Source organism: Actinosynnema sp. NPDC002837 (assembly GCF_040295345.1).
Classification (GTDB): domain Bacteria; phylum Actinomycetota; class Actinomycetes; order Mycobacteriales; family Pseudonocardiaceae; genus Actinosynnema.
Genome location: NZ_JBEOVG010000005.1, coordinates 115,343 through 171,578 on the forward strand (window position 1 = coordinate 115,343; position 56,236 = coordinate 171,578).

General features: G+C 71.7%; 56 protein-coding genes and 1 tRNA gene (2 of these 57 cut by a window edge). 21 read left to right on the plus strand and 36 right to left on the minus strand.

The window, feature by feature from the left end; genetic code table 11:
- Positions 1 to 782, plus strand: the 3' portion of a protein-coding gene (locus ABTZ99_RS05730; RefSeq protein ID WP_499608471.1) for an ImmA/IrrE family metallo-endopeptidase. 775 nt of this gene lie to the left of the window's left edge; 782 of the gene's 1,557 nt are visible here — the last part of the coding sequence; its start codon lies off the left edge, out of view; its stop codon occupies positions 780 to 782.
- 763 nt (positions 783 to 1,545) lie between these two features.
- Here the strand turns inward: ABTZ99_RS05730 and ABTZ99_RS05735 are convergent.
- The 8 genes from ABTZ99_RS05735 to ABTZ99_RS05770 form a co-directional block, all read right to left on the minus strand.
- Positions 1,546 to 1,619: transfer RNA gene (locus tag ABTZ99_RS05735), tRNA-Pro, on the minus strand.
- 176 nt (positions 1,620 to 1,795) lie between these two features.
- Positions 1,796 to 2,914 carry a sensor histidine kinase gene (locus ABTZ99_RS05740; RefSeq protein ID WP_499608473.1) on the minus strand — a complete coding sequence of 373 codons (1,119 nt, stop codon included), beginning with the start codon at positions 2,912 to 2,914 and terminating at the stop codon, positions 1,796 to 1,798.
- Positions 2,908 to 3,564, minus strand: a complete 657-nt coding sequence (locus ABTZ99_RS05745) for a response regulator (RefSeq protein WP_499608475.1) — start codon at positions 3,562 to 3,564, stop codon at positions 2,908 to 2,910. Before ABTZ99_RS05745 ends, ABTZ99_RS05740 begins: the two co-directional genes overlap by 7 nt.
- A 49-nt stretch (positions 3,565 to 3,613) precedes the next feature.
- Entirely contained in the window at positions 3,614 to 5,020 is a 1,407-nt protein-coding gene (gene der, locus ABTZ99_RS05750) for a ribosome biogenesis GTPase Der (protein ID WP_498782214.1), read from the minus strand.
- The gene (locus ABTZ99_RS05755) at positions 5,017 to 5,661 is read right to left on the minus strand and encodes a lysophospholipid acyltransferase family protein (protein ID WP_499608478.1); all 645 of its coding nucleotides are present in this window, start codon (positions 5,659 to 5,661) and stop codon (positions 5,017 to 5,019) included. The genes der and ABTZ99_RS05755 overlap by 4 nt, the downstream gene beginning before the upstream one ends.
- Positions 5,658 to 6,386: a (d)CMP kinase gene (gene cmk / locus ABTZ99_RS05760; RefSeq protein WP_499608480.1), complete on the minus strand. Its 729-nt coding sequence runs from the start codon at positions 6,384 to 6,386 to the stop codon at positions 5,658 to 5,660. Before cmk ends, ABTZ99_RS05755 begins: the two co-directional genes overlap by 4 nt.
- Before the next feature lie 573 nt (positions 6,387 to 6,959).
- Positions 6,960 to 7,589 carry an FMN-binding negative transcriptional regulator gene (locus ABTZ99_RS05765; RefSeq protein WP_498782208.1) on the minus strand — a complete coding sequence of 210 codons (630 nt, stop codon included), beginning with the start codon at positions 7,587 to 7,589 and terminating at the stop codon, positions 6,960 to 6,962.
- A gap of 75 nt (positions 7,590 to 7,664) precedes the next feature.
- Complete coding sequence (locus ABTZ99_RS05770; protein ID WP_499608483.1) at positions 7,665 to 8,771, minus strand: DUF1015 family protein; 1,107 nt, start codon at positions 8,769 to 8,771, stop codon at positions 7,665 to 7,667.
- Positions 8,772 to 8,790: 19 nt separating this feature from the next.
- Between ABTZ99_RS05770 and ABTZ99_RS05775 the strand changes: the two genes are divergently transcribed.
- The 5 genes from ABTZ99_RS05775 (at position 8,791) to ABTZ99_RS05795 (ending at position 13,092) form a co-directional block, all read left to right on the plus strand.
- Positions 8,791 to 9,273 carry a cation:proton antiporter regulatory subunit gene (locus ABTZ99_RS05775; RefSeq protein ID WP_498782204.1) on the plus strand — a complete coding sequence of 161 codons (483 nt, stop codon included), beginning with the start codon at positions 8,791 to 8,793 and terminating at the stop codon, positions 9,271 to 9,273.
- 5 nt (positions 9,274 to 9,278) lie between these two features.
- Positions 9,279 to 10,463 carry a cation:proton antiporter gene (locus ABTZ99_RS05780; RefSeq protein ID WP_498782202.1) on the plus strand — a complete coding sequence of 395 codons (1,185 nt, stop codon included), beginning with the start codon at positions 9,279 to 9,281 and terminating at the stop codon, positions 10,461 to 10,463.
- Positions 10,464 to 10,603: 140 nt separating this feature from the next.
- Complete coding sequence (locus ABTZ99_RS05785) at positions 10,604 to 11,794, plus strand: S8 family serine peptidase (protein ID WP_498782200.1); 1,191 nt, start codon at positions 10,604 to 10,606, stop codon at positions 11,792 to 11,794.
- Positions 11,795 to 11,813: 19 nt separating this feature from the next.
- Complete coding sequence (locus tag ABTZ99_RS05790; RefSeq protein ID WP_498782198.1) at positions 11,814 to 12,035, plus strand: hypothetical protein; 222 nt, start codon at positions 11,814 to 11,816, stop codon at positions 12,033 to 12,035.
- A gap of 145 nt (positions 12,036 to 12,180) precedes the next feature.
- A complete protein-coding gene (locus tag ABTZ99_RS05795) occupies positions 12,181 to 13,092 on the plus strand; it encodes a mechanosensitive ion channel family protein (RefSeq protein WP_498782196.1) in 912 nt (303 codons plus the stop codon).
- Positions 13,093 to 13,239: 147 nt separating this feature from the next.
- On the opposite strand, the gene ABTZ99_RS05800 is transcribed toward ABTZ99_RS05795, so the two are convergent.
- Complete coding sequence (locus tag ABTZ99_RS05800; protein ID WP_499608487.1) at positions 13,240 to 13,716, minus strand: DUF3592 domain-containing protein; 477 nt, start codon at positions 13,714 to 13,716, stop codon at positions 13,240 to 13,242.
- An 84-nt stretch (positions 13,717 to 13,800) separates the two neighbouring features.
- Positions 13,801 to 14,148 (minus strand): DUF6401 family natural product biosynthesis protein, encoded by a 348-nt coding sequence (locus tag ABTZ99_RS05805; RefSeq protein ID WP_498782192.1) that lies wholly within the window; start codon positions 14,146 to 14,148, stop codon positions 13,801 to 13,803.
- A 49-nt stretch (positions 14,149 to 14,197) separates the two neighbouring features.
- Here ABTZ99_RS05805 and ABTZ99_RS05810 point away from each other — a divergent pair, with 49 nt between their 5' ends.
- The gene (locus ABTZ99_RS05810; RefSeq protein WP_498782190.1) at positions 14,198 to 14,683 is read left to right on the plus strand and encodes a DUF6319 family protein; all 486 of its coding nucleotides are present in this window, start codon (positions 14,198 to 14,200) and stop codon (positions 14,681 to 14,683) included.
- 77 nt (positions 14,684 to 14,760) lie between these two features.
- Here the strand turns inward: ABTZ99_RS05810 and ABTZ99_RS05815 are convergent, their stop codons facing one another.
- The gene (locus ABTZ99_RS05815; RefSeq protein WP_499608490.1) at positions 14,761 to 15,513 is read right to left on the minus strand and encodes a GntR family transcriptional regulator; all 753 of its coding nucleotides are present in this window, start codon (positions 15,511 to 15,513) and stop codon (positions 14,761 to 14,763) included.
- 118 nt (positions 15,514 to 15,631) lie between these two features.
- On the opposite strand from ABTZ99_RS05815, the gene ABTZ99_RS05820 reads away from it, so the two are divergent.
- Positions 15,632 to 15,859: a hypothetical protein gene (locus ABTZ99_RS05820; RefSeq protein ID WP_499608492.1), complete on the plus strand. Its 228-nt coding sequence runs from the start codon at positions 15,632 to 15,634 to the stop codon at positions 15,857 to 15,859.
- 18 nt (positions 15,860 to 15,877) lie between these two features.
- On the opposite strand, the gene ABTZ99_RS05825 is transcribed toward ABTZ99_RS05820, so the two are convergent.
- Together ABTZ99_RS05825 and ABTZ99_RS05830 are read right to left on the minus strand one after the other, a co-directional pair.
- Positions 15,878 to 16,831 (minus strand): quinone oxidoreductase family protein, encoded by a 954-nt coding sequence (locus ABTZ99_RS05825; RefSeq protein WP_498782184.1) that lies wholly within the window; start codon positions 16,829 to 16,831, stop codon positions 15,878 to 15,880.
- A 5-nt stretch (positions 16,832 to 16,836) separates the two neighbouring features.
- A complete protein-coding gene (locus ABTZ99_RS05830) occupies positions 16,837 to 17,628 on the minus strand; it encodes an SDR family NAD(P)-dependent oxidoreductase (RefSeq protein ID WP_499608494.1) in 792 nt (263 codons plus the stop codon).
- 126 nt (positions 17,629 to 17,754) lie between these two features.
- Between ABTZ99_RS05830 and fabG the strand changes: the two genes are divergently transcribed.
- Both fabG and ABTZ99_RS05840 read left to right on the plus strand, forming a co-directional pair.
- Positions 17,755 to 18,516 (plus strand): 3-oxoacyl-ACP reductase FabG, encoded by a 762-nt coding sequence (gene fabG / locus ABTZ99_RS05835; RefSeq protein WP_498782180.1) that lies wholly within the window; start codon positions 17,755 to 17,757, stop codon positions 18,514 to 18,516.
- Between the two features lie 2 nt (positions 18,517 to 18,518).
- Positions 18,519 to 18,977: a MaoC family dehydratase gene (locus ABTZ99_RS05840; protein ID WP_499608497.1), complete on the plus strand. Its 459-nt coding sequence runs from the start codon at positions 18,519 to 18,521 to the stop codon at positions 18,975 to 18,977.
- A gap of 38 nt (positions 18,978 to 19,015) precedes the next feature.
- Here the strand turns inward: ABTZ99_RS05840 and ABTZ99_RS05845 are convergent, their stop codons facing one another.
- The 9 genes from ABTZ99_RS05845 to ABTZ99_RS05885 all read right to left on the minus strand — a co-directional run bounded on the left by ABTZ99_RS05845 (position 19,016) and on the right by ABTZ99_RS05885 (position 27,356).
- The gene (locus tag ABTZ99_RS05845) at positions 19,016 to 19,378 is read right to left on the minus strand and encodes a DUF4333 domain-containing protein (RefSeq protein ID WP_498782176.1); all 363 of its coding nucleotides are present in this window, start codon (positions 19,376 to 19,378) and stop codon (positions 19,016 to 19,018) included.
- A 187-nt stretch (positions 19,379 to 19,565) separates the two neighbouring features.
- Positions 19,566 to 20,129, minus strand: coding sequence for a DinB family protein (locus ABTZ99_RS05850; protein WP_498782174.1), 564 nt, complete (start codon positions 20,127 to 20,129; stop codon positions 19,566 to 19,568).
- Positions 20,126 to 20,713 (minus strand): TetR/AcrR family transcriptional regulator, encoded by a 588-nt coding sequence (locus tag ABTZ99_RS05855; protein WP_498782172.1) that lies wholly within the window; start codon positions 20,711 to 20,713, stop codon positions 20,126 to 20,128. Before ABTZ99_RS05855 ends, ABTZ99_RS05850 begins: the two co-directional genes overlap by 4 nt.
- A 22-nt stretch (positions 20,714 to 20,735) precedes the next feature.
- A complete protein-coding gene (locus ABTZ99_RS05860) occupies positions 20,736 to 21,485 on the minus strand; it encodes a hypothetical protein (protein WP_498782170.1) in 750 nt (249 codons plus the stop codon).
- Positions 21,472 to 22,938 (minus strand): substrate-binding domain-containing protein, encoded by a 1,467-nt coding sequence (locus tag ABTZ99_RS05865; protein ID WP_499608500.1) that lies wholly within the window; start codon positions 22,936 to 22,938, stop codon positions 21,472 to 21,474. Before ABTZ99_RS05865 ends, ABTZ99_RS05860 begins: the two co-directional genes overlap by 14 nt.
- On the minus strand, positions 22,935 to 24,146 hold the full coding sequence (locus tag ABTZ99_RS05870; RefSeq protein ID WP_499608502.1) for a hypothetical protein: 1,212 nt from the start codon (positions 24,144 to 24,146) through the stop codon (positions 22,935 to 22,937). The genes ABTZ99_RS05865 and ABTZ99_RS05870 overlap by 4 nt, the downstream gene beginning before the upstream one ends.
- Before the next feature lie 83 nt (positions 24,147 to 24,229).
- On the minus strand, positions 24,230 to 24,991 hold the full coding sequence (locus ABTZ99_RS05875) for an SDR family NAD(P)-dependent oxidoreductase (RefSeq protein WP_498782164.1): 762 nt from the start codon (positions 24,989 to 24,991) through the stop codon (positions 24,230 to 24,232).
- Positions 24,992 to 26,194: an acetyl-CoA C-acetyltransferase gene (locus ABTZ99_RS05880; protein WP_499608506.1), complete on the minus strand. Its 1,203-nt coding sequence runs from the start codon at positions 26,192 to 26,194 to the stop codon at positions 24,992 to 24,994.
- A gap of 16 nt (positions 26,195 to 26,210) precedes the next feature.
- Entirely contained in the window at positions 26,211 to 27,356 is a 1,146-nt protein-coding gene (locus ABTZ99_RS05885) for an acyl-CoA dehydrogenase family protein (RefSeq protein WP_498782160.1), read from the minus strand.
- Between the two features lie 165 nt (positions 27,357 to 27,521).
- On the opposite strand from ABTZ99_RS05885, the gene ABTZ99_RS05890 reads away from it, so the two are divergent.
- A complete protein-coding gene (locus ABTZ99_RS05890) occupies positions 27,522 to 28,067 on the plus strand; it encodes a TetR/AcrR family transcriptional regulator (protein ID WP_498782262.1) in 546 nt (181 codons plus the stop codon).
- Between the two features lie 121 nt (positions 28,068 to 28,188).
- On the opposite strand, the gene ABTZ99_RS05895 is transcribed toward ABTZ99_RS05890, so the two are convergent.
- Positions 28,189 to 28,461 carry a GlsB/YeaQ/YmgE family stress response membrane protein gene (locus ABTZ99_RS05895; RefSeq protein WP_053718253.1) on the minus strand — a complete coding sequence of 91 codons (273 nt, stop codon included), beginning with the start codon at positions 28,459 to 28,461 and terminating at the stop codon, positions 28,189 to 28,191.
- 153 nt (positions 28,462 to 28,614) lie between these two features.
- A complete protein-coding gene (locus tag ABTZ99_RS05900) occupies positions 28,615 to 29,412 on the minus strand; it encodes a sporulation protein (RefSeq protein WP_498782158.1) in 798 nt (265 codons plus the stop codon).
- A gap of 156 nt (positions 29,413 to 29,568) precedes the next feature.
- Between ABTZ99_RS05900 and ABTZ99_RS05905 the strand changes: the two genes are divergently transcribed.
- Positions 29,569 to 32,550, plus strand: coding sequence for an acetyl-CoA carboxylase family protein (locus ABTZ99_RS05905; protein ID WP_499608508.1), 2,982 nt, complete (start codon positions 29,569 to 29,571; stop codon positions 32,548 to 32,550).
- Positions 32,547 to 33,851 carry an MFS transporter gene (locus tag ABTZ99_RS05910; RefSeq protein ID WP_499608510.1) on the plus strand — a complete coding sequence of 435 codons (1,305 nt, stop codon included), beginning with the start codon at positions 32,547 to 32,549 and terminating at the stop codon, positions 33,849 to 33,851. The genes ABTZ99_RS05905 and ABTZ99_RS05910 overlap by 4 nt, the downstream gene beginning before the upstream one ends.
- A 44-nt stretch (positions 33,852 to 33,895) precedes the next feature.
- Here the strand turns inward: ABTZ99_RS05910 and ABTZ99_RS05915 are convergent, their stop codons facing one another.
- A complete protein-coding gene (locus ABTZ99_RS05915) occupies positions 33,896 to 34,732 on the minus strand; it encodes a hypothetical protein (RefSeq protein ID WP_499608513.1) in 837 nt (278 codons plus the stop codon).
- 212 nt (positions 34,733 to 34,944) lie between these two features.
- Here ABTZ99_RS05915 and secA2 point away from each other — a divergent pair, with 212 nt between their 5' ends.
- The gene (secA2, locus tag ABTZ99_RS05920; protein WP_498782150.1) at positions 34,945 to 37,263 is read left to right on the plus strand and encodes an accessory Sec system translocase SecA2; all 2,319 of its coding nucleotides are present in this window, start codon (positions 34,945 to 34,947) and stop codon (positions 37,261 to 37,263) included.
- 48 nt (positions 37,264 to 37,311) lie between these two features.
- Here secA2 and ABTZ99_RS05925 read toward each other — a convergent pair whose 3' ends face one another.
- The gene (locus ABTZ99_RS05925; RefSeq protein ID WP_498782148.1) at positions 37,312 to 37,578 is read right to left on the minus strand and encodes a hypothetical protein; all 267 of its coding nucleotides are present in this window, start codon (positions 37,576 to 37,578) and stop codon (positions 37,312 to 37,314) included.
- 395 nt (positions 37,579 to 37,973) lie between these two features.
- On the opposite strand from ABTZ99_RS05925, the gene ABTZ99_RS05930 reads away from it, so the two are divergent.
- On the plus strand, positions 37,974 to 39,281 hold the full coding sequence (locus tag ABTZ99_RS05930; protein WP_498782146.1) for a tannase/feruloyl esterase family alpha/beta hydrolase: 1,308 nt from the start codon (positions 37,974 to 37,976) through the stop codon (positions 39,279 to 39,281).
- Positions 39,282 to 39,417: 136 nt separating this feature from the next.
- On the opposite strand, the gene ABTZ99_RS05935 is transcribed toward ABTZ99_RS05930, so the two are convergent.
- The 3 genes from ABTZ99_RS05935 to ABTZ99_RS05945 are packed head-to-tail and all read right to left on the minus strand — an operon-like array spanning position 39,418 to position 43,415.
- On the minus strand, positions 39,418 to 41,265 hold the full coding sequence (locus ABTZ99_RS05935) for a helix-turn-helix domain-containing protein (RefSeq protein ID WP_498782144.1): 1,848 nt from the start codon (positions 41,263 to 41,265) through the stop codon (positions 39,418 to 39,420).
- Positions 41,266 to 41,269: 4 nt separating this feature from the next.
- A complete protein-coding gene (locus ABTZ99_RS05940) occupies positions 41,270 to 42,607 on the minus strand; it encodes an MFS transporter (protein WP_498782142.1) in 1,338 nt (445 codons plus the stop codon).
- A 40-nt stretch (positions 42,608 to 42,647) separates the two neighbouring features.
- The gene (locus tag ABTZ99_RS05945; protein WP_498782140.1) at positions 42,648 to 43,415 is read right to left on the minus strand and encodes a 3-hydroxybutyrate dehydrogenase; all 768 of its coding nucleotides are present in this window, start codon (positions 43,413 to 43,415) and stop codon (positions 42,648 to 42,650) included.
- Between the two features lie 195 nt (positions 43,416 to 43,610).
- On the opposite strand from ABTZ99_RS05945, the gene ABTZ99_RS05950 reads away from it, so the two are divergent.
- A complete protein-coding gene (locus ABTZ99_RS05950) occupies positions 43,611 to 43,748 on the plus strand; it encodes a hypothetical protein (RefSeq protein ID WP_498782138.1) in 138 nt (45 codons plus the stop codon).
- A gap of 9 nt (positions 43,749 to 43,757) precedes the next feature.
- Here the strand turns inward: ABTZ99_RS05950 and ABTZ99_RS05955 are convergent, their stop codons facing one another.
- Positions 43,758 to 44,486, minus strand: a complete 729-nt coding sequence (locus ABTZ99_RS05955) for a TetR/AcrR family transcriptional regulator (RefSeq protein WP_499608519.1) — start codon at positions 44,484 to 44,486, stop codon at positions 43,758 to 43,760.
- Positions 44,487 to 44,547: 61 nt separating this feature from the next.
- On the opposite strand from ABTZ99_RS05955, the gene ABTZ99_RS05960 reads away from it, so the two are divergent.
- On the plus strand, positions 44,548 to 45,714 hold the full coding sequence (locus ABTZ99_RS05960; protein WP_499608521.1) for an MFS transporter: 1,167 nt from the start codon (positions 44,548 to 44,550) through the stop codon (positions 45,712 to 45,714).
- Positions 45,715 to 45,777: 63 nt separating this feature from the next.
- Positions 45,778 to 46,938, plus strand: a complete 1,161-nt coding sequence (locus ABTZ99_RS05965; protein WP_499608524.1) for an MFS transporter — start codon at positions 45,778 to 45,780, stop codon at positions 46,936 to 46,938.
- Positions 46,939 to 47,031: 93 nt separating this feature from the next.
- Here the strand turns inward: ABTZ99_RS05965 and ABTZ99_RS05970 are convergent, their stop codons facing one another.
- The 6 genes from ABTZ99_RS05970 to ABTZ99_RS05995 form a co-directional block, all read right to left on the minus strand.
- Entirely contained in the window at positions 47,032 to 48,138 is a 1,107-nt protein-coding gene (locus tag ABTZ99_RS05970) for an LCP family protein (RefSeq protein WP_498782130.1), read from the minus strand.
- 152 nt (positions 48,139 to 48,290) lie between these two features.
- Positions 48,291 to 48,680, minus strand: coding sequence for a DUF3037 domain-containing protein (locus ABTZ99_RS05975; RefSeq protein WP_498782128.1), 390 nt, complete (start codon positions 48,678 to 48,680; stop codon positions 48,291 to 48,293).
- On the minus strand, positions 48,664 to 49,458 hold the full coding sequence (locus ABTZ99_RS05980; protein ID WP_498782126.1) for a HipA family kinase: 795 nt from the start codon (positions 49,456 to 49,458) through the stop codon (positions 48,664 to 48,666). Before ABTZ99_RS05980 ends, ABTZ99_RS05975 begins: the two co-directional genes overlap by 17 nt.
- Positions 49,459 to 49,732: 274 nt before the next feature.
- Positions 49,733 to 50,506, minus strand: coding sequence for an SGNH/GDSL hydrolase family protein (locus ABTZ99_RS05985; protein WP_498782124.1), 774 nt, complete (start codon positions 50,504 to 50,506; stop codon positions 49,733 to 49,735).
- 56 nt (positions 50,507 to 50,562) lie between these two features.
- Complete coding sequence (locus ABTZ99_RS05990) at positions 50,563 to 51,636, minus strand: lactonase family protein (protein ID WP_499608527.1); 1,074 nt, start codon at positions 51,634 to 51,636, stop codon at positions 50,563 to 50,565.
- A gap of 143 nt (positions 51,637 to 51,779) precedes the next feature.
- Positions 51,780 to 52,649 carry a PPK2 family polyphosphate kinase gene (locus ABTZ99_RS05995; RefSeq protein ID WP_499608530.1) on the minus strand — a complete coding sequence of 290 codons (870 nt, stop codon included), beginning with the start codon at positions 52,647 to 52,649 and terminating at the stop codon, positions 51,780 to 51,782.
- Between the two features lie 142 nt (positions 52,650 to 52,791).
- On the opposite strand from ABTZ99_RS05995, the gene rocD reads away from it, so the two are divergent.
- The 3 genes from rocD to ABTZ99_RS06010 form a co-directional block, all read left to right on the plus strand.
- On the plus strand, positions 52,792 to 54,021 hold the full coding sequence (gene rocD / locus ABTZ99_RS06000; protein WP_498782118.1) for an ornithine--oxo-acid transaminase: 1,230 nt from the start codon (positions 52,792 to 52,794) through the stop codon (positions 54,019 to 54,021).
- A 101-nt stretch (positions 54,022 to 54,122) separates the two neighbouring features.
- Positions 54,123 to 55,496 (plus strand): DUF2252 domain-containing protein, encoded by a 1,374-nt coding sequence (locus tag ABTZ99_RS06005; protein WP_498782116.1) that lies wholly within the window; start codon positions 54,123 to 54,125, stop codon positions 55,494 to 55,496.
- Positions 55,497 to 55,594: 98 nt separating this feature from the next.
- A protein-coding gene (locus ABTZ99_RS06010) for a histidine phosphatase family protein (protein ID WP_498782114.1) crosses the window boundary here: on the plus strand, positions 55,595 to 56,236 show its 5' portion. It continues 93 nt past the right edge of the window; only the first 642 of its 735 coding nucleotides appear in the window; the start codon lies at positions 55,595 to 55,597; the stop codon falls past the right edge of the window.

Consider the following 56,236-nt stretch of genomic DNA (forward strand, 5'->3'; position numbering starts at 1 on the left):
CGCTAGCCAGCCTGACGAAGCCCCGAGCACTGTCGACCGGGCTTGCGATCCATTCCACGCCCGCGAGCCTTCTGTTCGGATCGTTGGCCCCCGACGTCTCATCCGGTGACGTTGTTGCCATCTACAGGGCATTGCTCGAGCGCCGAGGGACAGCGGGTCCGGCTGCCGACACTTTGCACCGGCACGGCGATGTCATCCGCGCGTCATGGGATCCGATGGGGCTCTCGCCGGGGGAACAAGGCAGCGTCTACGGTCAAGAGGCATGGTCGCTGCTCGGCGAGCCCGACGCTGCCAATGTCGACGTGGAAAAGGTGCTTGACTCACTCAACGTCGTGGTCGGGCACGTCAGCCTGAGTGATCCGGATGTCCGTGCGGTCAGTATGATCGGAGACGACGATGCGGCTCACATCCTCATCAATGACAGCTATCGGCGAGGAACCGGTCCAGCCGTCAAGCGATTCACTCTCGCACACGAGTTGGCGCATCTACTCCTAGATCAGGATCGGGCGACGGAGATAGCGGTGGCGAGTGGACCGTGGGCGCCGGTGGATATCGAGCAACGGGCTAATGCCTTCGCCGCAGCTTTCCTCATTCCGCTGCATCTGGTTGACAGATGGTGGCCTGCTCATCAGGGGCGGATCAGGGTCGATGACCTCAGGGCAATGGCTAACGAGCTCGGCGTCAGCATATCCGCAATGGTTAGTCGATTGCAGAATTCCAGTCGACTGTCCACGTTTGAGGCGGATGTGCTCCGGGCGGAGATGCTCGACCGCGCGTCGTAGAGAGCGCTCCTTGTGCGAGGGTAAGCGCTGCCGGTCTCGGCCGAGGCCAACTTCCGGCCGCCCTTCCTGGCTGATTGAGGCAATCCACGGTCGCTCAGCTGGGGAGGGATCGCCTGTCGTGGGGACGGGTCCGAGCGACTTGTCCCCAGGCGCTACTCGGGCGCGGATAGGCCGAATGATGACTCCACCACCAGGCTGCCGGCATAAAACCGCTGGTCAGCCCTGTTCCCAACCTTTGGTACTCCCGCCGGGGATTCGAACCTGCGCACCCGGCCAGGGCATCGCCGCATACCCCTTGCCCACTCGGCGACGCGGACGTCGTCGACAGTTCGCGCATGGGCCACCGCGGTCGCGTCGATCGAGTCGATGCGCCGTAGCGCCCGGCCCGCTCCGGCACCGTGCCGTCCATACGCCGGCGATCAGCGGCACGGTGATCGCCGCTCTGCGTCCGAACGCGTCGATTGAAGCAGAATGGAGACCATATGGGCGGGTCAGAACTGGTTCAGCACGCTCGGCGCACGGTGACGCCAGTTCACGCCAACGGGTGATGTTTGGCGCAGGTTGGGCGGATCCACCCGTTCGGGACGACCCCATTTGGCGTTGGCCAAAGATCTGGAGCGGTCCGCTCCTGAGTTCGCTCCAGAACAGTGTTAACCAAGATCGCGAAGTTACCGGTTCGTGACCGGCCGAAGATCAACACCAGCGCACGAAAAAGGCCGCTGACCTGGGCAAACTTCCCAAGCCAGCGGGCTTCTTCAGACCGTCGGGACGACAGGATTTGAACCTGCGACCCCTTGACCCCCAGTCAAGTGCGCTACCAAACTGCGCCACGTCCCGGCCGCATCCCGTTGTGGGGTGCGCGCATAGCTTAGCGCACTCCCAACGGGCCTCCGACGCGACCCCCCAGGTTGGTCGATCAGGCGGCCTACCTGCGGAAATGGCAGGGGCCCGCGCTTGGCGGGCCCCTGGTCCCCTCGGTCTCGCCGTTCCCCCGGGCGACGCCTCGCGAACTACTATGCGTTCGCCGGGTTTCGTGCACTACCGCCGAAAGTCGAGTCATCTGCGTCAACTTTCGACGCACCCGTCGGTAGGGTCGCGTCGATCACGAAGCCGCCGTCGGCGCGGGCCGTGGTGGTCAAGGTGCCGCCCGCCTGGGTCACCCGCTCCTTCAGGCCGTGCAGGCCGTGGCCGCCCTGGTCGGACGGTGCCGGCGGGGTCGAGGGGCGGTCGTTGGTCACGGTCACGCGTAGGCGATCGTCCTGTTGCGACAGTCGCACGTGGACGGAGGCGTCGGGGGCGTGTTTGGTCACGTTGGTCAGCGCTTCTTGCACCACGCGGTAGGCCGCGCGGCCCGTGGCTGGTGGTGGGGGATGTTCGCTTCGGTCTTCGTAGTCGACCGTCAGGCCGGCTGCACGCGCCCGGTCGATGAGGGACGAGAGGCCGTCGAAGCCCGGGGTCGGCTCGGTGTTGAGGAGTCCGAGCGCCGCACGCATCTCGGCCAGGGCCTCCTTCGCCAACGCACGCAGGCGCAGCGCGGTGTCACGGGTCTTGACGTCCTCCGTGGTGGCTGCCAGGGCGGCCGACTCGACCGCGATGAGGGTGGCGTGATGACCTACGGCGTCGTGGATCTCACGGGCGATCCGGGCACGTTCCGCCGCACGGGCGCCGTCCTCGCGCGCCTCCACCTCGGCGATCCGGGCCCGGGACGCCTCGGCGAGGCTCGCGGTCAGCTCGCGTCTCGTCGTGATCAGGGCCCCGAGCGCGGTGGGCGCGCCGGCCACGAACAGGCTGAACGCGAACGTCAGGAGCGCGGCGCCGGGAGCCAGGCCCTGGCTGACGACCACCACCGTGGACGGCAGCACGGTCGCCAGGGCCACCCACGTGATCATCACCGGCACGGTGGACTTGCGGCCGATGCGGTACAGGGCGACGACGGTGGGCGGCAGCCCCAGGCCGCCGACCAGGCCGGGCAGGCACGCGAGCGCCGCGACCCAGGGCCGCCACCGGCGCACCGGCAGCAGCGCGCACGCCGCCAGCGCCGTCGGGATCGACCACGTGTACGGGACGTGGTCGGCCAGCAGCACCATCGCGGCGGGCACCACGACGGCCAGGACCTCCAGGACGATCACCACGTGCCCACCTGGTGCGCGACGAGGGCGGCCTGGACGCGGTTCTCGACGCCGAGCTTCGTGAGCACGGTGGACACGTAGCTCTTCACCGTCGCCTCGCTGAGGCCGAGCGCCCCGGCGATGGCGCTGTTCGGCTGCCCGCTCGCCAGCAGTTCGAGCACCTGCCGCTCACGCGCGCTCAGGCCGTCGAGCTGCGGGCTCCGCCGCAGCCTGGCGGCACGCATCCTGGGCAGCAGCCGGGCGGTGATCCGGGGGTCGAGCACGGCTCCCCCGGCGGCCAGGTCGAGCACGGCGCGCACCAAGGCGTCCGGCTCGGCGTCCTTGAGCAGGAAGCCCTGTGCGCCGAGCTCCAGCGCCGTGGTCACGTAGTCGTCCAGGTCGAACGTCGTCAGCACGGCCAGCGCCGGCGGGTCGGGCCACCCCAACAGCGCGCGCAACGCGGCCAGCCCGTCCATGCCCGGCATCTGCACGTCGACCAGCGCCACGTCCGGCCGGCACCGGCGGACGGCTTCCAGCAGGCCGGCGCCGTCCGCGGCTTCCGCCACGACCTCGACCCGGCCGTCCGCTTCGAGCAGGACCTTCAGCCCCCGACGGAGCAGCGCCTCGTCATCGGCGAGGACCAATCGCACCGGCACGACGACAGGCAACAGCATTCCGCCTGCCGGAGCAACCCGCCGCGACGAACGGCCCCCGTCCGGCCGATCACTTCTTCGTGCGCTTCTCCCGCACCCGCACCGAGATGCGCACCGGGCTGCCCTGGAAGTCGAACTCCTCGCGCAGCTTGCGCTCGATGAACCGCCGGTACCCGGCCTCCAGGAAACCGGTGGTGAACAGCACGAACGTCGGCGGACGCGTGCTCGCCTGGGTGGCGAACAGCACCTTCGGCTGCTTGCCGCTGCGCACCGGCGGCGGGGTGGCGGCGATCAGGTCGCTCAGCCACGAGTTCAGCCGGCCGGTCGGCACGCGGGTGTCCCAGGAGTTCAACGCGGTCCGCAGCGCCGGCGCGAGCTTGCGCACCGCGCGTCCCGTCAACGCCGAGATGTTCACCTTCTCGGCCCACGGCACCCGGACAAGCCCGCGTTCCAGCTCACGCACCATCGCGTGGCGCCGGTCCTCGTCCACGAGGTCCCACTTGTTGAACGCCAGCACGCACGCCCGCCCCGACTCCACGACCATCGTCAGCACCCGCAGGTCCTGCTCGCTGATCGGCTCGGACGCGTCCAGCAGCACGATCGCCACCTCGGCGGACTCGATCGCGGCCTTCGTGCGCAGCGACGCGTAGTACTCGGCGCCGGACGCGAAGTTGACCCGCTTGCGCAGCCCGGCGGTGTCGACGAACCGCCACACCTCGTCGTCCAGCTCGACCAGCGAGTCGACGGGATCGACGGTAGTGCCCGCGACGTCGTGCACGACCGAGCGGTCCTCCCCGCTGAGCCGGTTGAGCAGGGACGACTTGCCGACGTTCGGCCGGCCGACCAGCGCGACCCGGCGCGGGCCGCCGCGGACGGCCTCGTAGGTCTCGCGCGGCGTCTCGGGCAGGGCCTTGAGGATCGCGTCGAGCATGTCGCCGGACCCGCGTCCGTGCAGGCCGGACACCGGGATCGGCTCGCCGAGGCCGAGCGACCACAGCGACGCGACCTCGGACATCAGCCGCTCGTCGTCGACCTTGTTCGCGACCAGCAGCACGGGCCGCTTCGACCGGCGCAGCAGCTTGACGGCGGCCTCGTCGTTGGTGGTCGCGCCGACCGAGGCGTCGACCACGAACAGGATCGCGTCGGCCGTGGCCATCGCCAGTTCCGCCTGCGCGGCGACGGAGGCCATCATGCCGACCGCGTCGGGCTCCCAGCCGCCGGTGTCGACCACGGTGAACTTGCGGCCGTTCCACAGCGCGTCGTAGGCGACCCGGTCGCGGGTCACGCCCGGCACGTCCTGCACGACCGCCTCACGTCGGCCGATGATGCGGTTGACCAGCGTCGACTTGCCCACGTTCGGGCGGCCGACCACGGCCAGCACGGGCATCGGCGGCGTGCCGCCCTCCTCGCCCTCCACCGTCTCGTCGAACGCGGTCCAGTCGGACTCGTCCGCCCAGGTGCCGTCCAAGTCCGTCATCTGACTTCTCCTCGCTGACTGTCGAGCTCGGCCACCAGCGTGGCCAAGCGATCGCGGACCTGCTCGGTGGCCTTCACGAGCGCCTGGCGACCCTTGTCGCTCGGCAGCTCGAACGGCTCACCCACGAGCACGTCCACCACGGGCCGGAACCGCCGTCGGGTTCCGGGCGGGCGCAGGGTGCCCCGGCACGCGACGGGCACGACGACCGCGCCGGTCGAGCGGGCGAGCCACGCCGCGCCGGCCTGCGCCTCGGCCACGTCGCCCGTGCCGCGGGTGCCCTCGGGGAACACGCCCACCACGCCACCGGCCCGCAGCACCTTCTGCGCGGCGAGCAGCGGCGCCCGGTCGGGCTCGCCGCGCCGCACGGCCAGCTGGCCGATCTTGCGCAGCAGCGTGCCCGCCACGCCCTTGAACATCTCCTGCTTGATCAGGAACACCACGCGCCGGGGCAGGAGGCCGAACAGGATCGGCCCGTCCGCCATCGAGCTGTGGTTGGCCACGACGACCACGGGGCCTTCGAGCGGTATCCGCGAGACGCCGCGCGCCCGCACGCGGAACAGTGCCCGCAGCGGTGTGCGCCCGATCCACCGGCCGACGTCGTGCAGCCAGGGCGCCGACCCCCCGGGGAGCTGTCCGGTCACCCGCGCACCCGTCCGCTCGGCTGGGCCAGCAGCCCGTGGGCGTCCACCAGGTCGAGCAACGCGGCCAGCGTGCCCGGGAGGTCGAGCGACGTCGTGTCGAGCACGACCGCGTCGTCGGCGGCGCGCAAGGGCGACACCGCGCGTGACGAGTCGTAGGCGTCACGCCGCTGCACGTCGGCGAGCGTGGCGTCCAGCGTGGACTCGCGGCCGGACGCGCTGTCCTGCTTGGCGCGGCGTTGGGCGCGGGCCTCGGCGTCGGCCGTCAGGTAGACCTTGAGCGGCGCGTCGGGCACGACGGCGGTGCCGATGTCCCGGCCTTCCACCACGATGCCGCCCGCCTGCTCCAACGCCTCCGCGATGATCCGGCGCTGCTCGGCGACGAGCAGCTCGCGCACCGCGGGCACGGCCGAGACCGGCGACACGGCCAGCGTGACCTCGGGGCCGCGGATCTCGGCGCCGACGTCCGCGCCGTCGAGGACCGTGGTCGAGCGGTCCGGGTCGGTGCCCTGCACGACCAGCGCGGCGCTCGCGACCTCGGTGACCTCGGCCGCGTCGGCGAGGTCGACGCCGGCGCGGAGCACGGCCAACGTGACCGCGCGGTACATCGCGCCGGTGTCGAGGTAACGCGCGCCCAGAGTGGCCGCGAGCCGGCGCGCCGCGGAGGACTTGCCGGTGCCGGAGGGCCCGTCGAGGGCCACCACGCCACGCAGCTCACCGTGTTCCACGGGATTTCCTCCTCAACGCGACGACGGTCGTCAACCTCTGATTGTGCCTGGTGTGGCCCGTCACACCCGCATCAGGGCCAGTCCTCGCCCTTGTCGACCGGGCAACTCCCGCCCGGTCACGCCGGACGCCGCCGGTGGGGCGAGGAAGATCACGGGCGCGCCTTCCGGCGTGACGAGGGTGGCGCGTGGGCCACGACGTCGGCTCCGGTTTCGTGTGGGGCTGCTCGGTATGGCGGTCAGGCCGGCAGCACCACGTCGACCTTGGCGGCAGACCTCCTTGCCCAGAGTGGGTGCATCGAGGGCACGCGGTCTCAGAGGCACCGGGGGCGCGCAGCCTCGCCTGGGACGTCGGCCCGTTCTGCGATGCACGGCGCTGCGCAAGGGCCCTCGATGCACCACCCTGGGCAGGGGACCTCGATGCACCACGCTGGGCAGGGGTTCTCGCTGCACCCACGCTGCGCAGGGGTCCTCGCCAAGGGGACCCCTGCTTTTATCCTGCCGGCAAGGTCTGACGGTGTGGGCGCTCGCGAGCCAGGCTGTGGACTACTCGTCAAAGGGCCGGGAAGCTGTGGACTACTCGGCGGCGGCCGGTTGACGCCGGGCCCGGTCGACAGCGGCGGCGGAGGCGTCGTCGCCCTCGGCCCGCAACCCGGCGACCACGCCGTCGACGTCGGCCGAGGGCCGGTTCTGGCTGAGCTTCCACTTGGCCTCGACCCTGGTGATGGCCACCTCGACCCCCACCACGGCGCGCAGCTGGCCGGCGATGAACTTCCCCGGCGCGTCGTCCACCGCCCAGGGCCGCTCCCGACCGGCTTCGTGCTTCCCGGTCAACTCCCGCACCGCCCGCCCGACCCACTCCGGATCGTCGTGGAACGTGACCTGCCCGTGGACGTGCGCGGTGATGTAGTTCCACGTCGGCACGACCCGCCCGTGCTCGGCCTTGCCCGGGTACCAGGACGGCGAGACGTAGGCGTCCGGCCCGCGCACGATGACCATCCCCTCCCCCACCACCGGGAGCCGCCAGTGCTCGTTGTTGCGGGCCAGGTGCCCTCGCAGCACCCCGGCCTCTTCGTCGTAGACGAACGGCAGGAACGTGGCGACCAACCCCCGCTCCGTGGCGGTGACCAGGTCGGCCGCGCCGTGCCGCCGGAGCAGGTCACGGACGGACTCGTCGTCGGGCGCGAAGTGGGCGGGCACGTACACGCCACCAGCGTGGTCCCCGAAGTGGCATCAGGAAATAGCCACTCACCATAAAACCGAGAGTGCCACTTCGCCCGATCAGCCCAAGTCTGCGAGCAACAACCCGCTGCGCGGCTTCGGCGAGAAGTAGGTGCTCTTGCGCGGCATCCGACCGCCCGCCTCGTGCACGGCCAGCACGTCCGCCAGCGGCACGGGCGCGATCAGCAGCACGGCGTCGACCCCCTCGGCGGGCAGGTCACCCGTCACCGGGCGCACGTGCGGGCTCTCCGGATCCAGCCCGAGCGCCTTGTCCAGCAGCACGGCCTCGACGAACGCGTGGTCCACGCCGGCCGACGGCAGCTCGACCCGCACGGCGGACGACCCGGCCACCACGACCACCACACCCGGTGACGGGCGGGTCGCCGCGTCGACCGGCGTCACCACCAGCCCGAGCCCCCGCCACGCGACCACCATGTCCGCCAGCGACAGCCCGCTGCCCGCCACGGCCCGGTGGATCGGCCCGATCCGCAGGTCCGGACCGGCCGTGACCAGCGCCAACAGCCCCGACAGCCCGGCCGACGCCGCCACCCGGTGGTTGCCGTCGGCCACCATCAGCGGGTGCTCGCCCGCGGCGTCCAGCAGGGCGTCCTGCCGTTCTCCCGGACCGACGAGCCACAGCCAGTGCCGCCGCCCGCCGGGATCGACCACGGACACGGCGGGCTCGTCGTCGACCTCCGCCACCAGCCGGGTCAGCCGGACCTCGCGGGCCACGGGCACCAGCATCGCCGCGCTCGTCACGCAGCCGAGGCCGGCCAGCACGCGGGCGCGTTCGGCGACGACGTCGGGATACACCTCCTCGGTGTGCCCGACCGCGGCCGGGTCGACCATGCACAGCAGTCCGTGGGCGGTGCCGTCCGGCCCGTCCACCCGGTACGGCGCGACCACGTCCCGCACCTCGCGGTAGGCGTTGCGCCGCAGGTGGGCGAGTTCCGCGACGGCGTGCGGCAGGGCGTCGAGCAGGCTCGACCCGGCGGCCAGCGCGGCGGGCGTGCGGTGCGGGTGCTGGACCGCGAGCAGCGTGCCGGGACGGGCGCGGGCCAGCGCGGCGACGATCCGCTCCGGCTCGGCGAACTCGTCGACGTCCGGCCCGGGCACGCGGTCGCGCACGACCCAGCCTCGATCGATCGGGCGAACCAGTCCTGTCACTCGACTAGGATCACATGGTGTGAACGTCGAGGTGACGCCGCTTCCGGGGATCGGCACCCGTCAGGACTTCATGATCCGTGCGGGCCGACGGATCGGGGTGATCACGCACCGTGACGGCAAGTTCGAGCTGATCGTCTCGTCTCTCGACGACCCGGACGACTGCACGGCGTCCATAGCGCTGACGCCCGCCGAGGCGAGCACCCTGGCCGGGCTGCTCGGCTCGCCGCAGCTCGTCGCGCACCTGCAGGAGCAGCAGCGCGAGGTCGCGGGGATCTCCACCAAGCAGTTCCCGATCGTGCCCGGCTCCCGGTTCGACGGCAGCCCGCTGGCCGAGACCGAGCTGCGCACCCGCACCGGCGCGTCCATCGTGGCCGTCGTGCGCGCGGGGTCGGTGCACCCGTCGCCGCGCCCCGACTTCGTCTTCCAGGGCGGCGACCTCGTGGTCGTGGTCGGCACGGCGGACGGCCTCGGCGCCGCGGCCGAACTGCTGGGCGGTGGCTGAACACCTTGCACAGCACCGCACTCGCGCTGATCCAACTCGGCGCGGTCTTCTTCGGCCTGGGCCTGCTCGGCAAGATGGCGTGGCGGATCGGCATCTCCCCGATCCCGCTCTACCTGATCGGCGGCCTGGCCTTCGGGCAGGGCGGCCTGGTGCCGTTGCACGGCATCGAGGACTTCACGCACCTCTCCAGTGAGATCGGCGTCATCCTCCTGCTGCTCCTGCTCGGCCTGGAGTACTCGGCCGCCGAGCTCGTGACGGGGCTCAAGCGGTCGTGGACGGCCGGGCTCATGGACATCGTGCTGAACGCGACGCCGGGCGTGATCGCGGCGCTGATCCTGGGCTGGGGGCCGCTGGGCGCGCTGGCGATGGGCGGCGTCACCTACATCTCGTCGTCCGGGATCATCGCCAAGGTCCTCGGCGACCTGGGCCGGCTGGGCAACCGGGAGACCCCGGTGGTGCTGTCGGTGCTGGTGTTCGAGGACCTGGCGATGGCGGTGTACCTGCCGATCCTGACCGCCGTGCTGGCGGGCGTGAGCTTCGTCGGCGGGCTGACCGCGGTGGGCATCTCCCTGGCGGCCATCACGGTCGTGCTGGTGATCGCGCTGAAGTTCGGCCGGTACGTGTCGGCGCTGGTGGACAGCCCCGACCCGGAGGTGTTCCTGCTCAAGGTGCTCGGCGCGGCGCTGCTGGTCGCCGGTGTGGCGTCCGAGCTCCAGGTGTCCGCGGCGGTGGGCGCGTTCCTGCTCGGCATCGCGATCTCGGGGTCGACGGCGGAGAACGCCACCCGGATGCTGGAGCCGTTGCGCGACCTGTTCGCGGCGATGTTCTTCGTGGTCTTCGGCCTGAACACCGATCCGGCGTCGATACCGCCGGTGCTGGCGCTCGCGGTGGCGCTGGCCGTGGTGACGACGCTGACGAAGGTGGCCACCGGGTGGTGGGCCGCGCGGCGGCAGGGCATCGGTCGGATGGGCCGGGCGCGGGCGGGCGCGGCGCTGGTGGCGCGCGGCGAGTTCTCGATCGTGATCGCGTCGCTGACGGTGGCGTCCGGCGCGGTGGACCAGCAGCTGGCGGCGTTGGCGACGGCCTACGTGCTGCTGATGGCGGTGCTGGGGCCGGTCGCGGCACGCGTGGTGGAGCCGTTGGCCAGGAAGTTCACCCGAAAGCGTGGTCCCGCACCGGCGACGGCCTGACCTGTATCTCTTCGGGCCCTGACGGCTCCACTACGGCATACGAACACGCTCGGCGCTCGCGGCCAACTCTTCCGGCCGATTGAGCCCGAGCGTGATCCGGCGCTACACCTGACTGCCGTCCAACCCCGAAGGGGGTCGTCATGTCACAACCAACGGAAGCCGAGACGACCGGCCGCTTCCTCGTGCTCCTCGACGACAAGTCGGTCACGGCCGGCGCGAGGGAGATGAACCGGGTCGCCGGGATCAGCGCCGCGAGCACCGCGGACTCGGCCACCGGGGCCGAGGTCGCCGCGGCCGATGGCGTCATCTTCCAGGACCTCGGCATCGCGGTGGTCAACGCGACACCGGACCAGGTCCAGCAGCTGACCCGGGCCGCCGAGGCGCCGGGCCCGATCTCCGTGGTCGAGGCCGAACGGGTCGTGCACGCCTACACCGCGCCGCCCGACACGACCGCGGCGCCCGCCGTGGACGAGTCGGTGTTCACGTGGGGCTTGCAGGCCGTCGGCGCGAACATCAGCTCGGCCACCGGCAAGGGCGTGCGCGTCGCCGTGCTCGACACCGGTTTCACCGTCGCGCACCCCGACTTCGCGGGCCGCACCGTGATGACGCAGTCGTTCGTCCCCGGTGAGACGGTGGACGACGCGCACGGCCACGGCACGCACTGCATCGGTTCGGCCGCGGGCCCGCGCAAGGCCGCCAGCGGCGGTCCCGGCTACGGCGTCGCGTACGAGGCGGAGATCTACGCGGGCAAGGTGCTGTCCAACCAGGGCAGCGGCACCGACAGCGGCATCCTGGCGGGCATCGAGTGGGCCATCGCCAACGGCTGCGCGGTCGTCTCGATGTCGTTGGGCGCGAGCGTGCGACCGGGCACGCCGCACTCGCAGATCTTCGAGCAGGCCGCCATGCGCGCGCTGGCGAAGGGCACGTTGATCATCGCGGCGGCCGGCAACGAGAGCAACCGGCCGGGCAAGGTCGCGCCGGTCGGCCACCCGGCCAACTGCCCGTCGATCCTCTCCGTCGGCGCGGTGGACGTGCAGCGGGCGATCGCGTTCTTCTCGTGCGGCACGGTCGACACCGTCGGCCAGGTCGACATCGTCGGCCCCGGCGTTGACGTCTACTCCAGCTGGAACAAGGAGGACGGCGGCCTGGGCATGCACAAGCGCATCCAGGGCACGAGCATGGCCACGCCGCACGTCGCGGGCGTCGCGGCGCTCATCGCGGAGAAGCACGACGCGCGCGGGTGGGAGCTGTGGGCGAGGCTGGCGCAAACCGGTCGTCGCCTGGGCTTGCCTTCCACGGATGTGGGTGCAGGATTGGTGCAAGCTCCCTGAGCCGCTGACGGAGGCGCCCGTGGACAAGGTCGTGGTCTCGGTCGCCGACGACAGCGTGGCCGACCTGCCCACCGTCGTGGCGGCGTTGCGTGACGCCGGGATGGTGGTCGAGCAGGTGCTGGAGGGGTTGGGCGTGGTCACCGGGCAGGTCGCTCCGGGGGTGGGCGACCTGCTCGGTGCCGTGCCCGGCGTCGCGCACGTGGAGGTGGACCGGGCGGTCCAGCTGCCGCCAGAGGTCTGACCAGGGCGTTTCCCGGGCGGGAGGTTCCGCCGATCACGGTGCGCCTTCGCCGGCGTCACCCGGTCGGAGGACGAGAGGTTTGGCGTGGCCACCTCGGGTAACCGGTTGCTGGAGACGAACCGGTCGACCGAGGAGGTCGAAGACGATGAAAGCCCTGCTCGCCGCGCAGACGGTGCAGGCCCAAGGCATCGGTGACGCCACCGGTGACGCCCTGCGCAACGTGGTGACCTTCCTGCCCAAACTCGTCGGATTCCTCGTCGTGCTGCTCATCGGGTGGATCGTCGCCCGGGTGCTGCGCGCGGCGGTAAAGAAGCTGCTGGCCCGCCTGCACTTCGACCGCGCCGTGCAGCGCGGTGGGCTCAGCGACGCGATGGCGCGCTCCAAGTTCGACGCCTCGGGGCTGGTTTCGCAGATCGTGTACTACGCGGTGCTGCTGATCGCGCTCCAGATCGCGTTCGGGATCTTCGGCTCGAACCCGGTGAGCACCCTGCTGACCGAGATCGTGGCCTGGCTGCCGAGGGCGATCGTCGCGATCGTGATCATCGTGGTCGCCGCCGCCATCGCGCGGGCCGTGCAGGACATCACCTCGCGTGCGCTCGGCGGGCTGTCCTACGGGCCGACGCTCGGCAAGATCGCCTCGTGGTTCATCATCGCGCTCGGCGTGATCGCGGCGCTGAACCAGATCGGCGTCGCCACCACCGTCACCACCCCGATCCTGATCACCATCCTGGCCACGGTCGGCGGTATCGCCGTCATCGGCGTCGGCGGTGGCCTGATCAAGCCCATGCAGCAGCGGTGGGAGGGCTGGCTGACGAAGGCCGAGAACGAGGCGCCGCAGGCCAAGGCGCAGGCCGAGGCCTACCAGCGCGGCCGTGAGGACGTGCAGCGGACGGCGCAGGGCGTGTCGCCGGCCGAGCAGACCACCCGGATGACCGAGACCCCGGCGCACGCGGCGAGCATGCCGACGCCGCCGGTGGGCCAGCCGATGCCGCAGGCCCAGCCGACCCGACCGGTTCAGCCGCACCCCGGCCAGTTCCCCCCGGGCGAGCAGCGCTGACCGGCGCCACCGTCCGCTGACAACCTGAGAACGCTACGCAGGGGTCCTCGCCAAGGGGACCCCTGCTTTTATTTTGCCGGCACCCACCGACAAAACGGCAGGCCGAAGCGCCGCAGGCGCGTTCAATGCCACCGGTGCCGACCCGGGTCAGAGGAACTGCTCAGGCAGTCCGCCGGGGCGTCGATGGCCGGGCTCCGCGGAACTCCACGTGCGACCGCCGCCCGGGCCCAGCCTGCTTCGCCGTGCTCTCCGCTCGGCCGCCAAGTCCCGGAACACCGAGTTGACGGTCGACACCACGGCCAGACCCACGAGGAACGTGAAGGCGATCGACGTGACGCGGTCGTCGTCGTAATCGGCCCGCGTCGGGTCGCGCGGGTGGTAGCGGATGGCCACGAGGTCCCCGGGACGGCGGGCTTCGCCTTCCTTCGGGAGCGTGGCGGTGACCGACCGGCCATCGGCGGTCGTGAACCGCACCACCGGGCGCCACTGGGGATGCGTCGCCTTGCTGTGCTCGACGGGCACCACCTCGGCGTCGACCGAGACCGTCGTCAGCTCCGTCGCGACGTAGACGACGCCGAGGACGAGACCGCCCAACGCGGCGATCACCTTCAAGGCTGTGTTCACCTTCACGCCCCCCGCGGTCGGCTCCCGACCTCAGGCTAGCCGGCGTGACGTGGTGCGATCAGCGTTTCCGCGCGAGACCTCGCCCTAGCCTTCCAACGCCGGTTCGTCGCGCCGGGCGAGGTGGCAGACGGAGGCCAGTCTCAGCGTCAGCCAGTCCGCGTTCGCCCAGTCCACGATCGCCGGCGGCTCCCAGCCCTGCGCCTTCGCCTCGTCGAGCACGCCCTTGGCGTACCCGGCCAGCAGCACCGCGCCGGCCACCGCCGCCGCCGGCACGCCGAACGCGAGGATGTCGCGCACCGCCGCACCGTGCTGGTCGATCGCCGCCAGCACCCCCGGCGCCAGGACGCCAGGCGCCAGCACCGCCGCAATTCCGAGTTCGTCGCTCAACCGGTCCAAGAACCGGCGAGCGGGGAAGTCCCTCCAACCGCTCACAAGGCCGACACCCTACGCTGTGCGGGGCAATCGACCCACCATCGAACACGTGTTCTATGATCACGCCGGGTCGAGCCGGATGCGCAGAGAGGACGACGAGAACGTGCAGGCGGACACGCTCGTGGAGCAGGAAGAGACGGTGGACGCCGAGGCGCCCGCCGCACCCGTGCAGCAGGAGGTCGCACCCGTGGCACAGGCAGAGCAGCCCGAACAGCCCGCGGAGGCCAAGCCCGCGGCGAAGCGGCCCAAGTCGACGGCCAAGAAGACCCGCACGGTCGAGCTGACGCTGACCGTCACCGGGACCGCCGACGGCGAGTGGCAGGCAGACCTGGTGCACGGCACCAAGCGGGTCGTGCAGGGCCTGACGATCTCGGCCGCGGCGGTGTCGCGGGCGGCCAAGGAGCTGCACGACGACATCGCGGGCGGTATCGACGAGGTCATCGAGGCGGCCCGCGCCCAGCACCGCACGCGGATGGAGGAGCTGGAGGCCGAGCTCGCGAAGGTCAAGGCCGCGTTGGCCGAACTGAGCGACTGACCTGCCCGGGACGGGTGCCGCCGCCCGAGCGTGAGCGACGGCACCCCACCTTTCGGCCGATCATCGCGCGGTCGACGTCAGCCGGCGTCTATTTGGTAGACGAGCTGGTAGCGGTCACTGCTCATGGTGATGTAGTTGACCTCGACCGCGCGGTCGCCCGCGAAGGCCACCCGGATCACCTGGATCACGGGGAAGCCGAACGGGACCCGCAGGAGTTCCGCTTCACGAGGCTGCGGTGAGCGTGCCGACACCACCTCGGTGAAGTGGGTCAGCTCGAAGCCCAACTCCTCCAGCCGCGCGTAGGTCCCGCCCGGCCCGGTGTCGACCTCTTCGACCCGGGTGCCACCGGCGATGTCGGCAGGCAGGTACGACACGGCGAGCTGCACCGCTTCGCCATCGGCACGCATGACGCGGTCACGCACCACCACCTCGTGCTCCCGCCCCGCGTCCAGCCCGAGGTGGGAGCGGACGTCTTCGCTCGCGTGCTCCCGGCGGATCTTCACCGTGACCGCGGGCTGCCACCCACCGGCCGCCGCATCGGACATGAACGTTCCGCGCCCCTCGGTCCGCTCGGCCTTGCTCAGGCGGTTGCGGGCAAGCCGGACGATCGGCTTCCGCTCCGAGACGAACCACCCCTTGCCGGCCACGCTCAGCACCAGCCCTTCGGCCCGGAGCTGGTCCATCGCGTTCTGGACGGTTTGCCGGGCGACCCCGAAGCGGTTCATCAGGACGCTTCCCGACGGCAGCCGTTCGCCTGGTTTGTAGACGCCCTGGTGGATCTCCCGCCGGAGTTCCTCGGCGATCTCCACCCACGGCTTCATCTGCACCATCACTCCATCGTAGAACCTATCTAGACAGCTCCGGACCCTTTGAGTAGCTTCAACATCGTCAATCTATCTAGATAGCCTAGATAGGGCCGGGCCGAAGCAAGAGGAGAGTTGTCCACAGATGGTGAAGCAGCAGGCCAAGTCGGATGCGACCGAGCACTCGGTCTACCTCAGGGTCTCCGGTGAGGCGGTGTTCGACGAGTCGATCACCGCCGACGGCGACTACGAAGTCAGCTTCGACCGCGCCGCGACCGTCGCGCTGAGCCCCGACGCGGCCGAGAAGCTCCACTCGATGCTCGGCAAGCGGATCCCGGAGCTGCGCGGGAGCGCCACGACCGAATCCGCCTAGGCCGAGCCGAGCCGAACCTCAGCGTGACGGGTCGAGGACCAGTTTTCCGGTGGTGCGGCGGGCGCGCAGGTCCTCATGCGCCCGGCGCACCTCGGACAGGCCGTACTCGCCGCCCGGCACGGCGCGCAGGTCGCCCGCCAGGACCAGGTCGAACAGCTCGGCCATGGCGCGGTGGACGACGCGGCCCGGGAGCTTGAACGCGTGCGGCAGCCACATGCCGGCGACGGTGGTCGAGTGGACCAGCAGCTTGCCCGGGGCGATGGGGGTCGGCTGCTCCCGGCTGGCCATCCCGTAGAACGCGAGCCGCCCGAACGGCGCCAGCGCGGCGATGCTCTGGTCGGTCACGGCGCCGCCGGTCATGTCCAGCACGACGTCGACCCGCCGCCCGCCGTTGGCCTCGCGCAGCGCATCGGTCATGTCCGCCGCGGTGGAGTCGACCGCGACGTCCGCGCCCAGGTCCAGCGCGAGCTTGCGCTTGTCCTCGGTGCTCGCGGTGGCGATGACGCGTCCCGCGCCCCACTTCTTCGCCAGCTGCACGGCCAGCGACCCGACCCCGCCGGCGGCGGCGTGCACGACGACGCTCTCCCCCGGCTCGAGGTGCGCGCTGCGTCGCAGCAGGAGCCAGGCCGTCGCCCCCTGCACGACCATGCTCAACGCGGTCAGGTCGTCCACCCCGTCCGGCACGTCGAACGCGGTCGCCTCGGGCACCACGGCCTTCTGCGCGTACCCGCCGAAGTTGGTGAGGCCGACCACGCGCCGGTCGCCCGCCGTGCCGACGACCTCGCCGCCGGGCACCAGCGGCAGCTCCATCTTCGACAGGTAGGAGTTCTCGGCCTGGTGGGTGTCGGCGTAGTTGAGGCCCGCGCGGCTGACGTCGACGAGCAGTTCGCCCTCGCCCGCCACGGGGTCGGGCAGCTCGACCTCGGTGAGGACCTCGGGTCCGCCGAACTCGGTGATCTGGATGGCGCGCACGGTGCTCAGTTCTCCTTGGCGATCGGGTCGTGGTCGAGCCGCACGCGTTCACCGGTGGCGGTGCGCGGGCCCGGCGGGTTGGGGAAGGTGAAGGGCGCGCTGGGACGTCCGGCCTGCACGAACCAGCATTCACCTGGTTTGCCGTCGCGCAACACGGAGACGAACGCGTCGACCACGTCGTCCACGCTCATGACCGGCATCCCCGCGGACTCCAAGGCGGACTTGAAGCCGGTGATGATGGCCGTGTCGGCGAACGACGGGCACACCGCGTTGACGGTGATGCCGTCGGCGGCGACGACCGGCGCCAAGCCGCGCACCAGGCCGACGACGGCGGCCTTGTTCGCGCCGTAGAGGGGGTCCATGGGCATGGCCATCAGGCCCGCCATGCTGGCGGTGGCGACGATGCGCCCGCCGCCCCGCTTCTTCAGCTCGGGCAACGCCGCGTGCACGCCGAACACCACACCGTCGAGGTTGATGCCCATGACCGCGCGGTACCGCTCGGCGTCGAAGTCCTCACCCAGGCCGAAGCCGGTGGCGATGCCCGCGTTGAGCACGGCGATGTCGAGCCCGCCGAACCGCTCCACGGCCGTCGCGACCGCCGCCTCGCTGTGCCGGGGGTCGCGCACGTCGCAGTGCGCGAACACGCCGCCGATCTCGTCGGCCACGGCCTGGCCCCGCGCGTCGTCCACGTCCGCGACGACGACGGACGCGCCGGCGGCGGCCAGTCGGCGTGCCACCCCCGCGCCGATGCCGTTCGCGGCACCGGTGACCAGTGCGACCTTGCCCGAGAACTCCACCGCGCCTCCTCTGGCTGGCATTCCGACCAGTCGGTATGGTTCTCCTGACACGCTCTGGCGTCAAGGCGACGTCGCCGGTAGGTTACTAAGCGGTTGCTTAGGCCCGCAGATCAAGGAGGACTGACCGTGGCCGAGACGGACGCACGGGTGGCCATCGTCACCGGTGCCGCACGCGGCATCGGCGCCGCCGTAGCCACGCGGCTCGCGCAGGACGGCATGGCCGTCGCGCTCCTCGACCTCGACGAGGACAGCTGCGCGGAAGCCGTGGAGAAGATCAAGGCCTCCGGCGGGACCGCGATCGCGGTGGGCGTCGACGTCAGCGACAGCGCGGCGGTGGACGCGGCCGTGCAGCGGGTGGCCGACGAGCTCGGCGCGCCGACCGTGCTGGTCAACAACGCGGGCATCCTGCGGGACAACCTGCTGTTCAAGATGACCGACGACGACTGGGACGCGGTGATCAACGTCCACCTGCGCGGCACGTTCCTGATGAGCCGGGCGGTGCAGAAGTTCCAGACGGCGGCGCAGTGGGGCCGGATCGTCAACCTGTCCAGCACGTCGGCGCTGGGCAACCGGGGCCAGGCGAACTACTCGGCCGCCAAGGCGGGCCTGCAGGGGTTCACCAAGACGCTCGCGATCGAGCTGGGCAAGTTCAACGTGACGGTGAACGCGATCGCGCCGGGGTTCATCGCGACCGACATGACCGCCGCGACGGCGGCCCGGGTCGGCGTCGACTTCGAGGACTTCAAGAAGGGCGCGGCCGCGGCGATCCCGGTGCAGCGCGTCGGCACGCCCGAGGACATCGCGCACACGGCGTCGTTCCTGGTCAGCGAGGGCGCCGGGTTCGTGTCCGGTCAGGTCATCTACGTCGCCGGCGGACCGAAGGACTGACCATGCGGGTATTCGCTGACCTGGAGGAATTCGCGGCCGCCAAGGGCGAGCACCTCGGCCACGGCGAGTGGCACGAGATCACGCAGTCGGAGATCAACCTGTTCGCCGACGCCACCGGCGACCACCAGTGGATCCACGTGGACCTGGAGAAGGCCGCCGCGGGGCCGTTCGGCGCGCCGGTCGCGCACGGCTACCTGACGTTGTCCCTGATCCCGTTGCTCGTGCGGGACATCTACACGGTGCAGGGGCTGGCCATGGGCGTGAACTACGGGTTGAACAAGGTGCGCTTCCCGAGCCCGGTGACCGTCGGGTCGCGGGTGCGGGCCGGGGCCGAGCTGGCGGAGATCACCGACGCGGCGCAGGGCAAGCAGGCGGTGGTGAAGGTGACCGTCGAGATCGAGGGCAACCCGAAGCCCGGCTGCGTGGCGGAGACCGTGGTCCTGCTGGTGCCGGCCGCCTGAACCGACGGGCACGGCACTCGTCCGGGTGCCGTGCCCGGTCACGGTGACGGCGGGCCCACTTCCAGGTCGCCGCTGTAGGTGTCCTTGATGTGCACCCGCACCTTCCGCTCCCTGCCGTCGTCCATGAACGTGCAGCTGAACGTGACGCCTTCCTTGATGGCGATGTGGCCGGGGCAGGGCGCCGAGCTGTCGTCACCGCTCCACCCCGTGATGCCGGAGTCGGGGTGCTGGTCGCGGAGCTGGTCGAACACCTTGGCGGACAGCTCCATCCGGTCGAACGTCCGCATTTGCTCCAGCTGCACGGTCGCGGTGCCGGAGAGCACGGCGACCGTCAGGACCAGGGCGCACACCGCGGTCACCACGGCCGACAGTGCCAAGGTGACGCGCAAGTAGATCGGCATGCGAAGTATGTAACCGATGAGGCGCCACGCCGGCGGCGTATTGGCCGAGATGTGGCACAACGGTGCTGTGGCGACGGTGACGCCGACCGGCCCGCGGCGGCGAGGTGGAGTTCGACGACGGCGCCCGGCAGGCGTTCGCCGAGGCCCCGGCCGGCAGCACGCCCGGGCGGCCGCGGGGTCTGACGGCTCAGGCCCGCGCCTCGCGGGCGACGCGTTCCAGCTTCGCGTGGTAGGTCTCCCAGTCCACCGACGGCAGGTTGTCGCTGCCCGCGCGCAGACCGGCCGTGCCGTCGACCAGCTCGCGGACGATGTCGGCGTGGCCCGCGTGCCGGTTGGTCTCGGCGATCACGTGGATCAGGACGAGGTGGAGGGTGACCGCACCGCGGTCACCCGGCCACCACGGCACGGCGCCCGGCGAGTCCAGGTCCAGCGCCTCGATCGTCCCGTCCGCGTGCGCGCAGGCACGGCGGTAGAGGGAGACGACGTCCTCACGGGACTCCTCGGCCGTCGCCCACATGTCCACGTTGGGCTCGTCCTCGAAGTCCGCCCACGGCAGCGGCTCGGGGAACGGGCGGCCGAACGTGTCGCCGAAGTAGCCGACCTCGATCCCCGCCAGGTGCTTGACCAGGCCCAACAGGTTCGTCCCGGTCGGCGTCAGCGGACGGCGCGCGTCGTAGGGCGACAGGCCCTCCAGCTTCCACAGCACCGCTTCACGCGCGGACCTCAGGTAGCGGTGCAGGTCGGACTTCACGAAGAACCCTCCGAAACGGGACGCAAGGACGCGAGCAGCAGGTCCGCGAAGTGCCGGCCGACCTGCTTGGCCGACATCGGCCCGTCCGCGCTGTACCACTGGCCGAGGTGGTGGACGGTGCCGAAGAAGTAGTGCACGGTCAGGTCCGCGGGCACGTCCGTGCGGAACACGCCGGCGGCCTGCCCCTCCTCCACCAGCGACCGGAACCGCTCGTGGTAGCGCCGCCGTTCCGCCCGCATCTCGCGCCGCTTGTCCTCGGCCAGGTGGTCGGCCGAGCGGAAGTACACCCGCGCCTGGTCGAAGTTGTCCACCGACGTGACCACGACGTCGACCGCCGCCGCGTGCAGCCGCTCGGCCACCGGCGCGGACCCGGACGCGAAGTGGTCCAGCCGCTCGGTCTGCATCCGCAGCAGGCTGCCGTAGATCTCGTGCAGCAGGTCGTCCTTGGACCCGAAGTAGTGGTACATGGCGCCCTTGGTGACGCCCGCCAGGTCCACGATGTCCTGCACCGCGACCCGGTCGAAGCCCTTGGCGGCGAACAACCGCGTCGCGGCGTCGATCAACCGCTCCGGTACCGATGCCATGGGCCAAGCATCGCACGCCCCGTCACTGGAACATCGCGATCGGCAGGATGACCAGCTCCCGGGTGTCCTCGTTCCACGACTGCACCTTGCCCAGGCAATGGGCGTTGAAGGTCCCTTGGGGCACCGAGTCACCCAGCAGCCAGCGGTCGCCGCACTCCAGCCGCACCTGTGGACCGTCCTCGGCCGGTTCGCCGACCGGAGCGAGGAACACCGTCGTGCCGTTGCTCTGGGACGTCATCCGGCACACGCCCTCCACCCACACGTACCGGGTGACCCGCCGCAGCCTGAGCGGACCGGTCGCCATCTCCCACGAGGCCATCAGCCGCTCGAGGGCCGTGTTCCGCAGCACGGTGCGCTCGTCCAGGTTCACGTACACGATGTCGTCCCTGTTCTCCAGGCCCTTGACCATGTCGCCGACCAGGTCGACCGGCTCGAAGACCTCCTGGACGACCCTGGTCTGCCCTCTTCTGGAGGAGAACTGGCCGATCTCGCCCAGTCCCGGAACGGCTATCTTGCCGTCCTTGGTGAGCTCGGCCGTCGACGTGACGTCGGCGGGGAACCGCGGGATGTCGATCATCGCGATGATGCGCGACACCATCTCCCCGTCGACGTAGACGGGAGGGCCCGGTGTCGGTGACAGAGCGGACTTGCGCGCCGCGCGCCAGGCGAGCACCGCCACCCCGACCGCCACGACGAGCGCCAGGACGGTCACGATCCACACGAGCAGCCACGGCCACCACACCGACCACCACAGTTCCCTACCGACAGCCACGGATCTCCTTCACCGCCTCCAGCAGCGACCCGGTGGTGGCGTCCACCACCCGCCCGCCGGTCGCGCGCGCCACCCGATCCAGTTCCACCGGGTCGGCCTCGCCGAACCGGATCGCGTACGTGCGCGCGGGCGGGTCCGGCCACTTGCCCAGGAACTCGTCCGCGCTCATCCCCGCGTTGTTCTCGCCGTCGGTCATCAACACCACCGTGCCGTCGCCGACGATCCGGTAGGCGTGGTCGAGCGCCGACCAGATCGCGGTGCCGTCGTCGGCCAACTCGGCCGACGCCAACGCGCCGGCCAGCACTTCGAGGTCCGCGGCCTGTCGCACCACGATGCTGCGCTCCTCCATCACGGTTCCCGCGAACCGCACGAGCACGACCGTCTCCCCCACCCGGAACCGGTCGAACCCGCCCGCACGGCCGAGCGTCGCGAACGCCTCTCGCAGGCCGGCGATCCGCAGGCCCGCCATGGACGTCGAGTGGTCGAGCACGAACACCACCCGGCCCTGCTCGCCGGCCCGGTCGTAGGCGGCCAGCAGGCTGTTCAAGACCTCCTGCGTGCCGGGGAAGTACAGCGCGGTGCCGATGGGCTCGCGCAACTCCTCGGTCCGCTGGACCTGGGGGTCCACGGGCCGGCGCGAGGTCCGCTCCATGATGGCCCGCTGCGCGGACGGCGAGCGCAGCCACTCGACGGCCCGGTCGTACGCGGCCCGCTTGTCCGGCTTGAGCAGCATCAACGGGTAGTCGGACAGGACGATGCCGTCCTTCGGGTACACGACCTCCAACGGCTCGCGGAGCCGCCCGGACGCGTTCAGCGACAACACGGTCGACTCGTACGCGACCACGGCGTCCACGTCGTCCTGCCGCCGCACGTACTCGTCACCGACCTCGGCCGCGCCGGACGCGCCGAACGCCTGGCCGGTGAGGAAGCCCTGGAGCTTGTCGCAGGTGACGTCCTCGGGCCGCAGCGCCGCACCGGTGCCCGCGGCGGCCGTCGCCACGCCGATCAACGCCGCCATCCCGCTGCCGGACACCCGCGGGTCGGCCATGCCGAAGCGCAGCTCCCCCGCCGCCGCACGGCTCGCCACGTCGGCCCACGAGGCGCCGCGCAACGCCCCCGCCTTGCCCGCCTTCACGCCCAGCACGAGCGGCGAGAGCATCGTGGGGGTGGACAGCGGCAGGTCCACGCCCTTCAGCGCCAGGTACCGGTTCGTGGACAGCCACGCCAGGTCGTGGTCCGCGCCGCCCGCCGCCAGCTCCTCGGCGGCCCGGATGGTGCCCCTGCGGTCGAGCTTCAGCTCCACCCCGGTGTCCCGGCGCAGGTCGGCCAGCAGCGGCTCCAGGTCCGCCAGCTCGGAACTGGCCAGCACGGTCAGCGCGGCCGGTTCGGGCGTGCCGGTGGTGCAGCCGCCGAGGACCGCCGCGGCCACCAGGAGCAGGACCGGCAACCTCATATCGGCACCCGGATCTCCGGGCAGTCGCCGACCTCCCTGATCATGGCCTCCAGGTTGTCCGGCCTGGGCAGCAGGCCTTCGGTGCTGCTCAGGGCGGGCTCCGGCAGACCGCGTTCCCTCAGCAGGTGGGGCAGGGCGGTCGGCTCCTTGTTGTCCAGCCGGAACCCCAGTTCCAGGGCACGTCGGCGCAGACCGGGGTCGTCGCGCACCAGGTCGCCGACCAGCTCCCCGGCCGGGCTGAACGCGATGAGCCGCGGCTCGGTGCGGTGGTGCGCGTCGGGGTAGAGCAGCACCCGGTCGGTGTCGGCCGCACCGGTCCGCGCCACCGCGGTGAACTGGTGCGCGATGTACTGGTGCTCGTACATGACGCCGACCGGGGCGCTGGTGCGGCCGTCGGGGTGGAAGAACGAGGTGCCGATGCCGGAGCCGTGCAGGCCCTCGATCTCGAACACCGGCTTGATCCTCTCCGCCACCTCCGGCGCACTGCGCTCGTTGGGCGGGACGGAGTTGTTGGCCGCGAACGCGACCAGCCCGAGCCAGGCCGAGCCGGAGTAGGAGTCGCACGGGTTCGGCGTCTGCGCGACGACCTGGTTGCGGTTGTCGACGCGCGGGTCCACCTGCGCCCAGGTCTTCGTCGGCGCGCCGTTCCCGGGGAGGGACAGCTCGTTGACGAAGACGTCCAGCTTGAGGGTGTAGTAGAGGCCGAGGCCCTTCTCGTCGTCCTGCTTCACCGCCGCGCCGGCGCGCACCAGGGCTTCCGCGTACTCCCTGAACGCGCCCAGCACGAGGGGGCTCGCGAACGGGTAGTAGGCCCGACCGCCGAACCGCTCGTGGATCAGCTCGGCCGAGGCCTGGCCGGACGGCATCACGAAGTCGAACTCGTGCACCCGGTCCTGCCGGTCCCTGATGAGCTGCCGCGAGCCGCCCGAGTCGGTGACCTGCACGTCGACGCCGTGGGACATCAGGATCCGGCGGACCTCGGGATCCTGGAAGTACACGATCTTGGACGCCATCATGGCGCGCACCACCGTGATGCTCCGGAACGGCAGCGCGATCGTGCCGGACGTGAGCATCGCGATCACACCGGCGAGCGCGACCGCCACCGATACGCCGAACGGCAGCAGATAGCGCTTGCGCAGGTAGATCGCCCGGGTCTTCGGCCTGCGGACGGCGAAGGCCGGCTCTGCGGTGGAACGGTTCGCGACCACGGAACTCCCCCGTGCGGACGGCGATCTCCCCTGCCTACCAGGCTAGGTCGTCGCGCCGCCGCGGTGGGTTACAAGTCGGGTGATCAGCCTCCGAGGGTCACGCCGCCGTCGACCACGAACGTCGCGCCGGTGGTGTAGCCGCCCGCCGCCGACGCCAGGAAGACGACGGCCGCGGCCAGCTCCTCCGGGTCGCCCACGCGGCCCAGCGGCAGCCGGGAGATGTGCGCTTCGAGGTAGCCCTCGGGGTACTGGTCGGTCATCTCGGAGGCGAAGTAGCCCGGCGCGAGCGCGTTGACCCGGATGCCCTTGCGGCCGGTCCACTGCTGCGCCAGGTCGCGGGTCAGGCCGAGCAGACCCGCCTTGGACGCCGAGTACGCCGCCTGCGGCAGGCCGCCGGAGACCAGGCCGAGCACGCTGGAGACGTTGACGATCGAACCGCCGTTCGCCATCACGGCCGCCGCCGCCTGCGCCATCCAGTACGCGCCGTTGAGGTTGACGTCCATGACGCCGAGGAACTGCTCGGGCGTCTCCCGGGACGCGGGCACCGCCGACGCCACGCCCGCGTTGTTCACCAGCACGTGCACCGGGCCGAACTCCGCCGCGGCACGCGCCACCTCACGGCAGTCGTCCGGCTGCGCCACGTCCGCCCGCACGACCAGCGCGCGCCGACCGGCGTCCTCCACCAGCTGGGCGGTGTCCTTGAGCCGGTCGGCCCGCCGGGCGGCGAGCACCACGTCCGCGCCCGCCTCCGCCAGGCCCTTGGCGAACGCCACCCCGAGGCCCGAGGACGCGCCGGTGACGATCGCGACCTGCCCGTCCAGCCGGAACTTGTCCAGGATTCCCATTCAGCTCAACCTCTCCAGGATGATCGCCATGCCCTGACCGCCGCCGACGCACATCGTCTCCAGCCCGAACTGCGCGTCACGGGCGCGCATCCCGTTGATCAGGGTGGTCATGATGCGGGCGCCGGTGGAGCCGAACGGGTGGCCGAGCGCGATCGCGCCGCCGTGCACGTTCAGCTTGTCCATGTCGATGCCGAGCGCGCGCTGGCTGCCCAGCACCTGCACCGCGAACGCCTCGTTGATCTCGACCAGGTCGATGTCGTCGACGGTCAGGTTCGCGTGCGCGAGCGCCTGCTTGGTGGCGTCGACGGGGCCGAGCCCCATGATCTCCGGCGAGAGGCCGGACACGCCGGTGGACACGATGCGCGCCAACGGGGTCAGGCCCAGCTCCTTGGCCCGCACGTCGCTCATCACGACCACGGCCGCCGCGCCGTCGTTGAGGGGGCAGCAGTTGCCGGGCGTGACGGTCCCTTGTGGACGGAACGACGGGTTGAGCGCCGACACCGCGTCGTAGGTGACACCTCGACGCGGACCGTCGTCGGTGTCGACGACCGTGCCGTCCGGGAGGGTGACCGGGGTGATCTCGCGGGCGAAGAAGCCGTCCGCGATGGCCTTCTCCGCCAGGTTGTGCGAGCGGACGCCGAACTCGTCCTGGTCACGACGGCTGATGCCGAGCGCGGTGGCGACGTTCTCGGCGGTCTGGCCCATCGCGATGTAGTAGTCCGGCAGCTCGCCGTCCTCGCGCGGGTCGTGCCACGGCTCGTTGGTCTCCGCGGTGCGTTGAGTGCGTTCGCGCGCGGCGTCGAAGAGCGGGTTGAAGTGCGGGTCGCCGTGCCGGTAGCGGGAGACGCACTCCACGCCGGCGCTGATGAACGCGTGGCCCTCGCCCGCCTTGATGGCGTGGAAGGCCATGCGCGCGGTCTGCACGGACGACGCGCAGAACCGGTTGACCGTGGTGCCGGGCAGGGTGTCCAGGCCGAGCTGCACGGCGATGCGGCGGGCCACGTTCTGCCCGTGCTCGTCCTGCGGCTCGGCGCACCCCAGGTGCAGGTCGGTGATCTCGGCGCGGTCCAGCTCGGGGACCTGGTCGAGCGCGGCGGCGACGATCCGCGCGGCCAGGTCGTCCGGGCGCAGGTCGACCAACGAGCCCTTGCGCGCCCGACCGATCGGGGAACGCGAGGTGGCGACGATGACAGCCTCGGGCATGGCGGTGCTCCTGTGTCTAGAGGCCGAGGTCGCGGCCGATGAGTTCCTTCATGATCTCGTTGGAGCCGGCCCAGATCCGGGTCACCCGGGCGTCCATCCAGGCGCGCGCCACGCGGTACTCGGTCATGTAGCCGTAGCCGCCGTGCAGCTGCACGCAGGCGTCGATGACGTCGTTCTGCACGTCCGCGCTCCACCACTTGGCCTTGGCCGCGTCCACGGCGGTCAGCTCGCGGCGGGTGTGCGCGTCGGTGCACTGGTCCAGGAACGCCTGCGTCACGTCGATCCTGGTGACCAGCTCGGCGAGGGTGAACTTGTTGTGCTGGAAGGAGCCGATGGCCTGGCCGAACGCCTTGCGCTCCTTGGTGTACTCGATCGTCTCGAGCAGGATCTGCTTGGCGTGGGCCAGGTTGGAGATCGCGCCGCCGAGGCGTTCCTGCGGCAGGCGTTCCATCATGTAGATGAAGCCCTGGTCGACCTCGCCGATGACGTTCTCGGCCGGGATGCGCACGTCCTCGAAGAACAGCTCGGCGGTGTCGGACTCGGGCTGGCCGACCTTGTCCAGCTTGCGGCCGCGCTCGAAGCCCTTCATGCCGGTCTCGACGGCGAACAGGGTGATGCCGCGGGCCTTCTTCTCCGGGCTGGTGCGCGCGGCGACGACGATCAGGTCGGCGGAGAAGCCGTTGGTGATGAACGTCTTGGAGCCGTTGAGGACCCAGTCGCCGCCGTCGCGCACGGCGGTGCTCTTGAGCGCGGCCAGGTCGGAGCCGCCGGAGGGCTCGGTCATGCCGATGCCGGTCGTCAGCTCGCCCGAGCAGAACCTCGGCAGCCAGCGCTGCTTCTGCTCGTCGGTGCACAGGTCGACCAGGTAGGGCGCGACGACGTCGCCGTGGATGCCCAGGCAGGACGACATGCCGGCGCTGACCTTGGACAGCTCCTCGCCCAGCACGGCGTTGAACCGGTAGTCGTTCGCGCCGCTGCCGCCGTGCTCCTCGGGGACCTCCAGGCCGAGCAGGCCCTGCTTGCCCGCTTCGAGCCACACGTCGCGGTCGATGTGGCGCTGCTCGACGAACCGCTCGTAGTTCGGGGTGAGCGTGCGGTCGCAGAACGCCCGCGCGGTCTCGCGGAACGCTTCGTGGTCGGGTTCGAACAGCGAGCGGCGCACTCTCGTTTCCTCCATACTAAGCGGTTGCTTAGGTCTAAGCGTGTGCTTAGCCTGCGGTATCGTTCGGGTTCGTGTCAAGGAGGGCCGGCTGTGACGACGACCAGTGGTGAGTTCGCGCTCCTGGATGAGACGTGGTCCTCGGTGACACCGCCGGCGGCCAGGCGGATGCTGATCGCCGCCGCGGCCGCGTTCTCGGTGCGGGGGTACCACGCGACGACGACCCGTGACATCGCGGCGCAGGCCGGCATGTCACCCGCGGCGGTCTACATCCACTACCGGTCCAAAGAGGAACTGCTGTTCCACATCTCGCGGATCGGGCACGCGACGTCGTTGTCGGTGTTGACGGGCGTGTCCGAGGTGGACCCGGTGGCGCGGCTGGCGGCGGCCGTGCGGGCGTTCGCGTCGTGGCACGCGGAGTACCACACGACGGCGCGGGTCGTGCAGTACGAGCTGAGCGCGTTGACGCCGGAGCACCTGGCCGAGGTGGTGGAGCTGCGGCGGCGGATCGAGGCGGCGGTGCGCGACATGGTCTCGGACGGCGTCCGCGCGGGCGCGTTCGACGTGCCGGACGTGCGCGGGGCGACGTTGGCGGTGCTGTCGCTGTGCATCGACGTGGCCCGCTGGTACCAGCCCGCCGGCCGCCGCACGCCGGCCGAGATCGGCGACCTCTACGCGGACCTGGTCCTGCGCATGGTGGGCGCCACCACCTGACCCGCGCGTGCCCTGCGCCCGAAGCGCGCGTCCTACGTCCCGGCACCCCGAGTTGAACGCTCAGGACGGCGAGCCGTGCGCTGAGCGTTCAACATCGGTGTTCCGACCGTAGGACACGCGGCTAGCGGACGGATTTCTTGCCGTAGAACCCTGCGACGAGGCTGACGCCGATGGCGGCGATGATCACCTGCACGATGATCTCGATCCAGTCGATGCCGGGCGTGTCCTCCACGCCGAGCGCCCGGGCGATGAACGTGCCCAGGAACGCCGCCACGATGCCGACGATGATCGTCAGCCAGATGGGGATGGCCTGCTTGCCCGGCGCGATGAGCTTGCCCAGCAAACCGATGATGAGACCCACGATCAGAGCGCTGATCACACCGCCGATGCCCACGATGCCTCCTGCGGGTTAGTCGCCTTCGAAGAAGTCCCCGACCGCGTCGAGGGCCTCATCGGTCATCATCCCCACCGCAGACGCCGTCCGCAGCGCCAGCGGCGACCGGGCGAGCCCTGCCCGCACGCCGCGGCGACGTCCGCGCGGGCCGCCCTAGTGGCCGAAACCGTGGGAAGATCGCCTCCCGGAGACCTGGTCCATCCACTGGTGCAGCAGCGCCGCCCAGTCCGTGCGGATCACCTCATCGTGCGACATGGCGAAGTGCCCGAACGAGTCGCCGCCCGCCCGGAACAGCCCACCGCGGCGGTCGGCCTCCAGCACCACGTACAGCCGGTGCGGGTCGGCGACGAAGGTCAGCTCCAGCTGGCTGATCTTGGCCAGGAACTGCCCCGGCGGCAGGAACTCGATCTCCTGGTAGAACGGCAGCTGCTGCGGCACGCCCCGGATCCGCCCCGACTCGTTGTCCGCGCGCTGGAAGCGGAACCCGAGGGCGCCGAACGCGTTCAGCACGTGCTCCTGCGAGCGCATCGGGTGCACGGCCACCGGGTCGAGGTCGCCCGGGTCGACGGCGCCGCGCACCTCCAGCTCCGTGCGCAGGCCCATCGTCATGCCGTGCAGGTGCTGCCCGTGCACGACGGTCACCGGCGTCTCCAGCGGCACCGGGAACTGGAACGGCAGCACCAGGTTCTGCCCCGGCGCGACGACGATCTGCCTGCCGACGACGACCCGCGCGAACTCGACGTTGCGGTTGTGCTCGTTGTCGCCGCTCTCCACCTCGACCCGGGTGACGAGGGACAGCTTGACCTCGTCGATCTCGGCGGGGTGGTCGCCGCCCGCGATGCGCACCTCGCCGGTCAGCGCCTCGCCCGGCCGGGTGTTCGGGTTGGCCAGCACCGTGTCCACCGACGGACCGCCGACTCCGAACGCGCGCAACATCCTCTTGAAAACCACGGTGGGTGCCTCCTGGCCTGCTCTGTGTCACGCCCTTGACCTCGGGTTTCTTCAAGGACGCCTCGACAGGTGCATCGGTTCCCCTGGACGAACGCCAAGCGCGGATGCCAGTATGCGACCGCGGTCACATACTAAGCGGTCGCTCAGGAGGTTGAAGTGCCCACGCTGCTCGTCGCCAACCGGGGAGAGATCGCCGTCCGGGTGCTGCGCGCCGCCGCCGACCTCGGCTGGCGGACCGTCGCCCTGGTCACCGACTCCGACGACGCGCACGGCCGGTTCGCCGACCGCGCCGTCCGGCTGCAAGGCTCCTACCTGGACGTGGACGCCGTCCTCGCCGCCGCCGACGGGTGCGACCTGGTGCACCCCGGCTACGGGTTCCTGGCCGAGAACGCCCGGTTCGCCCGCCGCTGCGCCGAGGCCAGGCTGACGTTCGTCGGACCGCCGCCGGAAGTGCTGGAGCTGCTCGGCGACAAGAGCCGGGCCCGTGCCCTGGCCGCCGAGGTCGGCGTGCCGGTGCTCGCGGGCGCCGAGGACGGGTTCGAGGACTTCTTCCGCGCGCACGGCGCGGTGGTCGTGAAGGCCGTGGCCGGTGGCGGCGGCAAGGGCGTGCGCGTGGTGCGCCGCCTCGCCGACCTCGCCGCGGCCGTCGAGCGGTGCCGGGCCGAGGCGCTGGCCGCGTTCGGCGACGGCACGGTGTTCGTCGAGGAGCTGCTCGAACCCGCGCGGCACGTCGAGGTGCAGCTGGTCGGCACGACGGTGCTCGGCGACCGCGACTGCTCGTTGCAGCTCAGGCACCAGAAGCTGGTCGAGGTCGCGCCCGCGCCCGACCTCTCCCCCGACCTGCGGTCCGCGCTGCACGACGCGGCGGCCACGATCGCGCGCGCCGTCCGGTACACCGGGCTGGGCACGGTGGAGTTCCTGGTCGCGCCGGACGGCCGGTTCGCGTTCCTGGAGGCCAACCCGAGGCTCCAGGTCGAGCACACCGTCACCGAGCAGGTCACCGGGCTGGACCTGGTGCGCGCGCAACTGCTGCTCGCGGCCGAGGTCGAGCCGGACCTGACGCACACGCCACGCGGCAGCGCGCTGCAACTGCGCGTGAGCCTGACGTCCGCGGGGCGGCTGTCGGCGTTCGTCCCGCCAACAGGACCGGGCGTGCGGGTCGACACGCACGCGTCCGTCGGCTACCGGGCCGGCCTCGGCTTCGACCCGTTGCTGGCGAAGGTCGTGGTGCACGCCGACGACCTGGAGACCGCGCTGCGCCGGGCCCGCCGCGCGCTGGACGAGTTCACCGTGGACGGTGCGCGCACGAACATCGGCTTCCTGCGCGGGCTCCTGGACCACCCGGACGTCCTGAAAGCGCACACGGGCCTGGTCGACTCACTGCCCCGGGAGGACACCGGAGCGCGCGCTCCCGTGCAGGGAACGGTCGTCGCGATCGAGTCCGGCACGGTCGTCGTGGAAGCGATGAAGATGCAGCACGTCGTGCCGATCGGCGACGCGCGGGTGCTGGTCGAGGTCGGCGACACGGTCGCGGAGGGCGCGTTGCTGGCCGAGGGCGTGGACCTCGCCGTCGAGGAGAAGGCCGTCGAGGTCGACCTGGACGACGTGCGGCCCGACCTCGCGGAGACGTTGGCGCGCCACGACTTCTCACGTCCCGAGGCGGAGGCGAAGCGGCACGCGGCCGGCCGCCGCACGGTCCGGGAGAACATCGCCGACCTGTGCGAGGAGTTCGTGGAGTACGGCGGACTGGCCATCGCCGCGCAACGCCGCCGCCGGTCGTTGGACGAGCTGGTCGAGCGCACGCCCGCGGACGGGCTGGTGGCGGGCGTCGGTCGGGTGAACGGCGGCCAGGTCGTCGCGATGTCCTACGACTACACGGTCATGGCGGGCACGCAGGGACTGCGCAACCACGCCAAGAAGGACCGGATGTTCGAGCTGGCCGAGCAGCGGCGGCTGCCCGTGGTGCTGTTCGCCGAGGGCGGCGGCGGGCGGCCCGGCGACACCGACCACGGCGGCGTCAGCGGGCTGGACTGCCTGGCGTTCCACCTGTTCGCCAAGCTGTCCGGGTTGGTGCCGCTGATCGGCATCGCGTCGGGCCGCTGCTTCGCGGGCAACGCCGTGCTGCTGGGCACGTGCGACGTGGTCATCGCGACCCGTGACGCGACCATCGGCATGGGCGGCCCGGCGATGATCGAGGGCGGCGGGCTCGGCGTGTTCCGGCCCGAGGAGGTCGGGCCGGTCGACGTTCAGGTGCCCAACGGCGTGATCGACGTGCTCGTGTCCGACGAGGCCGAGGCCGTCGCGGTGGCCAAGAAGTACCTGTCGTACTTCCAAGGTCACCCCGATGGGACGCGCACCGACGCCTGGGAGTGCCCCGACCAGCGGCTGCTGCGGCACCTCGTGCCGGAGAACCGGGTCCGCGCCTACGACGTGCGGACCGTGGTGGAGACGCTCGCCGACACCGGCTCGGTGCTGGAGCTGCGGCGCGAGTTCGGCCGCGGCATCGTCACCGCCCTGGTCCGGGTCGAGGGCAGGCCGCTGGGGCTGATCGCGAACGACCCCGGCCACCTCGGCGGCGCGATCGACGCCGACTCCGCCGACAAGGCCGCGCGGTTCCTCCAGCTGTGCGACGCGTTCGACCTGCCGGTGGTGTCGCTGTGCGACACGCCGGGGTTCATGGTCGGGCCGGACGCCGAGCGCACCGCGACCGTGCGGCACCTGACCCGGATGCTCGTGGCCGGCGCGAACCTCGACGTGCCGTTCGGGTTCGTGGCGCTGCGCAAGGCCTACGGGCTGGGCGCGCAGGCGATGGCGGCGGGCAGCTTGAAGGTGCCGCTGTTCGCGGTGTCGTGGCCCAGCGGCGAGTTCGGCCCGATGGGGCTGGAAGGCGCGGTGCGGCTCGGGTACCGGCGCGAGCTGGACGCCATCGACGACCCGGCCCAGCGCAAGGAGATGTTCGAGGCGATGGTCTCCGCCGCCTACGAGCACGGCAAGGCGCTCAACGTGGCGTCCGCGTACGAGATCGACGACGTGATCGACCCCGCCGACACCCGGCGCTGGATCACCACCCTGCTCACCGGCCCCGACCCCGTCCAGGTCAGGACCGGCAAGAAACGCCCGTTCGTGGACACCTGGTGAAAGGGAACAAGCACATGGTCACGACCGCTCCCCCCGAGCGGCGCACGTTGCGCAAACTCATGGCGGCCGGGCTCGTCGGCTCCTCGCTCGAGTGGTACGACTTCTTCATCTACGCGACCGCCGCGGCGCTGGTGTTCCCCAAGTTGTTCTTCCCCGAGGCGTCGCCGCTGATCGGGCTGCTGCTGTCGTTCAGCACGTTCTGGGCGGGGTTCATCGCCCGACCGGTCGGCGGGCTGGTGTTCGGGCACGTCGGCGACAAGTTCGGCCGCAAGCCCGCGCTGGTGACGTGCCTGGCGCTGATGGCCGCGGCGACGTTCCTGATCGGGTTGCTGCCGACCAGCGCGACGCTGGGCGTGATGGCGCCGGTGCTGCTGGTGGTGCTGCGGTTCCTCCAGGGGATCGCGGTGGGCGGGCAGTGGGGCGGTGTCGTGCTGCTGCTGACCGAGACCGCGGGGCCGCAGCGGCGTGGGTTCGCCGGGACGTTCGGGCAGGCGGGCGTGCCGCTGGGCGTGATCCTGGGCAACGTCGCGTTCCTGGTCGTGGGCGCGACCGTGCCGGCCGCTTCGTTCGCGACGTGGGGGTGGCGGGTGCCGTTCCTGGCTAGCGCGCTGCTGTTCCCGGTGGTGCTGTTCATCCAGTTGAAGGTCGAGGACAGCCCGGTGTTCCGGGAGATCAAGGAACGGCGTGGCGACGGTCCCGCGCCCGCGCCCTTGCGGGAGGTGCTGCGGACGCACCGCAAGCCGGTGCTGCTCGGCGCGGGGCTGATGTTCGCGTCCAACGCGGTGTTCTACGTGAGCATCGCGGGCGTGCTCGACTACGCGACGCGTGAGCTGGGGTTGGCGCGGAACTCGGTGCTCGTGGTGACGCTGCTGTCGTCGCTGGTCAGCGTGCCGGTCATCCTGCTGGCGGGGCGTTGGTCGGACCGGCACGGCAGGCGTCCGCTGATCGTGGCGGGCGCGGTGGCGATGATCGTGTGGGCGTTCCCCTACTTCTGGCTGATCGACACCGCGTCGCTGGGGCTGATCTTCGTCGCGCTCGCCGTGTCGGGGGTGGGGTCGAGCCTGGTCTACGGGCCGGTGGCGGCGTACCTGGCGGAGCTGTTCGAGCCGGGGGTGCGGTACTCGGGGGCGTCGCTGGCGTACCAGCTGGCATCGATCCTGGTCAGCGGCGGCACACCGTTCATCATGACGGCGTTGCTGGTGGCGACCGGGACGTCACTGTCGGTGTCCGCGTTCCTGCTGGTCATGGGCGTGGTGACGCTGGCGTCCGTCCTCGGGCTGCGGGAGACGCACAAGGTCTGACCGTTCGCGGCGGAGGGGTGTGCCCGGGCTCGGGCACACCTCTCTCACCCGTGAGCGATCGGGCCGCCTTCGTTCGGCATGTCCCACGTCGGTCGGCGCGCGAACAGCGATCGGATGGCAGTGAGGCTGTAGTCCAATCGATAGATGACCAGCCTCGATACACTTGACATGCCCTGGGGCGCGGAGCCCTCGTGATCGTCGTTCCGCGCGTCGAGCCGCATGCCCACGCGTTCGTGCGCCGGCAGGTCAACCCCCTCGAAGCGGAACACCGAACGGCCGTCCTCGTTCGTCATGCTGACAGAGGCGGAGCCGTCCTGGCGTTCATCGAACCCGACAGGATCGACGTAGGCGCCGTAGCCACGTGGCAGGACGACCGTGTACCGCGCGTAGACGACCGGTGTGGCGAACCTGAGCGCGAACGTGTCGAGTTGCCGGTCCCGCATCAGCGGGGCGCACATGCCCGGCCACACGAGCTCGATCGTGATCGCGATGTCACTGTCGACCTTCGGGGGCTCGGACAGGTGCACCATCACGACGAGCTGCCCGTCCCTGAGCCAGGCCACCGTCGTGCTGAGGCTCTTCGGAGGGAGGGCGCCCACCGACAGCTCCCGCACTCGGACTCGTATCTTGCGCCGGTACTTGAGCGGCTGGGCCCAGCCGCACCCCTGGACCAGGCGGATGACCCACAGATCCTCGAGCACCTTCGCCCTGATGGTGACCCGCTTGCGCGCGTCGCCGTTGGGCTCGACGACGACGTGCTCATCCCAGGTGGTGATCTCGTAGGACGGATGGCGGTCGTCGGCAACGATCTTCGAATACCTGGAAACGAGAGCTCGGTGCGCTTCGAGTTCGCGAACCGTACGACTGAATGGATTCAGCACGCCGCCTCCCGGGAGAAATCGGCCACGCTCGGGAGTTGGATCCTACCGCTCGGTAGTCACGATCTGACCCCTTGCTCGCCCTGCCGCCTGCGACGAGGCGGGTCTACCCACGCCCACGGCCCTGCCCAGGCACAAGATCGACTCGTCTGACGAGTGAACTGTCAACCGGGTGACGTGCGGAACGTTGTGCGCTTGCCGTACGTTGCCGTGCCGTGACCACTCTCCTGGGACGGTTCAAGCAGCGGATGCGGCGGTTCGCGCAGAAGCCCGGCTCCGCCGACCTCACGCCCTACCGGAAGCTGCTCGACGAGGTCAACGAGCAGTCCGAACGCGTGAAGAAGCTCAGCGACGAGGAGCTGACCGCCGCGGCCGCCGCGCTGCGCGACAAGTCGGACTTCGGCCGCCCCGAGCTGGTGGAGGTGTGCGCGCTCGGCCGCGAGGCCGCCGACCGCGCGCTCGGCCTGCGCCCGTTCGACGTGCAGATCCTCGGCGCGCTGGGCCTCCTGGAGGGCCACGTGGTCGAGATGGCCACCGGTGAGGGCAAGACGCTCTCCGGCGCCATCGCCGCGGCCGGCTTCGCGTTGCGCGGCGACCAGGTGCACGTGGTCTCGGTCAACGACTACCTGGCCCAGCGCGACGCCGAGTGGATGGGCCCGCTCTACGAGCTCATGGGCGTGAAGGTCGGCTGGATCAACCAGAGCTCCAAGCCCGAGGAGCGCCGCGCCGCCTACCAGGCCGAGGTCATGTACGCCTCGGTCTCGGAAATCGGCTTCGACGTGCTGCGCGACCGGCTGGCCACCGACGAGGGCAACCTCATCGTGCCCAAGCCGCGCGTCGCCCTCGTCGACGAGGCGGACTCGGTCCTGGTGGACGAGGCGCGCGTGCCGCTGGTCCTGGCGGGCTCCACGGCGGGCCCGGCGGTCGACCCGGCGCTGGCCGACCTGGTCAAGCGGCTGCGCCGCGACCTGCACTTCGAGATCGACGACGAAGAGCGCAACGTCTACCTCACCGGCGCGGGCAGCGAGCTGGTCGAACGGGCGCTCGGCGGCATCGACCTGTACTCCGACGAGCACGTCTCGACCACGCTGAGCAAGGTCAACGTGGCCCTGCACGCGCAGGTCCTGCTGCACCGCGACGTGGACTACATCGTCCGCGACGGCAGGGTGCACCTGATCAACGACACCCGCGGCCGGATCGCGAAGCTCCAGCGCTGGCCCGACGGCCTCCAGGCGGCGGTCGAGGCCAAGGAGAACGTGGCGACCACGGACGCGGGCGAGGTGCTGGACTCGATCACCGTCCAGGCGCTGCTCAGCCGCTACCCCACGGTCTGCGGCATGACCGGCACCGCGGTGGCCGTCGCCGAGCAGCTGCGCGACTTCTACCAGCTGGAAGTGCTGGTCATCCCGCCGAACGTGGAGACGATCCGGGAGGACGAGGCGCCCCGGCTGTACGCGACGCTGGAGCAGAAGGAAGCGGCCGTCGTCGCCGAGATCAAGGAGGTCCACGAGACGGGCCGCCCGATCCTGGTCGGCACGCTGGACGTGGCCGAGTCCGAGCGCCTGTCCCGCAAGCTCGCCGAGGCGGGCCTGGACTGCGTGGTGCTCAACGCCAAGAACGACGCCGAGGAAGCCGCGATCATCGCCGACGCGGGCTCGTTCCAGCGGGTCACCGTCTCGACCCAGATGGCGGGCCGCGGCACGGACATCCGGCTCGGCGGGCACGACTCGACCGACCGGGAGCGCATCGCCGAGCTCGGCGGCCTCTACGTGATCGGCACCGGCCGCCACTCCAGCAGCCGGCTGGACGACCAGCTGCGCGGTCGCGCGGGCCGCCAGGGCGACCCCGGCGGGTCGGTGTTCTTCTCCTCGTTGCAGGACGACCTGGTCACGCAGTACGTGCCCGACCACGACGAGCCGGCGGAGGTGGACGAGGACGGCCGCATCACGGACTCCGGCACGCTGCACACCGTGGAGCACGCGCAGCGCGTCGCCGAGGGCGTGCACCTGGAGATCCACCGCAACACCTGGCGGTACAACAAGCTGATCGAGCACCAGCGCCAACTGCTGCTGGAGTACCGGGACAAGCTGCTGCGCACCGACCTGGCGTGGCAGGAGCTCTCCGAGCGCAAGCCGGACAAGGCGCACGAGATCAAGGACCTGGACACCGACGTGAAGGTCGGCGCGGCCCGGTTGATCGCGCTGCACCACCTCGACCAGCGGTGGAGCGACCACCTGACGTTCCTGACCGACCTGCGCGAGGGCATCCACCTGCGGGCGCTGGCGCGGCAGAACCCGCTCGACGAGTTCCACCGGGAGGCGATCCCGGCCTACCACAAGATCATCCCGGACGCGTGGGACGAGGCGGAGGAGACCTTCGCCAAGGTGGAGATCGACGCCGACGGCGCGCACCTCGCCGAGGCGGGCGTGCAGCGCCCGAACACCACCTGGACCTACCTGGTCAACGACAACCCGTTCTCCTCGGGCCTGGAGGAGACGTTCAAGGGCCTGGTCAAGCTGGTCCGGCGCCGCTGACCGCGTCCGTGCGCGGGCCGGGAGTCAGGCCCGGCCCGCGCACGGCGTTCAGCGAACGGGTGCGGAGACCTTCCCGTCCTCGACCGGCGCCGCCTGTCGGGGCAGCTTGGAGCGTCTCGGCATCCGCTGCGCCACCGCCTGCTCGGTGAGGGCGCGGATCTCCGCCAGGATGTCCAGGTGCTGCTGGGACGGTGGCGGACCGACGAGGTTCGAGTGGTCGAACGCGGTGCGTTCGGCACGGTGGGCCAGGTTCTGGATGCGCCGGATCAGGTCCCACTCCTGGTCAGTGCGCGTAGAGCGCCGTTGCTCAGTCACCCCGGAAGCAGACACCTCACGCCGGGTGAACGTAAATCACCTGGCAGTGCGAACTTCGCTGGGTCAACTCAGCTACCCCCGCCAGGGCGCTCGAAACGCACCGATCGTGGTACTCAAGGTTCCACCGCCGGGCGATCGGCCACACCGTGCACGCGGGGACGTCCAGGACACGGCCGTTAGGACGGTCACGGCGATCGGTGACAGCCCGGTTATGCACCGATCGACGTCACCTGTGGCAGTGAAAATCCCGATTACCGCCCTTGGTGACGCGGCGTCGTGCAATCCCCCGGTGTGAGGGTCACTCGCAGGTGTGCCGCCGATGGCTCCGCACACCACATCCGTCCCGCCGGCCATGGCGTCCGGACCCATTTCGCGGCCCGGCGGGCCGACTTACCGTGCCTCGGGTGAACATCGTCGTTCCACTGATCGCAGCGCTCCTCGCGACGACGGCGCAGGCCGTTCCCGCGTCCGCCGAAGGGTGCGGGCCACTGCGCGTTCCCGGTGCCGAGCACCAGGAACTGACCCACCTCGCCGACCTGTCCACCGCCGGCGGCCGCACCGACCCCGCCGACTGGGCCGGCCTGACCCCGGCGGGCCTGCCCGCGCCGACGCCCGTGCCGGGCACCCAGGTGGACGGCTACTTCCCCGACTCCTCGACCGGCAACACCAACCACGGCTGGGCGCACGACTCGCAGTTCGTGATCCGGCTGCCGGCGCGCTGGAACGGCGGCCTCGTCGTGGCGGGCTCGCCCGGCGTGCGCGAGCAGTACGCCAACGACCGCGCGATCAGCGACTTCGTGCTGGCCCGCGGTTACGCGTTCGCGTCGACCGACAAGGGCAACACCGGCGTGGCCTTCCACCGGGACGGCAGGCGGCCGGGTGACGCGATCGCCGAGTGGAACCACCGGGTCACGCAGCTGACCCGGGCGGCGAAGGCCGTGGTGGCGCAGCGGTACTGCCGACCGCCGTCGCGCACCCTGGCCACCGGCATCTCCAACGGCGGCTACCTGGTGCGGTGGCAGCTGGAGAACCGCCCCGAGCTGTACGACGGCGGCGTGGACTGGGAGGGCACGCTGTGGACCGCCGAGGGCCCGAACCTGCTGACGTTCCTGCCGCCCGCGCTGAAGGGCTACGCCACCGGTGACAAGGCGGCGGTGGTGGCCGCCGGGTTCCCGGCCGAGTCGGAGTTCCTGTGGCCGTTCCACCACCAGTACTACTGGGACCTGACCCAGCGCATCTACCGCGAGGAGCTGGACCCGGGCTGGGACGGTGACGCGGAGGCGGGCACGCCGTTCTGCGCGCCCGGCACGCCGCTGTGCGACGCGGACTACGACTACGCCGCACGGCCGCAGGCGCAGCGCGCCGTCGAGCGGATCGCGCTGACCGGCCGGATCGGCAAGCCGCTGCTCACCCTGCACGGCACGTTGGACGTGCTGCTGCCGATCTCCCGCGACTCGGACGTCTACGCGGACATGGTGCGCAAGGCGGGCCGCAGCGCGCTGTTCCGCTACTACCGGATCGAGGGCGGCACGCACGTGGACTCGCTGTTCGACGCGTTCCCCGACCGGCTGCGGCCGCTGACGCCGTGCCACCGGTCGGCGTTCACCGCGCTGGAGGGCTGGCTGACGGGCACGCGCCCACCCGCGTCGACCACCGTGCCGCGCCCGGCATCCGTGACCGCCACGGAGTGCTCGCTGGCGTAACCGAAACCGTCCCGCCGCTCGGCTCGCACTGGGGGCAGCCGAGCGGCGGGACACCGGCGTCCGGCGCTTCCGCGCTTCTGGGCCCGCCTGCCGGGCGTGCGGATCTCCAGGGCTCAGCGACGACCGGGCGACGACATCACGGGCCGAGCACCTTCATGAGCTTGAGCGCCAGTTGGACTTCGAGCACCCGGTCCGGCGACTGCCAGTCCTCGCCCAGCAGGCTCGCCACCCGGTCCAGCCGCTGCACCACCGTGTTCACGTGCACGTGCAGCTCGTCCTTGGCGCGGCTGAGGTTCGCGCCGCACGCGAAGTACGCCGTGACGGTCCGGACCAGCTCGGTGCCGCGGCTGGAGTCGTAGTCCAGCAGGGGGCCGAGGGTGGAGCGCACGTACCCGGCGACGTCCGCCCGGTCGCCCAGCAGCACGCCGACGAAACCGAGGTCCGCGAGCGTGCCGCCGGTCCCCTTGCGCCCCAGCTGCAGCAACGCCTTCAGGCACCGCACGGCCTCGGCGTGCGCGGCGGCCACGCCTTCCGGGCCGTGCGCCGGACCGCCCGAGCCGACGGTCACCGGCAGGCCGACCGCCTTGCCCAGCACCCGGGCCGCGTCCTCCGCCGCGCACGCCAGGTCCGCGCCGGGCAGCACCAGCACCACGTGCTCGCCGTGCACGCCCGCCAGCCCGCGGCACGACGACGCGTGGTGCGCGGCGGCGGCGAGGAGCCGGTCACGGGGACCGTCCGCGACCAGCACCACGTGGTCGGCGGCCAGCTCGACGCCGACCCGGCGGGCACGGGCGCGCAACGCGACCGAGTCCACCGCGGCCGTCAGCAGGTCGGTGATCAGCTCGCCGCGCACCTTGTTCTCCGCCTCGGCGACCGTGCGGCGCAGCAGGAGCAGCAGGGCGGTGACGACGCCCGCGCGTTCGAACAGCCTGCGGTCGGCGTCGCCGAGGTCCGGGCGGTCGGTGAGCGTGATGCCGCCCAGCAGCTCGCGGCCCGCCAGCACGGCGCACACCCACGTGCCGTCCTGCGGGATGGCCCGGCCGCTGGCGCGGGAGGCGTTGACCGCCGCACGGGGCGTGAGCGCGCGGGTGGTGCCGATGCGGGCCAGCTCGACACCGTCGTTGTCGTGCACCACGATCCCGCCGTCGAGCACCTTGGCCACGGCGGCGGCCACCTCGGGCACGTCCGCGCCGCGCAGCACCAGGTCGGTGAGCCGGTCGTGGGCGTCCTCGGCGCGGCGCATGGCCTCGTTGTGCGCGCGGATCGTCTCGCCCGCGGCCCGGGTCTCCTCCAGCAGGTGCGCGGTGTCCAGCGCGATCGCGGCGTGGTCGGCCAGCGACGACAGCAGCGCCACCTCGTCGGGCGGGAACTGGCGCGGCGAGCGGTTGGCCGCGTAGAGCACGCCGATGACCCGGCGGTCGAGCTGGAGCGGCACGCCCAGGATCGCGACCAGGCCCTCGTCGCGCACGGCCGCGTCGATCGGGCCGGTGTGGTTGAACCGGTCGTCGGCGAAGTAGTCGGCGGTCACGTAGGGCCGCGCGGTCTGGGCCACGAGCCCGCCGAGCCCTTCGCCCATGCCGAGCCGGACCTGTTGGAACAGCGCGGAGATCGAGCCGTCGGTGACCCTCATGTAGGTGCCGCGACCGGGCTCGTTCATGCTCAGGTAGGCGATGTCCGCGCCGAGCAGCAGCCGGGCGCGCCGCACGATCGACCGCAGCACGGCGTCCGGGTCGCGCACGCCGGCCAGGTCGTTCGCGGTGTCGAACAGCGCTTCCAGCTCGGCCTCACGACGGCGGTGCGCGGTGAGCGTGCGGCGGATCCGCAACGCCCACTCCGTGGCGCGGGCGATGTGGTCCAGCTCGGGATCCGGCACACCGGCCGCGCGGGCCGCGGGGAGCACCGCCGCCAACCGCTCGCTGCCCGCGTCGGTCGCGAGCAGGTCGAGCAGCTCCAACAGGTGCTCCACCGCGTCCGCCTCGCTCATACCGTCATGCTCGCACCGACGCCGTGTCCGCGTCGGTCCGGTTCAGGGAGCTGCCCTTCGTCTCCTTGGCCACCACGACCGCGATCACGGTCAGCACGCACATGCCGATCACGTACACCACGATCGGGAACGAGCTGTCGTAGGCGGCGAGCAGGGCGGTCGCGATGAGGGGCGCCACGGCGCCCGCGCCGATCGACGCGAGCTGGTAGCCGATGGACGCGCCCGAGTAGCGCACCTTCGTGCCGAACAGCTCCGAGAAGAACGCCGCCTGCGGGCCGTACATCGCGCCGTGCAGGACGAGGCCGACGGTGACCGCGAGCGTCATCGGGAAGAACGACTTCGTGTCCAGCAGCGCGAAGAACACGAACATCCACAAGCCGATGCCGACCGCGCCGATCAGGTACGTGGTGCGGCGGCCGATCCGGTCCGACAGCGCGCCCCACATCGGGATCGTGACCAGGTGCGCGAACGACGCGATCAGCACCGCGTTCAACCCCGCCGAACGCGGCATCCCCAGTTCCGACGTGATGTAGACCAGGATGAACGCGGTGATCACGTAGTACGACACGTTCTCCGCCATGCGGGCGCCCATCGCGATCAGCACCTCGCGCCAGTGGTCGCGCACGACGGCCACGATCGGGGGCTTCTCCTTGAGCTTGCCGGCCTCGATCTTCTTTTGGGCCTCCAGGAACACCGGCGACTCGGACACGCTGAGCCGGATCCACAGCCCGATCAGGACGAGCACGCCGGAGAGCAGGAACGGCACCCGCCAGCCCCACGACAGGAACGCCTCGTCGGACTGCACGGCGGCCAGCACCGCGAGCACGGCGGTCGCCAGCAGGTTGCCCATCGGCACGCCCGCCTGCGGCCAGGACGCCCAGAACCCACGCCGCTCCGCGCTGCCGTGCTCGGACACGATGAGCACCGCGCCGCCCCACTCGCCGCCCAGCGCGAAGCCCTGGATCAACCGCAGCAACGTCAGCAGCAGCGGCGCGGCCACGCCGATCGCGGCGTAGGTGGGCAGCAGGCCCATGGCGAACGTCGCGCCGCCCATCAGCACCAGGCTGAGCACGAGCAGCTTCTTGCGGCCGAGCTTGTCGCCGAAGTGGCCGAACACCAGGCCGCCGAGCGGACGGGCCAGGAAGCCGATCGCGTAGGTGAGGAAGGCGAGCATGGTGCCCACGAGCGGGTCGCTCTGCGGGAAGAACAGCTTGTTGAACACCAGGGCGGCGGCGGAGCCGTAGAGGAAGAAGTCGTACCACTCGATGGTCGTGCCGATGAGGCTGGCTATGACCACCTTGGCGAAGGACTTCTTCGGCTGCGGAGGGGCGGCGTTCGTCATGTCGGTCACCACTTCGTTGGGGAGGGGGGGCGAACGGGGGCTACTGGGCGGTCCAGCCGCCGTCGATCGTGAACGACGAGCCGGTGACGTGACCGGAGTGCGCGCCGCACAGCCACAGCACGACGGAAGCCACCTCGGCCGGTTCGATGAGCTGCTTGATGGCGTGCCGGGTGAGCATCACGTCGGCGAGCACCTGCTCCGGCTCGATGCCGTGCGCCCGGGCCTGGTCGGCGACCTGGTTCTCCACCAGCGGGGTGCGCACGTAGCCGGGGCTGACGCAGTTGCTGGTCACGCCGTGCGGCGCGCCTTCCAGCGCGATGACCTTGCTCAGCCCTTCCAGGCCGTGCTTGGCGGTGACGTAGGCGGACTTGAACGCGCTGGCCCTGGCGCCGTGCACGCTGGAGATGTTCACCACCCGACCCCAGCCGCGCTGGTACATGTGCGGCAGGGCGTGCCGGGCGAGCAGGAACGGCGCGGTGACCATGACCCGCTGCAACAGCGCGAACCGGTCGGGCGGGAACTCGTGCACCGGCGCCACGTGCTGGAGGCCTGCGTTGTTGACCAGGATGTCGACCTCGGCGGGCAGGTCGCGGACGGGGTCGTCGGCGGCGAGGTCGACCACGTGCTCCGTGCCGCCGGTCTCGCGGGCCGCGTCGGCGACCGAGTCGCCGTCGCGGTCGACGAGGTGCACCTTCGCCCCGGCGCGGGCGAGGGCGACCGCGCAGGCCCGACCGATGCCGCTGCCGGCGCCGGTGACCAGGGCGGTTCGACCGGACAGGTCGTCGCTGTGACCGGGAACACTCGTCATGGCCCGAAACGCTAGGTGACCTGCGGTGCACCGGACATGTGACGAAGCCCTACAACCTCCGGACAGCCCATGTGTTTAGCCGACAGTTAGCCCGGGAATGATCGGATTGCCCAATACCGGGTGAAGTGATGGTGCGGCCGTAGGTAGGCTGCTTTGGCCCGTTCGGGGGACGTACGAGGTTTTGGGGGTTACGAAGTGTCACTCACGCCGATCTACGACGACCTGCTGCGCGAGTTCGAGGGGATCATCCTCGTCAGCGAGGCGGCCGAGGCGGTCCAGACCGCCGCACCGGCTGCGGCGCAGGCCGACGAGCCGACCCCGGACGAGGGCTGACCAGGGCGTTCAGGACGTCGGGGCCCTCTTCGAGGCGATGAGGGCTTCGACACCGTCCAGCAGCAGCCGCAGCCCGAACTCGAACTGGTCGCCCGCGTACGGCGAGACTCCCTCCCGCACGGCCGCGACCAGCGCCGGGTACGGCTCGAAGTCGACCAGCTCGGCCAGCACGGCGTCGCGTTCGCGCATCTCCTCGGCGCTGGGCTCCGGCGCGTCGAGGCCCAGCCTGGCCTGACCGCGCACGTAGGCGTCGACCGACTCGACCACCGCCATCTTCTCCGCCTCGGACAGGCCGGTGCCCTCCAGCACGCGCAGCGCCGAGTCCATCCACCGCAGCAGGCCCGGTCCGGGCGCGGCCACCGTCGCGACCAGGTGCAGCACCCAGGGGTGCTTGCGGTAGCCCTCGTGGTCGGCGCGCGCCCACGCCTCCAGCTTGGCCCGCCAGTCCCCCGGCCGGTCGTCCGGCAGCGGGTCGTCGGCCCCGATCGAGTCCGCCATCAGGGCTTCCAGCTCCGCCTTGCCCGGCAGGTAGGTGTAGAGCGAGGCCGTGCCGACGCCCAGCTCGACGGCCACCCGGCGCATCGACAGCGCGGCCAGGCCCTCGGTCTCCGCGATCCGGATCGCGGCGGCCACGATCCGCTCCATCGTCAGGCCGCGCCGGGGACCGCGGGCGGGGCGGCGGGCGTCCTTCCACAGCAGTTCCAGCACTCGCCGCTGCGCGTCGTCCTTTGCGTCCATGGTGAAACTCAGTATACCGTTCGGAGTTGTACGAACGGTGTTCGAAGTTTTAGGGGACGACGTGGACCGGGGGATGGCGCGGGAACGGCGGACGTTGACGGCGGCGACGCTGGCCAACGGGCCGACCGAGCTGATCGACTTCGTGCTGCCGCTGTGGGCGGGCGCGGCCATCGGGCTGAGCGCGACCGAGGTCGGCGTGCTGATGGCGGTGGAGCTGGCGCTGTCGGTCCTCGTCCGGCCGCTGGCGGGCGTGCTGGCGGACCGGTGGGACCGGCGGCACACCGCCGCCATCGGCGCGCTGCTCTACGCGCTGTCGTGCGCCGGGTACGCGGTGGCCCAGGGCGCACCGCTCGCGTACGGCGCGGCGGCCGTGGGCGGTGCGGGTGGCGCGTTGCTGTGGGTCGCCGTGCGCGCGATCGTCAGCGAACGGCTGGCCGAGGACAGCGCGGTGTTCCCGCGCCTGCTCTCGGCGCAGGAGACGGGCTCGTGGGTGGCGTTCGTGGTGGGGCTGGCGCTCATGGGCTCGATCGGGTACGCGGGGCTGTTCTGGGCGTGCGCGGCGGCGTGCGTGGCGGCGGCGGTGTTCCTGCTCGTCGCGCCGAGGCGTCGGGAAGGCGGCGGCCGGGGCGTGGCGGCGGCCGGGCTGGGCGCGGTGGGCAGGCGGTTGCGGCCGATGCTGTTCGCGGTGGTGATGACCATGGCGGCGGAGGCGGCCGTCGGGTTGCTGCTGCTCCTGCACCTGCAACGCGGGTTCGGCCTGGAGTTGCGGGAGGTGGCGTTCGTGTTCCTGCCCGGCGCGATCGCGATGAGCGCCGCCGCCGAGTACCTGCACCAGTACGTGCTGCGGTTCGGCAGGCGGCTGGTGCTGGTGTGCGCGTCGCTGGCCAGTTGCGCGTTCGCGGTGAGCCTGGCGTGGGCGCCGAACCCGTACGTGATCGCCGGGCTGTGGGTGCTCAGCGGGTTGGCGTGGGCGGCGGTGATGCCGGTGCAGCAGGCCGTGATCGCCGAGGCGGCCGACGGTCAGGTGGGGCGCGCCATGGGCGTGTACGAAGCGGCGTGCCTGGTCGGCGCGTTGATCGGCAGCCTGGCGGCGGGGTTGTTGTACGACGGCGCGCACTGGTGGGTGGCGTGCGTGGTGGCCGCCGGGATGATCCTCGCCGGTGCGGTGGTCGTGCCGCGTGCGGTGCGGCGGCTCGGCGTGCCCGACATCCCGGTGGTCAAAGCCTGACCGGGCTCCTTCTCGGGCCACTACCGTTCGGCTTCGGACGGTGCCGAGGTTCTGGGGGGCGACGTGGACGCACCGGGTGTGCTGCGGGAACGGCGGGCGTTGAGAGCGGCGGGGTTGGTCGGCGGGCCGATCGAGCTGATCGACCTCGTGCTGCCGCTCTGGGCGGGGGCGGCGATCGGCTTGCGGGCGACCGAGGTGGGTGTGCTGGTCGCGGTCGTGGCGGCGTTCGCGCTGCTCGCGCGACCGGTCGCGCGGGTGCTGGCGGAGCGGTGGGACCGTCGGCACACCGCCGCGGTCGGCGCGGCGCTCTACGCGCTCGCGTGCACGGGGTACGCGGTGGCCCAGAGCGCACCGCTCGCGTACGGCGCGGCGGCGGTCGGAGGCGCCGGGGGCGCGCTGCTGTGGGTCGCCGTGCGGGCCATCGTCGGGGAACGGGAGGCCGACGACACCGAGGCGTTCCTCCGCGTCACCTCCGCCCGGGACGTGGGGGCGTGGCCCACCGCCGTCCTCGGGCTGGTGTTCTTCGGGATGGTGGGGTTCGCCGGGTTGTTCTGGGTGTGCGCGGCGATGTGCGTGCTCGCGGCGGTGTTCCTCTTGACCGCGCCTCGCCGCCCGACGGGCGCTGACGAGGGCCGGGACGACAACGCGCCGGCCGAGGTGGGCACGGGACCGCGGTGGCCGGCGTCGGTCGCGGAGGCGATGGCGGCGGCCGCGGGGGCGGCCGTCGGGCTGCTCCTCGTCCTGCACCTGCAACGCGGGTTCGACCTCGGGGTGGTGCAGGTGGTGCTCGTGCTGGTGCCCGGCTCGATGGCGGCGGGACTCGCCATCCTGCACGTGCGCCGGCACGTGTCGCGGCACGGCCGCAGGCGGGTGTCGGCGGTCGGGTCACTGGTCGGTTGCGCGACCACGCTGGGTTTCGCGTTGGCGCCCAACCCGTACGTGATCGCGGGGCTGTGGATGATCAGCGGGGCGGCCTGGGGTGCGGTGTTGTCGGTGCGCCAGGCCGTCGTCGAGGCGTCGGCCCGCCCGGTCCTGGGCATGCAGGACACCGCGGGCCTGGTCGGGCTGGTGGTCGGCAGCCTGGCGGCGGGGTTGTTGTACGACGGCGTCCAGTGGTGGGCGGCGTGCGTGGTGGGTGCGGCGATGGTCCTCGCGGGCGCGGTCGCCCTGCGGTTGGCCGTGGACCTGCTCGGGATCGCCGACGTCCCGCTCGCGAAGGCCTAGGAACGCGGACGGGCCGCCGGGTGCGTGTGCCCGGCGGCCCGATCCGTGGAGCGACCGCCGGGTGCGTGTGCCCGGCGGCCCGTTCGCGGAGCGCTACTTCGGTTGCGGCAGCAGGTCGGCCGGGACCGGCTCGTCCTTCTCCAGCGCGCCGAACAGGCGCAGCGCGTTGTCCCGGTCCCACTGCACGACCGAGCCCGCGCCCGGCACGGTCGGCGTGCCGCCCACCGGCACCGTCACCGTGTCCACTCCCCCGCCCATGGCGAACGCCATGCCCGCGAGGTGGTGCAGGTGGTCGTCGGAGTTCACCGAGATCGAGTCCGTGCCGGCGAACAGCAGCGGGAACGCCTTGAACGGGTTGGCCAGCGTGCCGAAGCTCGTCGCCTTGTCCGTCAGCGCGGCGAGGAACTTGCGCTGGTTCTCCACCCGCTGCAGGTCGGCCGTGGCGAACGCCCGCGAGCGGACGAAGCCCAGCGCCTGCGCGCCGTCGAGCTCCTGGCAGCCCGGCTGGAGGTCCAGACCCGCCAACGGGTCCTGCATCGGTTCCTCGATGCACATGTCCACGCCGCCGACCGCGTCCACGATCCCGGCGAAACCGCCGAAGCCGATCTCCATGTAGTGGTCGACGTGGATGCCCGTGGCGCCCTCCACGGTCTGCACCAGCAGCGACGGCCCGCCGAACGCGAACGCCGCGTTGATCTTGTTCTTGCCGTTGCCCGGGATGTCCACATAGGAGTCGCGAGGGACACTCACCAAAGTGGACTTCCCGGAACCTTCCGGGATGTGCAGCAGCATGATGGTGTCCGTGCGCCGACCGCCCGCGTCACCGGTGGACAGCGCGGCCTTCTGCTCCTCGGTCAGGTCGTCGCGCGCGTCCGACCCGACGAGCAGCCAGTTGGTGCCCGGCGTGTCGGCGGGCCTGCCCTCGTAGTCGGTCAGCGCGTCGATGCGGCGCAACGACCCGTCGACGTAGAACCACATGCCGACGCCGAGCGCCAGCAGCAGCACCAGGACCACCCCGATGATCCGCCCGATTCTCGGCTTGCGGCGTCGGGGCGCCGGACGTCGTCCGGCCTGCTGGTACGCGGCCTGCTGCCCGTACCCGCCCGGTGGCGGCCCGCCCTGTGGCCTGCGCTGCCGCGGTTGCCCGCCCTGTCGGTATCCGCCTTGCTGATACCCGCCCTGCTGGTATCCGGCGCTCATCAAGCGACCCCGTCCGTGTGTCGGTCACTGCTCGCACCTAAAGACGCGGTGCGCGGCAAGAGGTTGCCACCCTAGTGCCACGACCGGCGGCCTCCGCCCCGTGTTCCGGCGCTCGGACGGGTGCATCGCGGCGGAGGTCGTCGGTCGTGGCACTACCGGTCGGGCGGCAGCACGAGCGCGGCCAGCAGGCGGTCCAGCTCGGCCTCCGGGTCGTCGGTCAGGCCGGTGTGCGCGGGCGAGGTCTGGACGATGGTGCTGCGCGGCGCGGTCAGCCAGCGGAACCGCTGACCCGCTGTGGTGCGCGACACCGGACCCGCCGTAGGCACGCCGTCGCACGACAGCCCCAGGTGCTCCAGGGTGGCCCGCAACACCTCCACGTCCAGGAACGGGTCCAGCGCCAGCACCCGGCGCTCGTCGACGTGCACGCGGGCGCCGAGGAAGTCCAGGTCCTTGCAGTAGACGAGCACGCCGACGTTGACGAACTCGCCGCGCTCCTGCCTGGGCACGGCGCGCAGCAGCGCGTACTCAAACACGTGCGGCACGTGCGGCCTCCAGTGCGTCGACCCACGCCCGCGGCGCGGCCAGGCGGGCGGTGAAGAACGACTCGTACGCCTCGCGCACGGCGGCCGGTGTGCCGAACGCCTCGTCCTGCGCCAGCCACTCGTCGGGCACGAGCGCCAGCACCTCGCGCACCAGGTCGGGCGTGACGCGGGCGGTCAGCTCGGCGTCCACCTCGGCCAGGTCGCCCGCGAACGGCAGCATCAGGTGGTCGGCCGCGTCGAACCGGTAGGTGGCCGCCGGGAACCGCTCCGGCCGCCACGAGTGGTGGAAGTACAGCGACGCGCCGTGGTCGATCAGCCACAGTTCGCGGTGCCAGAGCAGCGTGTTCGGGTTGCGCCAGCTGCGGTCGACGTTGAGCGTGAGCGCGTCCAGCCACAGCAGCCGGGTCGCGGTCTCCCGGGACGGCTCGCGCACCACCGGGTTGTAGTCGAACGAGCCGGGCAGGTAGTCGAGCCCGAGGTTGAGCCCGCCGCTGGCCTTGAGCAGCTCCTGCACCTCCTGGTCCGGCTCGGCCCGGCCCAGCTCCGGGTCCAGGTCGACCAGCACGATCTCCGGCACCCGGAAGTCGAGGCGGCGGGCCAGCTCGCCGACCACGATCTCGGCGACGAGCGCTTTCACGCCCTGGCCCGCGCCGCGGAACTTGAGCACGTACATGCCCAGGTCGTCGGCCTCGACCAACCCCGGCAGGGAGCCGCCCTCCCGGAAGGGCGTGACGTAGCGGGTGGCCGCGACCTGGCGCAGCCCGTTCGAGTGGTTCACGGTGTTAGTTTGCCGCTGCTCCGCAGACGGCGGCGAGGTCGCCTGGAAGTCGACCGTTCGCGCCCCGATTTCCGACGATCGAAAAGCGTGATCGCCGGAAATGGGGACGCGAACGATCGACGCGACCTCGCGGGGCAGCCGGGCGGTGACCGCGTAGGGCAGTCGGGATCTTGCGGCAGCGGGCGATCTGGCAGGGGAAGCGGGCGATCTGGCGGGGGTGGCGGGCGATCTTGCCGGAGGAAGCGGGCGAGCTGGCGGGGGGGTGGCGGGCTGGTCAGGTGGCGGTGGTCGGGGTGTCCGCGCGGGTGGTGGCGTCGGTCAGGGCGGGGAGGTAGCCGGATTCCTGGCCTGCCCGGTTCGGGTGGTAGGAGCGGTCGACGGGGACCAGGACCAGGCCGTTCAGCCACGGTTCGTCGGCGCACACGCCGTGGTCGTCGAACCGCTCCCGCACGTCCGCGAACTCGAACCCGGCCGCCTTCGCCCGGTCGCCGGTCACCTCGGCCAGCACGTCCGCCGCCCGGTTCACCGCCGCCCGCTTCGGCCCGCTCATCAGGCACCACGTCTCGTGCGAGAACAGCCGCGGGTAGCCGAGCACCACGACCTCGGCCGACGCGGACCTCCGGTCGGCCACCACGCCGTACAGCGAGTCCAACCGGCCGGGCAGCTCGCCCCGGATGAACGCCTCGGCCACGTCGACCCGCTGCACGCACTCCTCGTCGTTGCCCAGGGTGCACGTCGTCATGACGTCGCCGAACCCGGCGTCGTTGCCGCCCGCGGTGATGGTGACGAGCGTGGCGCTCGGCGTGATCCGCTCCGCCTGCCCGGCCACCTGGTCCGTCTTGGCGCCCGCGCACGCGACGAACACCAGTGACGCGCCGTTGCGCTTCGCCCACAGGCTCGGGTACGCGTGCGGGCTCCGCCGGCAGTCGTCGGACGCCTCGCCGCCCGCGCCGAGGCCCGCCGCGTAGGAGTCACCCAACGCGACGAGCTCCGGCGCGACCGGTGCGGGTGTGATGGCCATCAGCAGCGCGATCGCGAGCATCTTCATGCACCGGTGCCTACCACTGTGGACAGTCCCGCCGGCGGAAGTTAACCCGTCGGGAGTTACCTCGTCAGGGCGACGCAGACCGGGATCGGCGCGGCGGACGTGCTCGTCAGCCGCAGCTTCCCGGTGCTCCGGTCCACCTCGAACGTGGTGATCGTGTCGGAGTTCTGGTTGGCCGCCAGCAGGAACCGGCCGGACGCGTCGAGCGCGATGTGCCGGGGGAACTTCCCGCCCACCGGCGTCGCCTCGACCAGCCGCAGCGCCGCGCCGCCGCGTTCCACCGCGAACACGGCCACGCTGTCGTGACCCCGGTTGGACAGGTAGGCGAACCGCCCGTCCGCCGACACCACGATCTCCGCCGGGTAGTTGCGCGGCGTGGTCGGCGCGCCGGCCGGCAGCGTGCTCACCTTCTGGCCCGGCGTGAGCACGCCCCGGTCGTAGCCCGCCACCACGATCGTGGAGTCGAGCTCGTTGGCGATGTAGGCGTGCTTGCCCGACGGGTGGAACGCCAGGTGCCGCGGCCCCGCGCCGGCGTGCACGCGCGCGGTGGCGGCCGGGGTCAGCTTGCCGTCACCGCTGAGGCGGTAGCTGTAGACCGAGTCGGTGCCCAGGTCGACCGCCAGCACGAACTCGCCCTTCGGGTCGGCCAGCACCTGGTGGGCGTGCGGCCCGTCCTGCCGGTCCGGGTCCGGTCCCGCGCCGGTGTGCACGACCAGGTCCGTGCGCTCGCCCAACCCGCCCCCGGGCAGCACGGGGTGCACGGCCACGCTGCCCGAGCTGTAGTTGGCCGACAGCAGGAAGCCCCGGTGCAGCGCCAGGTGGCACGGGTCCGCGCCGCCGGTGCTCCGGCTGCCGATCACCTTCGGCACGCCGTCCGGGCCGACCGCCAGCGCGGTCACCTCCCCGTCGGACTTCTCGTTGACCGCGTACACCCACCGGCCCGCGTCGATCACGAACGACGGGTTCGGCACGTCCGGCACCACGCCGGTGACGCGCAGCCTGCCCGTCGCCGGGTCGTACGCACCGAGCCCGAGGCCCGTGCCACCGCCCGCCCAGGACGTGTAGGTGCCCAGGTAGGCGCGGACCTCCTCCCGTGCCCCGGACTCGTCCGCTCGCGCGACACCCTCGGTCATCAGCAACCCCGTTCCCACGCCAACGGCCCCCAGGAACCGCCGCCTGTCCAGAACCACACCGAACCTCCGCTCGACCGCCCGCGGCGGCTCCCACAGTGGCCTGGACCACTGGGCACGAGCAAGAGGCGCGCCGAAGATCGCGACTAGCGCAGCGGGTCGGCTTCCCGGAGCCGTGCCAACTCGACGGCCGGATCGTACGAGGGTTCCGGGTAGGCGGGCGCCAGGCCGCGCAGCGCCTCCAGCAGCAGCCGCGCCACCACCCAGTTCCGGTACCACTTGCGGTCCGACGGCACGACGTGCCAGGGCGCGACCTTCGTCGAGCACTTGACCAGCGCGTCGGAGTAGGCTAACTGGTAGCGGGAGAACTTGGCCCGCACCTCCAGGTCGCCCGGGTTGTACTTCCAGCGCTTGAGCGGGTCCTCCAGCCGGGCGATGAGCCGTTCGCGCTGCCGTTCCGGCGAGATGTGCAGGAAGCACTTGACCGCGGTCACGCCCTGCTCCGCCAGCTCCGCCTCGAACGCGTTGATCTGCCGGTACCGGCGCCGCCACTCGGTCGACGGCACGAGGTTGTCCACCCGTGCGACCAGCACGTCCTCGTAGTGCGAGCGGTCGAACACGCCGATGTAGCCCGGCTGCGGCACCTGGCGGCGGATGCGCCACAGGAAGTCGTGCCGCAACTCGGTCCGGGTCGGCTTCTTGAACGACGCGATGTGCAGGCCCTGCGGGTTGACCAGGCCCGCGACGTGCCGGATCGTGCCGCCCTTGCCGGAGGTGTCCATGCCCTGGAGCACCAGCAGCACCCGCCGGCTGCCCCCGCCCGTGCCCTCCGCGTACAGCGCCTCCTGGAGCCGGTCCAGCTCGCGGCCGATCACCGCCATGTCCGCGGCGGCCTCCGTCTTCGACCGCGGCCCGACCGGCGTCGCGGCCGGGTCGACCTTGGCGAGGTCGAAGGCTTCCGGGTCCACCCGGAAGGCGTCTGATATCGACTGGACCTGCGCGGACTTGTCGGCCATCGTCGGAGGGTAACCCGCCGATCTTGGGCTTGCCGATCGCACAACGAATCGCCGACAAAACGTCCGATTGCGCAACGAACATGACGGATGCGCAACGCCTGACGGATGAATTCGCTGGCGCAGGCCCCTTAGTGTTGGTGACATGACCGCCATGGCCGCAGCTCTGAGCTCCCAGCACTTCATCTCGCTCGACGAGGAATGGAGCACGCACAACTACCACCCGCTGCCGGTCGTCATCTCGCACGGCGAAGGCGCGTGGGTCACCGACGTCGACGGACGCCGCTACCTGGACTTCCTGTCCGGCTACTCGTCGCTGAACTTCGGCCACCGCCACCCCGACCTGGTCGCCGCCGCGGTCGAGCAGCTCGGCCGGGTCACGCTGACCAGCCGCGCGTTCCACCACGACCAGTTCGGCCCGTTCTGCCGCGAGCTGGCCGAGCTGACCGGCACCGAGATGGTGCTGGCGATGAACTCCGGCGCGGAGGCCGTCGAGTCGGCGATCAAGGTCGCCCGCAAGTGGGCGTACCGGGTGAAGGGCGTGCCGGCCGGCACGGCCGAGATCGTGGTCGCCGGGTCGAACTTCCACGGCCGGACCACCACGATCGTCTCGTTCTCCACCGACGACACCGCGCGGGAGGACTTCGGGCCGTTCACGCCGGGCTTCAAGGTCGTCGAGTACGGCTCGCTGGAGGCGTTGCGCGACGCGATCACCGAGCGGACGGCGGCGGTGCTGCTGGAGCCGATCCAGGGCGAGGCGGGCGTGGTCGTGCCGCCGGCGGGCTACCTGGCGGGCGTGCGGGCGCTGTGCGACGAGCACCACGTGCTGATGATCGCGGACGAGATCCAGTCCGGCCTGGGCCGCACCGGCGAGCTGCTCGCGCTGGACCACGAGGGCGTGCGCGCCGACCTCTACACGCTGGGCAAGGCGCTGGGCGGCGGCATCATGCCGGTGTCGGCGGTGGTCGGCAGCCGCGCGGTGCTCGGCGTGCTGCGGCCCGGTGAGCACGGGTCGACGTTCGGCGGCAACCCGCTGGCGTGCGCGGTCGGGCGGGCCGTGGTGCGGCTGCTGGCGACCGGCGAGTTCCAGCAGCGGTCCCGCGAGCTGGGCGCCCACCTGCACGCGCGGCTGGGCGAGCTGGTCGGGCGCGGGGTGGCCGAGGTGCGCGGGCGCGGGCTGTGGGCGGGCGTCGAGATCGCGCCCGGCGGACCGCGCGGCCGTGCGGCGTCGGAGGCGCTGGCCCGGCTGGGCGTGCTGTGCAAGGAGACGCAGGACACGACCCTGCGCGTCGCTCCCCCGCTCGTCATCACGCGCGCGGAGCTGGACCGGGGCGTCGACGCCGTCGCCGAGGTTTTGGGCACTGTGTCCGATTGACCCGCTTCCGTTCCACACGGACCGACCACGGACCGTTACCGCAGGTCACAGACGTGTCGCGGCACACGTATCCCGTCGTGGCGTGACGCATCCTTACCCGCATGGGTGAACGCAAGCGGGCCGAGGCGGCCGTCGCGCTGGGGCAGTGGGTCGAACCGGAAGAGGTCCTGGCGCGCGGCCGCGAGCTGCGGGCGGCGGTGAGCCACCGGGCGCACCGCGAGCTGCGGCTCGCGCCGGACCGGCCGTCGGTGGTCGAGTTCGTGGACGCGTCGAACGAGGGCCGCCTGCCGGACCTCGTGCCGCTGCGGATCGGCCGGATGCTCGTCTCGCCGTTCGCGTTCTTCCGGGGCAGCGCCGGGCTGATGGCGGGCGACTTGGCCGTGGGCGCGCGCAGCGGGCTGGACGCCCAGCTGTGCGGTGACGCGCACGCGGCCAACTTCGGCCTCTACGGCACGCCCGAAGGCCGGATCGTGATGGACATCAACGACTTCGACGAGACGCTGCCCGGCCCGTGGGAGTGGGACCTGAAGCGGCTGGCGACCTCGCTGGTGCTGGCGGGCCGGGAGGGCGGCGTGTCGGAGAAGGGCTGCCGGGACGCGGCGTCCGACGCCGTGCGCGCCTACCGCGGTGCGGCGCGGCACCTGGCCGAGATCCCGTTCATGGAGTCGTGGAACGCGCTGGGCGACGAGTCGGCGTTGTCCAAGACGAAGGCCGACGACCTGCTGGACGACTTCACCAAGGCCGCGTCCAAGGCGCGCAAGAACACCAGCGCCCGGGTGGCGGCCAAGTGGACCCGGCGCGAGGGCGAGCACATCCGGTTCGTGCCGGACCCGCCCGTGCTGTCCCGGATCTCCGACGAGGTGGCGCGGTCCGTCGTGGACGCCCTGCCGTCCTATGTGGACACGCTGCGCGAGTCCCGGTACGAGCTGATCATGCGCTACAGCGTGTCGGACGTGGCGTTCCGCGTCGTCGGCACCGGCAGCGTGGGCCTGCGCAACTACCTGGTCCTGTTGCACGGCAACGGCGACGAGGCGCTCGTGCTGCAGGCGAAGGAGGCGCGACCGTCGGCGCTGGCGCCGTTCCTGGGCGCGCCGCCGGTCAAGCACGAGGGCAAGCGGATCGTGCACGGCGCGCGGCTCGTGCAGGCGGAGACCGACATCCTGCTCGGCTGGACCACGATCGAGGGCCGGGACTACATCGTCCGGCAGTTCCGCAACCGCAAGGGCGAGATCGACGCGACCACGTTGAAGCGGGACGACCTGGACGACTACGGCCGGCTCGCGGGCGCGCTGCTGGCCCGCGCGCACAGCCGGTCGGTCGACCCGCGGCTGCTGGCGGGGTACTGCGCGGGCGGCGAGGAGCTGGACGAGGCGATCGCCAGGTACGCGCTGGACTACGCCGACCGGACGTGCGCCGACCACGAGGAGCTGGTCGCGGCGGTCAGGTCCGGCCGGCTGCCCGCCGACCGCGGATGACCTGCCGGGCCACCTCCACGTCCACGCGCGGAGTCCAGCCGCGCCCGGGTCGACGCCAGGGAGTGCCGAGGCGGCGACGGAGCGCTAGGTTGGCTCAGGTGGACTCCCTTGGGGTGGACTGGATCGGGCTGATCAGGCACGGCGAGAGCACCGGCAACGTGGCGAGCGAGGCCGCGGAGTCGGCCGGTCACGAGGTCGTGGACCTCCTCGATCGCGACGCGGACGTGCCGCTGTCGGACCAGGGCGAGCGGCAGGGCCGGGCGCTGGGCCGGTGGTTCGCCGCCCTGCCGCGCGAGGAGTGGCCGGACCTGGTGGTCTGCTCGCCGTACCGGCGGGCCATCGACACCGCGCGGCTCACCGTGAGCGGGCGACCGCGGTCACGGGTCGACGAACGGCTGCGCGACCGCGAGCTGGGCGTGCTGGACCTGCTGACCAGCCACGGCGTGGCGGCGCGGTACCCGGAGGAACGGGCGCGCGAGCGGCGGCTCGGCAAGTTCTACTACCGGCCGCCGGGCGGTGAGTCGTGGGCGGACGTGGCGCTGCGGCTGCGGTCGCTGCTGCGCGACCTCGACGGGCGGCGCGTGCTGCTGTTCGGGCACGAGCTGCAGGCGTTCCTGCTGCGCTACCTGCTGGAGTGCCTGCCCGAACCCGACCTCGCCGCGTTCGCGCGCAACACCGTCGTGCCCAACGCCTCGCTGACGTCGTGGCGGCGTGAAGAGGGGCTGTGGGTGCTGGAACGC

Coding starts and splice junctions, on each gene's coding strand:
- ABTZ99_RS05745 (WP_499608475.1), bottom strand. CDS start 3,564: ATGCTGTTGCCTGTCGTCGTGCCGGTGCGATTGGTCCTCGCCGATGAC.
- der (WP_498782214.1), bottom strand. CDS start 5,020: ATGACGGACTTGGACGGCACCTGGGCGGACGAGTCCGACTGGACCGCG.
- ABTZ99_RS05785 (WP_498782200.1), top strand. CDS start 10,604: ATGTCACAACCAACGGAAGCCGAGACGACCGGCCGCTTCCTCGTGCTC.
- ABTZ99_RS05795 (WP_498782196.1), top strand. CDS start 12,181: ATGAAAGCCCTGCTCGCCGCGCAGACGGTGCAGGCCCAAGGCATCGGT.
- ABTZ99_RS05815 (WP_499608490.1), bottom strand. CDS start 15,513: ATGGTGCAGATGAAGCCGTGGGTGGAGATCGCCGAGGAACTCCGGCGG.
- ABTZ99_RS05820 (WP_499608492.1), top strand. CDS start 15,632: ATGGTGAAGCAGCAGGCCAAGTCGGATGCGACCGAGCACTCGGTCTAC.
- ABTZ99_RS05840 (WP_499608497.1), top strand. CDS start 18,519: ATGCGGGTATTCGCTGACCTGGAGGAATTCGCGGCCGCCAAGGGCGAG.
- ABTZ99_RS05845 (WP_498782176.1), bottom strand. CDS start 19,378: ATGCCGATCTACTTGCGCGTCACCTTGGCACTGTCGGCCGTGGTGACC.
- ABTZ99_RS05855 (WP_498782172.1), bottom strand. CDS start 20,713: ATGGCATCGGTACCGGAGCGGTTGATCGACGCCGCGACGCGGTTGTTC.
- ABTZ99_RS05865 (WP_499608500.1), bottom strand. CDS start 22,938: ATGAGGTTGCCGGTCCTGCTCCTGGTGGCCGCGGCGGTCCTCGGCGGC.
- ABTZ99_RS05875 (WP_498782164.1), bottom strand. CDS start 24,991: ATGGGAATCCTGGACAAGTTCCGGCTGGACGGGCAGGTCGCGATCGTC.
- ABTZ99_RS05880 (WP_499608506.1), bottom strand. CDS start 26,194: ATGCCCGAGGCTGTCATCGTCGCCACCTCGCGTTCCCCGATCGGTCGG.
- ABTZ99_RS05890 (WP_498782262.1), top strand. CDS start 27,522: ATGCTGATCGCCGCCGCGGCCGCGTTCTCGGTGCGGGGGTACCACGCG.
- ABTZ99_RS05935 (WP_498782144.1), bottom strand. CDS start 41,265: ATGAGCGAGGCGGACGCGGTGGAGCACCTGTTGGAGCTGCTCGACCTG.
- ABTZ99_RS05940 (WP_498782142.1), bottom strand. CDS start 42,607: ATGACGAACGCCGCCCCTCCGCAGCCGAAGAAGTCCTTCGCCAAGGTG.
- ABTZ99_RS05945 (WP_498782140.1), bottom strand. CDS start 43,415: ATGACGAGTGTTCCCGGTCACAGCGACGACCTGTCCGGTCGAACCGCC.
- ABTZ99_RS05955 (WP_499608519.1), bottom strand. CDS start 44,486: ATGGACGCAAAGGACGACGCGCAGCGGCGAGTGCTGGAACTGCTGTGG.
- ABTZ99_RS05970 (WP_498782130.1), bottom strand. CDS start 48,138: ATGAGCGCCGGATACCAGCAGGGCGGGTATCAGCAAGGCGGATACCGA.
- ABTZ99_RS05985 (WP_498782124.1), bottom strand. CDS start 50,506: ATGAAGATGCTCGCGATCGCGCTGCTGATGGCCATCACACCCGCACCG.
- ABTZ99_RS05990 (WP_499608527.1), bottom strand. CDS start 51,636: ATGACCGAGGGTGTCGCGCGAGCGGACGAGTCCGGGGCACGGGAGGAG.
- ABTZ99_RS05995 (WP_499608530.1), bottom strand. CDS start 52,649: ATGGCCGACAAGTCCGCGCAGGTCCAGTCGATATCAGACGCCTTCCGG.
- rocD (WP_498782118.1), top strand. CDS start 52,792: ATGACCGCCATGGCCGCAGCTCTGAGCTCCCAGCACTTCATCTCGCTC.
- ABTZ99_RS06005 (WP_498782116.1), top strand. CDS start 54,123: ATGGGTGAACGCAAGCGGGCCGAGGCGGCCGTCGCGCTGGGGCAGTGG.